The following is a 53795-nucleotide window of genomic DNA, read 5'->3' as shown; positions in this document are numbered from 1 at the left end:
GGCGAGGTCGGGCATGTTCGTCGCCGCCACGTAGTCGGTGTCCGGAACCGCGCGAGCCACTTCCATCGTCGTCGACCCCGCGTCGAAACAGACCACCTGGCCCTCGCGGACCTCCTGGGCGGCCCGCTCCGCAATCGCTTGCTTCTCGGCGTAGTGTTCGACCTCGCGCTGGCCGTACGGGCGCTCGGTCCCGACCGACGAGGCCGGCACCGCGCCGCCGTGTGACCGCTCTATCCGGCCTTCCGACTCCAGGTCCCGGAGGTCCCGACGGATGGTCGCCTTCGAGAACTCCAGTTCCGCGGCCAGCTCAGACACTGAACAGCCGTCTCGCTCTGTCACCAACTGGACGATAGTGCGCTTTCGCTCGGCCGGGAGCATTCTCTCGACCGTGATTGTTTCGCTTCGGTTTTACCTCTTTCTATCGGGCCGTGCTTGTTTCTGACCAAATGGGGCGGGAGAAAAGCGTCTACAGCTCGTCAATGACGGTCGCGGTCACGTCCTCGGTGGAGGCGTCGCCGCCCAGGTCCGGCGTCCGCGGCCCCGAATCGAGAACGGCCTCGACGGCCGACCGGACGGCGTCGGCCTGTTCGTCGTAGCCCAGGTGGTCGAGCAGCATCGCGGCGGAGAGAATCATCGCCGAGGGGTTGGCGACACCCTCGCCGGCGATGTCCGGCGCGGAGCCGTGGACCGGTTCGAACAGCGCGTTGTCTTCGCCGACGTTAGCCGACGGCAGCAGACCGAGGCCGCCGACGAGGCCCGCCGCGAGGTCCGACAGCATGTCGCCGGCGAGGTTCGGACAGATGACGACGCCGTAGTCCTGAGGGTTCATCACGAGATGCATCGCCAGCGCGTCCATCAGCGCGGTGTCGTAGGACGCCCCGCGGTCGTCGCCGACCGCCGAGGCCGCATCGAGGAACAGACCGTCGGTGGTCCGCATGACGTTGGCCTTGTGAGCGATGGTCACGTCGTCGTAGCCGTTCTGCTTCGCGTAACTGAACCCGTACTCGGCGATTTTCTCGGAGGCGTCCTCGGTGATGACCCGCGTGCAGGTGGTGACGCCGTCGGCGATTTCGCTCTCGATGCCCTTGTAGACGCCCTCGGTGTTCTCCCGGATGAACACGATGTCGGTGTCGGGCTGGACGGCGTCCAGCCCCGGGTACGAGCGGGCCGGGCGGACGTTGGCGAACGAGCCGACGACCTGTCGCAGCGGCAGAATCACGTCGGCCGCCGTCTCGCCGGCCGCGCCGAACAGCGTCGCGTCGGCGTCGGCCGCCAGGTCGCGCGTCTCCTGTGGGAGCGCCTCGCCCGTCTCCGCCTTGACGGCGTCGCCGGCCTCGCCCTCGACGAAGTCGAAGTCGACCGCGTCGAGCGCCTCCAGTACCTCGACCGCGGCGGGGGTAACCTCCTGTCCGATTCCGTCGCCGGGGATGACGGCTATCTCGTGTGTCATAGCGAGAGGCACGTCACCGGCCGGTGAAAGTGGTTCGGTTCGCCATCGCGCTGGAGCGGGCGTCAGCGGGGACCGCCTCGACCCGGGTGACCGCCAGCCGTCCCGGAGTCGCGTCAGGGATGACAGCATGGTGGCACGGGCCGCGACGACGGCGTCGACTCGGTGGAGGGCCGAAGCAGGGGAGGGCAGCGACGCGTCGCCGGGGACCGTGCGCACCCGAGTATTTCGGGGGTCAATATGTAGCTACTATCACGATACTATTGATACCGTAGATACTGTCAAAACAATCTATACTATCGAGACTGTGCACGCTATCGGGAGCGAAGTGACCACCGAGAAGCGGGCCCGATTCTGCTCTCCGACCGCCACTCAGAGCTTGTGGCGAAAGGCGTGGAGGACGTTCTCGCCGGTCTCAGTCAGTTTCACCTGCTTCGTCCGGCCGACGTCCCGGACGGTGATGTAGCCGTCCTCGACCAGCGGGTCGACGACGTTCGCGTTCAACAGCGCGAACTTCGCCTTGTCGTTTGCGGGGTCCGCGTCGTCGATAAAGGCCAGCCCCGCGTCCTCGGCGAACTCGATGAGGTCTGACTTCTTCGCGGTGTAGCGCTCGCTGTTGGTCCGCTGCAGGTAGTCCAGCACGGCCACCTGGTCCCGCGAGATGGCCTCGATGGGGTACGACGGGAGGACCTCCGCCTCGGCCATACCGCGGGTGAGCGGTTCGTCCGCCACCGGCGGGACGTGGCGCTCCGGGTGGACGTAGTAAGCGGTCGCCGCCGTCGCCATGCACGCGATGGCGCTTCCGATGGCGGCCACCTTCGGTCCGCTGGAGACGTTGACCCGCACGATGTCCTCGGGGTGGTCGGCGGTGAGCGTCGTGACGACCGCCAGCACGTCGTAGAGGTCCTGCAGGTCCGTCCGGCGCAGGTCGACCCTGACGCCGTCCGCGTCGAGGTCCTCGACGAGCGCCTGCTGGTAGGGCGTCAGGCGCGTCGCCTCCGTCGTCTCGGAGAGCAGGTACACGTCGTCGGCGTTGTGCTTGCGTATCGGCTCGGCGATACGGTCGCGCTCGTGGCCGAGCGGCGCGACGTGGATTTCCCGTATCTCTTCCATGAGAGGACGACGCGACGCCCACGCGCATTGCTCTTGGCATCTCGCCGGCCCAGCTCACAGCCGGCCGCCGCGCTCGCTGGCGAGACACTCACGGCTCGAAAACGAGGTCCATCGCGGCTACTCGTCCGTGCCTGCGAAGCAGACGCGTACCGGAGAACTGAAACTCTCCGTAGCTAGTCGTCCGCTTCGATATCCGACCGCGTCTGGTCGAGATACGGTAACTGCGCCGCCGTCTCCTCGATGGCGTTGCGGTTTGCCTTCATCAGCGCCGTCGTGTCCCAGATGCCCTCGACGAGGGCCTGCCGCTGGGCGTCGTCGACGCTGACGGAGACCTCGTTGCCGCCGTAGCGGACGGTCTCGGCCGCCACGTCGACTTCGATGTCCCCGTCGGGGTTGTCGTCGACCCACTGCTGGAGCGCGTTGATGGTCTCGTGGTCGGCGGTGACGGTCGGGATGCCGAGCGCCAGGCAGTTCCCGGCGAAAATCTCGGCGAAGCCTTCGCCGATGATAGCGTCGATGCCCCAGCGCATGAGCGCCTGCGGAGCGTGCTCGCGCGAGGAGCCACAGCCGAAGTTGTTGTTGACCACCATGACGTTGGCGTCCTGGAACCGCTCCTCGTTCATCGGGTGGTCCTTCTGATTGTCGTCGTCGTCGAAGCGGACATCGAAGAACGCGAACTCGCCCAGGCCGTCGAAGGTGACGACCTTCATGAACCGCGCAGGGATTATCTGGTCCGTGTCGATGTCGTTCCCGCGGATGGGGATGCCGGTCCCCTCGACGTAGTCGACCTCCGGAATCTCCTCGGTCGCGTCGCTCATGCGACCACCTCCAGCGCTTCGCGCTGAGGATGTCGCACGGTTCGCTCACGGGCGCCCCCCGTTCGCATATCCGAGACGCGGAGCGTCTCGCTTCTCATTGCAGCGCCACCTCCTTCAGGTCGCGCACGTCAGCGACCTCGCCAGTGATGGCCGCCGCGGCGACCATCCGGGGGTTCATCAGGACGGTGCGCCCGTCCTTGCTGCCCTGCCGGCCGACGAAGTTCCGGTTCGAGGAGGAGGCACAGGCCTCGTCGCCCTCCAGCTGGTCCTCGTTCATACCCAGACACATCGAACAGCCGGCGTTTCGCCACTCGAAGCCGGCTTCCTCGAAGATGGCCTTCAGGCCCTCTTCCTCGGCGGCGCGCTGGACGCGCTGGCTGCCGGGGACAACGAACGCGCGCACGTCGTCGACGACCTGTCGCCCCTTGACGATGCGGGCCGCCCGTCGCAGGTCGGGCAGTCGGGCGTTCGTACACGAGCCCAGGAAGGCCACGTCGATGTCGTAGCCTTCCATGGTCTGGCCGGGCTCGACGCGCATGTGCTTCTGTGCGCGCCGTGCGGTGTCTTGCTTGTCGTCGGCCAGGTCCTCGGGGGCCGGGATGGGGTCGTCGATGCCGATGCCCTGTCCGGGCGTGGTCCCCCAGGTGACGACGGGGTCCAGTTCGCCGGCGTCGATTTCGACCACGTCGTCGTACTCCGCGTCCTCGTCCGAGCGGATGGACTCCCAGTAGGGCTTGAGCTCCTCGAACTTCTCGGGGTGCTCCTGGAAGTAATCGGTCTCTTCCAGCCACTCATAGGTGGTCTCGTCGGGGTTGACGTAGCCCGCGCGAGCGCCGCCCTCGATGGACATGTTACAGATGGACATCCGCCCCTCCATGTCGAGGTTCTCGATGGTCTCGCCGGCGTACTCGTAGACGTAGCCGACGCCGCCCTCGGTGCCGAGCCGGCGGATGATTTCGAGGATGATGTCCTTGGCCTCGACGCCCTCGTCGAGCTCGCCGGTGACCTCGATTTTGCGGACCTTCTGTTTCTCCATCGCGATGGTCTGGGTAGCCAGCACGTCCCGAATCTGGCTGGTCCCGATACCGAACGCGAGCGCGCCGAAGGCGCCGTGGGTCGAGGTGTGGCTGTCGCCACAGACGATGGTCTTGCCGGGCTGGGTGATGCCCTGTTCCGGGCCGATGACGTGGACGATGCCCTGGTCGCCCGTCGTCGGGTCCGAGAACTGGATGCCGGCGTCGCGGACGTTCTCCTCCAGTTCCGACATCATCGTCTCGGCCGCGTCGTCAGCGTAGGGCCGGTCCTGGTTCGCGGTCGGGACGATGTGGTCGACCGTCGCGTGGGTCAGGTCCGGGCGCGCGACTTCGAGGCCGCGCTCTTTGAGCATGCCAAAGGCCTGCGGGCTGGTGACCTCGTGGATGAGGTGCAGGCCGACGAACAGCTGGTCCTGTCCGTTCGGCAGGGTCGTGACTTTGTGCCGGTCCCAGACCTTGTCGTACAGCGTTCCCTGGCTCATGCGAACGCACCTCGTACGTGAGCGTGAGGTCGATAGTCACAGCCCGCGCAGCGTAGCGAGCAGGAATGTCTATCGGTACTCATACTGTCTCGTCCCGTCCTTCGGTCCCGCGCTCGTAGGCGCGAGTGACGCCCTCGCCGGGTGCCTCGTGGTCGACGTCTTCCATCGTCTCCTCCGCTCCGTCGCGCTCACCGCCGTCGGCGGCCACGACCGGGCCGCGTCGGAACACCGCGCCGAAAGTCGCGTTCGTCTCCGGGTGCGTGTGCTCGACGCTCCGCATCGTCGCGCGCGAGTCGTTCTGTTCGCCGTCTGTCGGGTCCGTACTCTCGTTAGTCATCTGCTGGGGCTTCTGTCTTCTCTGCGTCGGCGTCCTCGCCCCACGCGAACAGCTCGCGCAGGCGGCCGCCGACTTCCTCTATCTGGTGGTGCTGTTCGGCGTCGCGGTACTGCTTGTAGGCGGGCCGGTTGGCCTGGTTCTCGTTGATCCACTCGCGGGCGAACTCGCCGTTCTGGACCTCTTCGAGTATGCTCTCCATCCCCTCGCGGTCGATGACCTCCTCGCCGCGGGTCAGGCCGCCGTACTCCGCGGTGTCGGAGACGGAGTTCCACATCCCCATGTGACCGCCCTCGTACATCAGGTCGACGATGAGCTTGAGCTCGTTCAGACACTCGAAGTAGGCCATCTCCGGCGCGTAGCCGGCGTCGACCAGCGTCTCGAAGCCGACCTTGACCATCTCGGTGACGCCGCCACAGAGGACGGCCTGCTCGCCGAAGAGGTCCGTCTCGACCTCCTCCTGAAAGGTCGTCTCGATGACGCCGGCGCGGGTGCAGCCGATGCCCTTCGCGTAGGCCAGGGACTCTTCCTTCGCGTCGCCGGTCGCGTCCTGATACACCGCGATGAGGCCGGGCGTCCCCTCGCCGCGCTCGTAGGTCCGGCGCACGAGGTGGCCGGGGGACTTCGGCGCGACCATCGTCACGTCCACGTCTTCCGGCGGCTCTATCTGGCCGTAGTGGATGTTGAAGCCGTGGGCGAACTGGAGCGTGTCGCCGGCGTCGAGTTCGTCCTCGATGGCCTCGTACACGAACGGCTGGACCGTGTCCGGGACGAGCATGACGACGCGATCGGCCTCGCGGGCGGCCACGTCGGGGGTCTCGACACGGAGGCCGGCGTCCTCGGCGTCGGCCCAGGAAGCCGAGTCCTCCCGGAGGCCGACGACCACGTCCACGCCTGACTCGTGGAGGTTCAGCGCGTGGGCGTGGCCCTGTGACCCGTAGCCGAGTACGGCTACGGTCTCGTCGTCGAGTGTCGATACGTCGGCGTCGTCGTCGTAGTAGACTGTCGTCGTGAATTCGTCAGACATCTTTCTCTAGTGTGTTCGGGCCGCGTTCCAGTGCGGCGGCCCCGGTTCGCACGATTTCCTGCACGTCGAACTGCTTGAACGCCTCGATGGCGGCGTCTATCTTCTGCTTGCTGCCCGTGATTTCGACGGTGACGGAGTCGGTCGACGCGTCGACGGCCTGCCCGTTGTACATGTCGGCGACGGCGTTGACGTCGTCGGGCTTCTCGCCGCTGACCTTCACCAGCGCGAGCTCTCGGCGGACAGCCCCGCCTTCGAGTTCGCTGACCGAGATGACGGGCACGAGCTTCCGCAGTTGCTTTTTCGCCTGGTCGATCCCCGGTTCCGGCTCCTCGATGAGGATCGTCATCCGGGCCGTGTCCTCGTCGACTGTTGGCCCGACAGTGAGGCTTTCGATGTTGAACTGCCGGCGGCTGAACAGCGCCGACACCTCCGAGAGGACGCCCGGTCGGTGTTTGACCAGGGCCGACAGCACTGCCTGTCGCGGTTCGTGGGTCACTTCGGCCTCGGGGTCGACGCGGATACCCTGCGTGTTGCGTCGGCCCTTCGGGCGCATCCGTTCGTCCGGCGTGGGGCCTGGCATTCCTCCAGTCATTGTTATATCATGTCCAGCTGGGCTTCGTTGAGCGCGAACAGGCCGTTGTCGCCGCCGCTCGGGACCATCGGGAAGACGTTCTCCCCGGGGTCGATGTGAGCGTCGATGACGCTCGGCCCGTCGTACTCGCGTGCTTCCTGTATCGTTTCCTCGACGTTGTCGTGGGATTCGAGCGTGAACCCGCGCGCGCCGAAGGCCTCGGCGAGCTTGTCGAACTGCGGAATCCACGGGTACTCCGAGGCCATCCGGCGGCCCTCGTAGAAGCCGTCCTGCCACTGGCGAACCATCCCGACCGCCTCGTTGTTGAGGACGACGTAGGTGATATCGAGCTGCTCGCGCACCGCGACCGAGAGGCCCTGGACGGTCATCAGGAACGAGCCGTCGCCGTCGAAGCAGACGACCTCCTGGTCCGGGGCGGCCAGTTTCGCGCCGATGGCGGCGGGCACGCCGTAGCCCATCGTCCCCAGCCCGTGCGAGGACACCCACGTCCGGGGCTCGGTGTACTCCCAGAACTGGGAGGCCCACATCTGGTGCTGGCCGACGCCGGTACAGACGATGGTGTCGTCCGGCGTCATGTCGGAGAACGTCTCGACGACGTACTGGGGCTTGAGCGGCTCGTCGTCGGGCGTGTCGTAGGTCATCGGGTACTCCGACTTCCACTCCTGGCACTGCTCGCGCCACTCGTCGGCGTCGGGCGCGCGCGGCATCGCGTCGAACAGCTGGCGGAGCACTTCGCGGGCGTCCCCGACCAGCGGGTAGTCGGCGTAGACGTTCTTGCTGATTTCGGCGGGGTCGATGTCGACGTGGATGACCTCCGCGTCCGGGGCAAAGGAGTCGACGCCGCCGGTCAGGCGGTCGTCGAAGCGCGTCCCGATGGCCAGCATGCAGTCGGTGTTGGTAATCGCCAGGTTGGCGTAGCCGGTGCCGTGCATCCCGGCCCACTCCAGCGAGAGTTCGTGGTCCTCGGGGAAGGAGCCGATGCCGGGCATCGTCGTGATGACCGGAACCTCGTACTCCATGGCGAACTCCCGGAGCGCGTTCGAGGCGTTGGCCTTGATGACGCCGCCGCCCGAGAGGATGACCGGCCGGTCGGCTTCGGCAAGCGCCTCGGCGGCCTCCTGGACATCCGCGTCGTCGGCCTCTTCGGGCACGTCGTAGGTCTCCGGCGTCTGTGGCGTGCCGGGTTCGACCTCGGTGTCGCCCTGGGTCACGTCCTTGGGCAGGTCGACGAGCGTCGGCCCCTGCCGGCCGGCGTCGGCGAGCGCGAACGCCTCGCTGACGTCGTCGCCGACGGTGTCCGGGTCGGAAGCGAAGTAGCTCTCCTTCGTGATAGGCTGGGTGATGCCCACCGTGTCGGTCTCTTGGAAGGCGTCGTTGCCGACGAACTCCGTCGGGACCTGGCCGGTCAGGGCGATGACCGGGTCCGAGTCCATGTTGGCGTCGGCGATGCCGGTCACGAGGTTCGTCGCCCCGGGCCCAGACGTGGCGAAACAGACGCCGGGGTCGCCGGTGACGATGCCGTACGCGTCCGCGGCGTGGGAGGCCCCCTGCTCGTGGGCCATCGTGACGTGGTTGATGTCGGAGTCGTACAGCGCGTCGTAGACCGGCATGATAGCGCCGCCCTGGACGCCGAAGACGTAGTCGGTCCCGGCGTTTTCCAGGGCGCGGATGACCGACTGCGCACCCGTCGTGACCGGTTCCTGTTCCGATTCTGCCGCCGATTCGTCTTCCTTGGGGACGGATGCGCGTTCGCTCATCGCGTCGTCCCTCCGGCTGTTCGCGCTCTGGCTCGATACCGCGGTGATGTGTGTGCTGCGTGCATGACTGGTGACTGTGTGGTGTTGTGGCGAAGCGATTCGACCGGGCGTGAGAAGGTAGGGTGAGGGGCTATACGGCCCCTACAATACGCACGCCGAGAATAGCGGTCGCGGCGCTGGCGAGGGGTCGAACCTGACGCCCAGCGGCCGCGCTCATCACATCCGGTAGCAGTTCGTCCCGAATAATAAACGTTCTGTGATAGTTGTTGGCGACCGGCAGCTCGAAGCCGGATGCTCACCGGTGGCTGCTCACGCGTGGTGACGGCCGGAAGCGAAGGCATGGGCCTACGCCCGGACCTCCTCGCTCTCCTCGCTCACGCCGATTTCCTCGGCGAACCGTTCGAGCACCGACATGGTGACCTGCTCCTCCGCGCCGTACTCCTTGACGCGGCGGGTCACTTCCCGGACCTCCGCCTCGGTCGGGTCGTAGCCGGCGTCGACGAGCCGTTCACGGACCGAGTGGGCCCCGGTGTGTTTGCCGAGCACGAGCTCGCGCGTGGCCCCGACCATCTCGGGGGTCATGACGCCCGGCTCGAACGTGTCGGAGTTCTCGATGACACCGGCGGCGTGGATGCCGCTCTCGTGGGAGAAGGCGTTGCGCCCGACGACGGGCTTGTTCGCCGGCACCCCGATGTCAGATTTCTCCTCGACGATGCGGGAAAGTTCCGTGATGCGGGTGGTGTCGATACCGGTGTCGACGTCGTACAGCGACTCCAGTGCCATCACGACCTCTTCGTAAGCCGCGTTGCCGGCGCGCTCGCCGATGCCGTTGACCGACACCTGCGCCTGGCTGGCGCCGGCCTCGAAGCCGGAGATGGCGTTTGCCGACGCCAGCCCGAAGTCGTCGTGCGTGTGCACGTCGATGTAGGCGTCGGTGCAGTCGTCGACGATTTCGATGAGGTCGTAGAACCGCCGCGGCGTGGCGACCCCACACGTGTCCGGGATGTTAATCCAGTCCGCACCCGCCGCGGACGTGGCCTCGATGACCTCGACGAGGAAGTCCTCGTCGGTCCTCGTGGCGTCCATCGGCGAGAACATGCACTCGACGCCCGCGTCCTTTATCATCTCGACACAGTCGACGGCCGTGTCGAGCGCCTCCTGGCGGGTCGCGTGCATGGAATCCTGCAACTGTACGTCCGACGTCGAGACGAAGGTGTGGACCATGTCCACACCCGAATCCAAGGCCGCCTCGATGTCTTTCTCGACCACACGCGCCAGCCCGCAGGTCGTCACTCGCGTGGACTCGGCGATGTCGCGCACTGCCTCGAACTCCGCGTCGGAGTTGACGGGGAACCCGGCCTCGATGACGTGGGTGCCCATCTCGTCGAGCAGCGCGGCTATCTCGCGTTTGTCCTCGTAGTTGAACGACGTGCGTGGTGACTGCTCACCGTCGCGCAGCGTGGTGTCGAAAATCCGTGCGTCTGTAATCTCAGACGTGGAATCCAGTGTGCCCTGGAAGAACTCGATCCGCCGGAGATCCCGACGTGCCCTCGTTGTTGGACATAAGCACCTGTATCTGGTCGCTTCCACTATTTATAGCTGTCTATGAAACGGTGGTGCGTGGGCACGGCACACGGTCGCTACCCCACTATCGCAGCCATCGCGACTGCCGCGCGTCAGACAGGTGGGGAGGATTTTTGCTCCGTCCGTCCGTGTGGTCGGGCATGAGCGATTTCGAGGGGCTGGACCTGCAGGCCGTCGAGGACCAGATGGACGATGGCCGCGACGGCGCGGGCAGCAACCGGGTCGTCCTGGGCGTCCTCGACGGGTCGGAACCGCCCGAACAGTGGCTGAACACAGTCGAGAGCGGGTCCGTGCTGGTCCTCGACGTCGAGGGCGACCTGAACGAACTCGCCGCGGGGTTCGCCAGGCCGGTCCGCGAGGCCGGCGGCGAACTGATGCACTTCCGGGGTTTTCTCGTCGTGACGCCGCCGGGCGTCAGCATCGACTCCGAGCGGCTGGACTGAGCGGCGCGGCAGGCGTGTCTCCCCGAGCGGTGTCGTCGTCGAACGCTTCTGAGGGGCCAGTGGGCTTGTCCGTGCCCGACGGCGCCGGCGAGCCGTTCACGGGGAGAGGAGCCGCTGCAGGAGACCGTGCCACGCGCGAATCCCGTGGTCCCACGCCTGCCAGTAGCTGTCCAGCAGCCTGGACGACGGCCCGCCGGCGCGGCTCGTTCGGGTCGTAATCTGTTCGTGGCAGTCCGGACAGCGGTAGTGCGTCCCGTTGCGGCGCTCGACGACGACCCAGTCGCCGTCGTACCTGCTCCGATGGCCACAGTCCGGGCAGAACAGCGTCGCCTTCGGCGGGACGTCGCGTCCGGCCCGGGTGTCGGTGGGGGGCATCCTCGGGTGGACCGTGACCGCGGACACGAAAAGAACCTGCCTATGAGGGGTCTATACGGCTACTAGCATCGGGGGTGTCATTATATCCGCTCCCGAGTCGGCCGTCAGGCCGACACCAGCGTCAGGTAGTGGCCGTCCGGGTCCCTGATTCGGACGCCGTCCTCGACCGACGTGACCGCGAGCGCGTCGTCGGCGACGTCCCGGGCCGTCGATTTCGGGTCTTCGGCGACCACGCCGAAGTCGACGTGGACGCCGCCGCGAGCGTCGGCGATGCCAAGCCGCGGCGACCAGAGTTCCAGGTCCAGTTCGCCGGTCGACAGCCGCACGCGGCCCTCCTCGCGGCCGTCGTCGACCACCTCGAACCCCAGCGTGCGGTAGAACTCGACGGCCGACGGCAGGTCCTCGACTTCGAGGACGAGTTCGAACAGGCCGCTGACGCCGTCGCCGTCGACCGCCCGCTCGCCGAGTTCGACGCAGTTGCCCGCCGGGTCGTAGAAGTACAGCGACCGGGCGTCGCCGAAGGTGTGTTCGACCAGGTCGAAGCGCTCGTCCAGTCGGTCGTACCAGCCGTCGTACTGCCGCTCGGGAACCGTCAGCGCGTAGTGGGTGTGAAGCCCGCCCCGCGGGACCGGTCCCGGCGCGCGGAGCCTGAGTTCCGTGTCGCCGGCCGCGAGCACGGCTTCCTCGGGCGTCTCGGACCGCACGTCCAGTTCCAGGAAGGCCTCGTAGAACGCCGTCGCGCGGTCCGGGTACTTCACCTCCAGCGTGAGCCAGGCGGGCGAGGAGAGCATACCGGCGCTTCGGCCGCCACCGACAAAGCCGCTGTGGACGCCGTCTCCGCCCCGAGCGGACGCGCGACGCGCAGTTCCCGTTCTCGACCATTTATTCGGTTCAGGCCCGTACGGGAGCCTATGCCAATGAAAGGCCAGGGCGACGCGACGGAGTGGCTGGAGACGAACCGCTGGGAGCGGGGTGTGAGCTACATCCCGTACCCCGACGAGATGATGGTCCGGGCGAGCCACGTCCTCGGGACCGACGCCGGCGCGTTCGTCGTCGACCCGATAGACGTCGACGGCGTCGACGACCTGTTCGCGGAGTTCGGCGAGGTGGAAGGCGTCGTCGTCCTGCTGGACCGGCACAAACGGGACAGTGCCGCCGTCGCGAACCGCCACGACGTGCCGGTGTACGTCCCCGAGTGGATGTCCGGCGTCGAGGACGACATCGACGCACCGGTCGAACGCATCCATCGGCAGTTGCCTGGGACGGACTACGGCGTCCACAAGCTAATCCAGAACCCGTTCTGGCAGGAGGCCGCGCTGTACGGCGACGACGACGACACGCTGGTCGTCCCCGAGGCGGTCGGGGCGGCCGACTACTTCCTCGCCGGCGACGAGCGACTCGGCGTCCACCCGATGTTGCGCCTGTTCCCGCCGAAGAAGCTCGGCCGCCTGGACCCCGAGCGGGTGCTGGTCGGGCACGGGGAGGGCGTGATGGAGGACGCGGCCGAGGCCATCGCGTACGCGCTCCGCGGGTCGCGGGGCCGGACGCCGGGGCTGTACGCCAAGAACCTCAAGTCGCTCGTGCTCGGCTGAACCGACGGGAACGACGCCGTTTTACCCGGGCCGTGCGAAGGTATGGCGTGGTCTACGTCACACGCGGACTTGTCGAGACGCTGTTACGGCTCGCCAGCGAGGCCGAACCCGACGACGTGACGATTTCGCTGGCCGTCACGCCGGCCGGCGAGCTCCCGGACGCGGACCTGCCCGACGAGACGCCGGTGTTCACCGACTTCTATCTTCCCTCGGCCGGGGCCTCCGTCCGGGCGGTGTTCGGCGTGGACCTGGGCACGCCGGCCGGCCAGACGCAGGGCCGGTTCGTCTCCCACCCCGACGGGTACATGGGCGTCAGCAAGACCGACGACCTCCACGAGGTCGTCTTCGTCGGCATCCCGCCGTGGGACGTCGACGCCTTCGGGGCCTTCGACAGGGCCGGACAGAAGCGGGAGGTCACGGTGCTGGACGTCGAGCCGCCCGAGAAGTATCCGCAGTAGCTCGCGCAGGCGTTACTCCAGGTAGCCGAGGTCCCGCAGCTGGTCGGTGATGTCCTGAAACTCCGCCTCGGTCAGCTCCCCCTCCCGCTGGTGCTGGACGACGATGCTCCGGAGGAGGAACCGGACGAGGTCCGAGGTGCTGGAGAAGCTCGTCCCTTCGATTGTCTCTTCGACACGTTCGGCGAGGTCCTTCGGAATCGACACCGTAGTGTAATCGGACATGTCGGCACGGAGGCGTGCCGCCGGGATATGCGTTGTGTCCCAGTTCAGCGCGGGTCCGTGGCCTCGGTGTCGAACTGGCCCATCGTGGCGTGATTGGTCGGCGAGAACATCTTCGGCGCGCGGCTGGACTGGTCGTTCGCGTCGAACGGCAGCGTGGTTGTCGGGTACGAGTCGTCGTTTCGGGGGGTCGTGATTCGTGTTGTCATCCTGGGGGTCGTGTCGGCCGGCGTCTGTGGTTCGTCGGCGGTTCGGTGTCGGAGCGGCGTGCGAGGCGTACGTCGGATACAAGCATTGGGTACCACCACCTTTCGACCGATCCATAATAAATGTTCATGATGCAGCGGCGGAAAATACTGTCACGCGGTAACAACCCCGAGACGACGTCTCGCGCCGGCTCAGACGACCAGTTCTATCTCGTAGTCGGTCAGGTTCTCGTAGCCGTCGGGGGTGACGACGGCGATGTCCTCGATGCGGACGCCGCCGACATCGGGGTCGTAGAGGCCGGGTTCGATGGTGACGACGTGGCCCGGTTCGAGCTCGCCGCCGGTCGGCGACAGCCGGGGAAGCTCGTGGACGTCAAGCCCGACGCCGTGGCCCGTGCTGTGGATGAAGCCTGTCTCCGTCCGCTCGTCGCCGCGCAGCGTCGGCTCGCCGGCGTCCTCGTACACGTCGCAGACGGCGTCGTGGACGTCCGCGCCGGTCGCGCCGGGTTCCAGCGCCTCGAACGCCGCGTCCATCGCGCGCTCGGTCAGGTCGTACCACTCGCGGACCGCGTCGCTGGGCTCGCCTTTCAGGAACGTCCGGGTCATGTCGGCGTGGTACTTCGTCGCCTTGTCCTGGGGGAAGATGTCGACGATGATTGGCTCGTGGGCGGCCAGCGGCCCGCTCCCGCGGTCGTGGGGGTCCGCGGCGTCCGCGCCGCAGGCGACGATGGTCTCGTCCAGCGAACAGCCGTGTCGGAGCAGCGTCACCTCGATTTCCTCTTTCACGCGCTCGCTGGTCAGCGTCTCGCCGTCGAGTTCGAGCGTGTCGTCGTCGGCAATCGTCGCCGCTTCGAGCAGCGATTCGGCGGCCGCCATCGACGCCTCGTTGGCCCGCTGTGCCGTCCGGACGTGGTCGATTTCCGCCTCGGTCTTCGTCGCTCGTATCTCCGTGACGACCCCGTCGGTGTCGGCGGTCACGTCGACGCCGCGTGCGCGCAGGCCGTCCGCGGTCCGGAGCGGAAACCGCGGGGGGACGGCCACGCTCTCGACGCCGTAGGCCCCGAGGAAGTCGGCGAGGACGTGCGAAACCGCTTCCTCGGGGCCGTACTCTTCGACCTTCCCCTGGTGGTCGAAGTCGACGTATCGCTCGACGGTGTCGGCGCGGGACTCGCGCTTGGCCCGGCCGAACTCCAGGCTCCGCGGGAACAGGAGGTGCGTCTCGCCGTCGTACAGCGTGACGAACGGGTCTGGGGCGTCGAAGCCGGAGAGGTAGTACTGGTCGGACACCTCCGAGTCCGCGTCGAGGAGGTAGCCGTCGACGCCGGCGTCGTCGAGATACGCGTCCAGTGCCGAGAGGTCGGGTTCCATACGTCCCCGTCCGGCCCCCATCCCCATATACGTCTCCCACTTCGCCCCACCGTGGCCGGAAAGCGGGCGTCGCCGCCCCGAAAGACGGCGACCGCGAATCGCCTGCTGTGTGCCCACTCGTGCCACACCAATGTGGTTTGGCCGCCCATTTATTGACGCTCCGGCCCCTCTGTACACACAATGAGTGACTTGTCCGGTGAAGGCGTGGCTGTCGTCGGCGGCGGCATCGGCGGCCTCTCCGCGGCGTGCTATCTCGCCGACGCTGGGGCCGACGTCTCGCTGCTTGAGAAAAACGAGCAACTCGGCGGCCGCGCCTCCCGGCTCGAGGCCGAGGGGTTCCGGTTCGACATGGGGCCGTCGTGGTACCTGATGCCCGACGTGTTCGAGCGGTTCTTCGCGTACTTCGGCAAGGAGCCACGGGACTACTACGACCTCCAGCGACTCGACCCCCACTACCGCATCTTCTTCAAGGACGGCGACCGCCTCGACGTGACCGGTAACAACGACGAGATGCGCGAGAAGTTCGAGGAGTACGAGCCGGGCGCGGGCGACGCCTTCGAGGAGTACCTCGCCACGAGCGAGCACCACTACGAGACGGCGATGAACAAGTTCGTCTACGAGGACCGCTCGGAGTTGCGCGACTGGGTCGACCTCGACGTGATGACCGCCGCGCCGGTCGGCCTCCAGCTCATCGGGTCGATGCAGGGCCACGTCGAGGACTACTTCGAGCACCCGAAGCTCCAGCAGATAATGCAGTACACGCTCGTGTTCCTCGGCGGCTCGCCGAAGACGACGCCGGCGCTCTATAATATGATGAGCCACGTCGATTTCAACCTCGGCGTCTACTACCCCGACGGCGGCCTCGGCGCGGTCGTCGACGGCCTCGTCGAACTCGGCGAGGAACTGGGCGTCACCTACCGGACCGACGCCGAAGTGGACGAAATCGCCCGCCGCAAGCAGGGGTTTCTGGTCGAGACGGTCCACGGAGACACGACTCACCCCGACGAAGTGGTCGTCAACGCCGACTACGCCCACGCCGAGCGCGAACTCCTGCCCGACCACGAGCGCCAGTACGACGACGAGTACTGGGACGACCGGACCTACGCGCCGTCGGCCTTCCTCATGTACATGGGCGTCGAGGGCGACGTGGAGCCGCTGGAACACCACACGCTCGTCCTCCCCACGGACTGGGACCCGCACTTCGCGGACATCTTCGAGGAGCCGTCCTGGCCCGACGACCCGGCCTACTACCTCTGTGTGCCCTCGAAGACCGACGACAGCGTCGCTCCGGACGGCCACTCGAACCTGTTCGTGCTGGTCCCCATCGCGCCGGGACTGCACGACGGCGACGAGATACGTGCGGAGTACCGCGAGAAGGTGCTGGCCGACATCGCCGACAACACCGGCGTCGACCTGCGCGACCGCATCGTCTACGAGAAGCAGTTCGCCGTCTCGGACTTCGGCGAGCGGTACAACGCCACGGAGGGGACCGCCCTGGGGCTGGCCCACACCCTCCGCCAGACGGCCCTGTTGCGGCCCAACAACCGCTCGTCGGCCGTCGACGGCCTCTACTTCACGGGGTCGTTCACCACGCCCGGCATCGGCGTGCCGATGTGTCTCATCAGCGGCGAACACACCGCGAAGGCGCTCATCGAAGACACCGCCTGAGTAATGCCAGAACTCCCGACCGACCGCATCACCGCCGTCATTCCGCCCGAGGAGACGCTCGTGGGCTACCTGCTGCGGCTCTCCCGGCCCCGGTTCTGGCTCTATCTTGGCGGCCCGGTCATCGTCGGCGTCAGCTACGCGGCCGACGGCCCAGCAGAGCTGTTCTCGCCGCTGGCCGTCGCCCTGTTCCTGTATTTCACCCTGCCCGCGAACGTGTTCCTCTACGGCGTCAACGACATCTTCGACGCCGATGTCGACGAGCACAACCCGAAGAAAGACGAGGGCCGCGAGGTGAGCTACCGCGGCGACAGCGCCGTCACGGCCATCGTGGTCGCCAGCGGCGCGCTCGCGTTGCCGTTCGTCCTCGGCCTCCCCTCGCTCGGCGTCGTCGCTCTGCTGGCCTGGCTGGCGCTGTCGGTCGAGTACTCGGCCCCGCCGCTGCGGTTCAAGACGACGCCGTTCCTGGACTCCGTCTCGAACGGCCTGTACGTCCTGCCGGGCGTCGTCGGCTACGCCGCCATCGAAGGGGTAGCCCCGCCGGCGACGGCCGTGGCCGGCGCGTGGCTCTGGGCGATGGGAATGCACACCTTCTCGGCGATTCCGGACATCGAGCCCGACCGCGAGGCCGGCATCCGGACGACGGCGACGTTCCTGGGCGAGTCAAACACCTACTACTACTGCGTGATGTGCTGGCTCACGGCCGCGTTCGTGTTCACCTACACCCACTGGGTGTTCGGCCTGCTACTGCTGGTCTACCCCGGCCTCGTGTTCGGGATTCTCGGCATCGGCGTCGACATCGACGAGGCCTACTGGTGGTACCCCGCAATCAACACCGTCGTCGGCACGGTGTTCACGCTCATCGCCCTGTGGGTGATGCTGTATGGCTGACGGCGGCGACCGGACGATAGCGGGGTGGACGATACCGGAGACGAAGGCCGACGCGACCGCGCGGTTCGACCGGTTCGTCACCGCGAACCGCTTCACCATCGCCGTCGTCTTTCCGCTCGTGGGCGCAGTGACGCTGCTCGCCAGCGCCGAGGGAGTCCTCCCGGACCCGCTCGCGTTCAACCCCTACTTCGTCCTCTTCGGAACGGTCGTGATGCGCCTGCCACTCGTGGCCGGCGTCTTCCCGCTCGTGGACCGTCGGGCCGGACTGGCGCTGGTCGCGCTGACGCTGTACTCCTACGGCATCGAACTCGTCGGCGTCCGGACCGGCTGGCCCTACGGCGAGTTCGCCTACGGCGTCGACCTCGGCCCGATGCTGCTGGGCGAGGTACCGGTCGGGCTCCCGGTCTTCTTCTTCCCGCTGGTCCTGAACGCCTACCTGCTCGTCCTGCTGTTGCTCGGCGACCGGGCGGCGTCGACGGCGGTGCGGCTGGTGGCGACGCTCTCGACGGTCATGCTCGTCGACCTCGTGCTCGACCCCGGGGCCGTCGCCATCGGCTTCTGGGCCTACGAGGCCCCGCAGTTCTACGGCGTCCCGTGGCAGAACTACGCCGGCTGGCTCCTGTCGGGGTCGGTCGCCGTCCTGCTGTTCGACCTCGGGTTCGACCGGTCGGGGCTCCGACAGCGCCTCGAAGCGTGTCCGTTCATGCTCGACGACCTGGTGAGTTTCGTCCTGCTGTGGGGCGGTATCAACCTCTTCTACGCGAACTGGGTGCCGGTCGGCCTGGCCGCCCTGCTGGGGGCCGGCCTCCTCTGGACCGACCGCTTCGACTTCGACCTCTCCGAGACGCGGCTCGGGCGCGCTGTCTGGCGGTAAGCCGCCGGCACCCCGCCTCCAGCGGCAGGCCAAGCGTTTAAGCGACCGCGTAGGTAGGTGGACGTATGGAGCGAATCCCGTTCGGGGTCCGCCAGCTCGACTCCATCATCAACGGTGGCGCGCCCGCCGGGAGCGTCGTCCTGCTCTCGGGCGAGGCGGGGGCTGGCTCCCGGGAGTTCATGCACACGAGCGCGCTCATCAACGGGCTCGGACAGGTGGATTCGGAGCTACACGACCTCTACTACGGCGACCTCTCGGCCGACGCCGTCGCCCCGGAGGAAGTCCACTACGTCTCCTTTACCGCGAGCGAGTCGCAGCTGGTCAGCGAGATGCGGCTGGCGATGGACGACGAGGTGGTCGAGAAGGGGAGCCGAGCGGTCGAGTTCCACGACCTCTCGGAGCGGTACTTCCACATCAGCCCCGTGCCCCGGGACTGGTACGCCAGCGAGACGGCGTCGATTACCGACCTCCGGGCGCGTCACGAGCGGGAGGACCTGCTGGGCACGCTCGGGATGGTCCTGAACGACGTGGCGGCGGGGAACCTCGTCGTCATCGACTCGCTGTCTGACCTCGTCAGCGCCATGGGGGAGGAAATCGAGTGGTCCGACATCAGCTCGCTCGTCCAGGGGCTCCAGAAGGCGGCCCACCAGTGGGGCGGCCTGCTCCTGTTGCACGTCAACCCCGAGACGCTGTCGGCGGTGCGACACGGGCAGCTCGTCGACGCGTCCCACGGCACGATGGAGTTCGCCTGGGAGTCCGGCGGCTCCACCCGGGCACGGACCCTCGTCGTCCAGCAGTTCCGGGGCGTCCTCTCCCAGATAGAGGACGAGGACATCGTCCAGTTCGAGACGGAACTGGGCGAGGCGGGCTTCGACATCAGCGACGTGCGCAAGATTCGGTAGTGATACTCGCCATCACGACAGACAGTAACAAGAAGACGACGCCGGGACCGGCTGAGGGCTCCCGCTCTCGGTTTCTGAAATCGGCGGTAAACCCTTATCAGTGTCGTTCGTCAAAGGTGTCGTAATGGCCTCCGAATCGACCGATGAGGAGGGAGTGCACGTCGAGCTACCGACGGAGTTAGACGAGTGGCTGACCGAACGGGCCGAGACGCTCGACGTGCCCCGCGAGGCTGTCATGGAGCAACTGCTGGCCGCGTACATGGCGGCGGCCGATTCGGACGCCGAGGTTGGGGACCTCGGCCAGTCGTCGGCGGACGAACTGGACGCCGTCGTCGCCGCGACCGTCGACGAGAAGCTCAACGGGTCGGTCGAGGCGGCGGCCGAGAGCGCCGTCAGCGACCGCGTCCCCGACATCGCCGACACGGTGGAGCGCCGACTCGCCGAGCGGGTCGAGACGCTCGAAGCGGACTTCCAGACGAAAATCGAGGACGTCCGCGAGCGCGTCGTCCAGGTCAAACGGGAGGCCGACGCGAAAGCACCGGCGGACCACGACCACGCGGAGTTCGACCGTATCGAGGCGCTCGCGGACGACCTCGGGGGGCTGGAGTCTGACATCGCCGCGCTGCGGGCGGACGTGGCCGAGTCCACCGAGACACACGACGAGCGACTCGACGACATCGACGACCGGTTGGACGACGTCGAGGACAAACTCACCCGCGTCGCCTGGGTCGTCAGCGACCTCCGCGAGGACCGGAGCGGCCGGGACCAGGACCGGAAGGCGGTCGACCGGCTGAAACGCGCCGCGGCACAGGAGAACATCTCGACGGCCCGGTGTTCGAACTGCGACGAACAGGTCGACATCGGGCTGTTGACCGAACCCCAGTGCCCACACTGCAACGCGACGGTGTCGGACGTGCGGCCCGAGGGCGGCATCATCCGCTCGAAGGCGCGGCTGGTGGCCGCGGCACAGCTCGAACCGGGTGAGACCGATGAGTGACGACGAGCGGGACCCGTTCGAGGAACTCGACCCCGACGGGGACCGCGAGGGCGACCCGTTCGAGCGCCTCGGCGGCCCCGGGGACGCGGACTCCGCGGAAACAGAGCCGGACTCGTCGGCCGGCGCGGACGCGTCCGGGACGCCCGAGATGCCGGAGGCGGACGTCCCCGGAGCCGACGACAACCTCCTCTCGGCGGTCGACACCGAAGAGTTCCGGTCGGCGGCGGAGTCGGATTCGTCGGCGGACGCGGACCGGTCCGTCACGGAGTCGCCGGCCGAGACGGACGACCCCTTCTCGGGGATGGACGACCGCGGCGAGGACCCCTTCGGAAGCGGCGAGAGCGCGTTCGAGCGGGTCGACATCGACCACATCGACGCCGACAAGGTGTGGGCGGAGATAGCCGAGGGCGACGACGGCGGGACCGCGCCGGAGGGCCGCTACGCGGAGGTGTCGAAACACCGCTACTGCGAGCAGTGCGAGCACTTCTCCGAGCCGCCGAACGCCCACTGCACGAACGAGGGGACCGAACTCATGGAGTTTCTGGACATGGAGACGGTCCGGCTGCTGGACTGTCCGGTCGTCGCAGAGAACCACGACATCGAGGGCGAGCAGTAACGGCTTTTTGCCTCGGTGTCCCAACGCCGCGTATGCAGTTTTGCGACGATTGCGGCTCGATGATGCACGCTGACGGCGACGAGATGGTCTGTCAGTCCTGTGGCACCCGAGTCACGAAAGACGAGGACCGCGCGGCCGAGTTCGTCAGCACGGACGAACAGAGCGGCGACGAACTGATAGAGACCGAGGAAGGCGCGAACTTCGAGGGGAAACCGACAGCCGACGACGTGACCTGCGAGGAGTGTGGGCACGGGAAAGCGTGGTACACCATCAAACAGACCGGGTCGGCCGACGAGCCGCCGACGCGGTTCTTCAAGTGCCAGGACTGCGGGTATCGCTGGCGCGAGTACAACTAAAGCAGCGAGTCCAGGATTCTGAGCTCCTCTTCGTCGGAGATGTTCTCCGAGTCCATACACGCGTGGACGACCTTGTGGACGAGTTCGGGGTCCCGAAACGGCCGTGGCGAGTCGCCGCCGTCCGTGACGGTCTCGACCTGCCCTTCGAGGTCGGCCAGTTTGTCGGACAGCTCCTCGACCGTCGACTGGAACGTCGTCAGCGTGGTGTTCACTTCGCCGGCCGCCGGCGCGGGTTCGGCGGGCGAACGGTCGGGCGCGGCGTCGGACTCCCTGTCGTCGGTTTCGTCAGCCACCGTGTCGGCTTCGTCGGCCACCGCGTCGTCCTCGGTCGGTTCGGCGTCGGGTGCCGCTCCGGTGTCGTCCGGGGTCGCCGTCGGCTCCGGTGCGTCGCCGTCGAACACGCCGTCGGCGAACTCCGCGCGGTTCGCCCAGTCGAACCCGTCGATTCCGTTGACGCGGTTACTCACTGTCGAGGCGGTCACGCCGAGTTTCTCCGCGAGGTCCCGCTGGGACGCGGTGGGATGGCGCTGAATCGCCCGGAGCGTCTCCCGCTCCGTCGAGGTGAGGGTATCGGGGGCGGGATACGACTGTGACGCCGTCGACGATTCGTTCGGGGACTCCTCGGGTGCGTCGGTCCCGTCGCTCTCGGCCGGGTCGCCGTGTTCTTCGAGGACCCGCTCGACGAGGTCCGCTGTCGCGCTCGGTACTTCGGCCGCCAGCTCCGCGATAGACGCCTCGGGGTTCTCGGCTGCTACGTCGAGTATCTGTTTGTGACGCATCGATTTGGGGGCCGTTCGGCCCTTCGTTGATTTGCTCATTGATATCACCACGTCGGGAGGGAACCACCACCCTGTCTCCCAAACCTGATATACGTCTGACTGAAACTGTCGGAATTGTCAAAAGCTTTTGGTTACCCACAAACATTAATTAAGATGTAATTTACTCCGACAGATGCGAGCGGCGACGCCGACCGAGTCGTAGCCGCCGCTCCCGGGCTGGTTCGTCGGAGAACGCTACGTGTGGCCGGACGGCCTCAGACCCCTTCGAGGTCGGACCGGTACTCGTTGATGTGGTCGTCGGCGGCGTCGATGGTGTCGGCGACATCTTCTGCGTCGCCGCTGCCGAGGTCGTTGAGCGCCGACTGGATGCGCGCGAGCCGACCGTGGTCCGGGCCGCGTTCGTCGGTCGCGAGGGTACCGAGCTGGTCGGCGAGTTCGGCGAGGCGCTCGCTCGCGTCGCCGCTGTCGGTGTCTTCGGAGGCCGATTCGAGCAGTTCGCTCGCGGATGCGAGTTCGTCGCGTGTCATACGTGGAAGTTTACAGATGGGGACTAAAACGGTTCGGCTTACGGGAGCGGGGTATTTAGACCGCCGACGGGGATCGGCCGACTACGCCGGGGCGGTCACCACGTGACCCCGACCCGCGGCGGCCGGGACGGGCAACGCTTACCCCGTCCCCGCTCCCAGACCGGGCATGGCAAACTTCCTCTTCTGTTCGCTGGACGCGGCGCTCATCGGCGACATCGCCTGGCAGGTCGCCGGAGAGGGCCACGACGTGAAGTACTACATCGAGGCCGACAGCGACAGGGAAATCGCCGACGGGTTCGTCCCGAAGACCGACGACTGGCGTGCCGAGGTCGGGTGGGCCGACGTCGTCGTCTTCGACGACATCTGGGTCGGCTCAGACGTCGGCACCGGCGAAATCGCGCGGGAACTCCGGGCCGAGGGCCACGCCGTCGTCGGCGGGACCCCGAACACAGACCGGCTCGAAGAAGACCGCGGCTACGCGATGGACGTCCTCGAAGAACACGGCGTCAACACCATCGAGCACCACGTCTTCGAGGACTTCGACGCCGGCATCCGGCACGTCCAGGAGCACCCTGCACCGTACGTCATCAAACCGCTCGGCGAGGTACAGAACGTCAAGCGGCTCCTCTACGTCGGCAACGAGGACGACGGCAGCGACGTCGTCGACGTGCTCCGGGCGTACAAGAAGGCGTGGGGCCACCGGATGAAGGGGTTCCAGCTCCAGCGGAAGGTCGAGGGCGTCGAAATCGCCGTCTGTGGCTTCTTCAACGGCGAGTCGTTCGTCGAGCCCATCAACTTCAATTTCGAGCACAAGAAGCTGTTCCCGGGCAACATCGGCCCCTCGACCGGCGAGATGGGGACCTCGATGTTCTGGGCGGGGCGCAACGAACTGTTCGCGGAGACGCTCGGCAAACTGGAGGGGTGGCTCGCCGACGAGGGGTACGTCGGCAGCATCGACGTCAACTGCATCGTCAACGAGGGCGGCATCTACCCGCTGGAGTTCACGCCCCGGTTCGGCTATCCGACCATAACGCTGCAGGAGGAGTCGTTCGAGTCGGAGACGGGCCAGTTCTTCCTCGACCTGGCGAACGGGCGCGACCCGGGTCTGGAGGTCCACCGCGGGTACCAAGTCGGCGTTCGGGTCGTCCTGCCACCGTTCCCGTTCGACGACGAGGCGACCTACGACGAGAACTCCCGCAACGCCGCGGTCGTGTTCCAGTCGGACGACCGTGCGGGCATTCACATCGAGGACGCGAAGCGGGTGGACGGCCAGTGGCGTGTCGCCGGCGAGAGCGGGATGCCGCTGGTCGTCACGGGCAAGGGCGAGACGATGCAGGCGGCGCGAGCGCAGGCCTACGAGCGCGTCGACGACGTCGTCATCCCGAACCTCTACTACCGCGACGACATCGGCGAGCGGTGGGTCGACGGCGACGGGGACAGACTGCAGGCGTGGGGGTATCTCGGACCACGGACGTAGCGTGACTGTCTCTCGGGGTCGTCACCCCCGCCAGTTATCACGGGCCGACATGACAGTCAAGACGATGTTCCGTCGTGAGATGCTTCGGGCGGGCGCAGTGACCGGTGTTGCGGCTGTCGCCGGCTGTACGGGCAGTTCCACGGGGCCGGCGTTCGAGGAGGGGTTCGAGGACGGCCTCGGCGACTGGGAGAGCGGCGCGGCCATCGGGCCGGAGGTCGAACTCTCGGAGTTCGAGTGGGAGTTCGGCGTCTCGGACGCCGAGGCGGCCTCGGGCGACCGCTCGCTGCGCATCTGGAACGAGGGCGATTACGACGACGGGGTGACCTGGGGCGTCCATCCCGTCGCCGTCGAGCCCGGCCAGGCGTACCAGATAACCGTCAGCGCCCAGTTCTGGAGCGAGTCGGAATCGTTCAACACGCTCCGGGACGCGGTGATGCGCCTCGGGCCGGAACCGCCGGCGGTCGAGACGGACTTCCCGCATCCCGGCGTGAACACCACCGACCTCGGGCAGACACCGTACGGCGGGCTCCGGGAGCCGCTGTGGCTCGCCGACGGCTGGCGGGAGTACACCTTCGAATGGACGACGCCCGAACTGTCGATGGAGACCCTGTACGTCGCGCTCGGGACGAGCGTCATCTGGGAGGGGGACGCGACCCACTACGTCGACGACATCACGGTCGACGTCGGGACGCAGTGACCGCGGCGGCGTGCCGTAGGCGGGGGGCGACAACACCCGACCAAACGGACCCGGTCCCGGCTGTGTGCCCGCGCCGGAAACCCGGCAGTTGGCACACGCCGAACGGGGAGCTTTATGTGTGTAACACGTACCCATGATTGACGGATGGACGCACAAACTGACCGGTCGCCGCTACACGTTTCGCACACCGACCACGACGACGGCTGGACTGTCGCCGTCGACCTCGACTCGCTCCAGGTCAGCGACGACTACGTGACAGTCGACGTCATCGGCACGGAGGCCGTCGTCGCCGTCGACGCGCCACACCTCCAGACGGAGTTCGACATCGACCTGCCGGCCGCCGGCGCGGTCCAGACACTCAGGAACGGCGTGCTCACGCTAGAGCACCGGTCCTAGCGCCGCCACGTACTCCTTTTGCCGGGTTTCGTGACCGGACTCCACAAGGGATTTGAGCGTGATGCTGGAATCGTTCAGTGATGACCACCCCTCCCGACCGAGACCCGAGCGACCTGCCGACGATTCGGGGCTCGGTGCCGCCGCTTCGTGCGTGGCTTCGAACGTTTGTCATCGGCCTCTGTATGGGTAGTGCGGACGGCGTCCCCGGCGTCTCCGGGGGGACCATAGCTCTCATCGCCGGCGTCTACGAGCGGCTCATCGCCGCGATTACCGCCGTCACCCCGGGCCGGATACTCCGATTTCTCCGCGCGCTCACGCCGCTAGACGGTGGGATTGACCCCCGCGGCGCGTTCGCGGAACTGCTCGAACTCGACGTCTGGTTCCTCGTCGCGCTGGTCGCCGGCGTCGGGACTGCCGTCGTCATCGTGACGCGAATCGTCCACGTCGCCAGCCAGGAGACGCCGGCGCTGCTCTTCGGGTTCTTCTTCGGGCTCATCGCCGCCTCGGCGGTCGTCTTGCTGCGCAGCCTCACCGTCGACTCGCCGTTCCAGCTAGGGGCCGGCGTCGTCGGCTTCGTCCTCGCGTTCTACGTCTCCGGCGTGTCGACGTCCGCCGCTGACGGTGGCGGCCTCGCGCTGGTCTTCGTCGCCGGCATGATAGGGGTCAGCGCGATGATTCTGCCCGGCATCTCCGGGTCGCTGTTGCTCATCATCCTCGGTCAGTACACCCGGATGTCGACGGCGCTCAGCGCGTTCGTCGACGCGCTCATCGCCCTTGCGACGGGCGGCACGGTCGAGGACGTGACCACGACCGCCGTGCCGGTCGTGACGTTCATCCTCGGCGGGCTGGTCGGCCTGTTCACCATCGCCCGCGTCGTCCGCCGCGCGCTGGACTACAACCGCCGGGCGACGCTGGCCTTCCTCGTCGCGCTCGTCGTCGGCGCGCTGCGCGCTCCCGTCGTTGAGGTCCGGGGTTCGGTCGGCTTCTCGACGGACGTCCTCGTCGCGTTCGTCGCCGCCGCCGCCGTCGGCGCGGCCTTTTTGCTCGCGCTCGACTGGTACGCCGTCGACCTCGACCTCGACAAGGTCTGACCGCTCAGAAGCCCCAGGCGCGGCGGTACTGCGGCGGCCCCTCGGTTTCGTCGGTCGCGTCCAGTTCTTTCGCGGCAGTCAGCGTGAAGTACGGGTCCCGGAGGTGCTCGCGGCCGACGATTGCCACGTCCGCCCGGTCGTTGGCGACGACGGCCTCGGCCTGTTCGGGCGTCGTGATGCCGCCGACGGCCCCGACGGCGATGTCCGACTCCGTTTCCTCGCGGATGCGCTCGGCGTACCGGAGCTGGTAGTTCGGACCGGCGTAGTCGGGGCGGGACTCGGGGTGGATGCCGCCGCCGCTCACGTCGATGAGGTCCGCGCCCACGTCGGCGAGCTGGTCGGCCAGCCGTACGGAATCGTCGACGGTCCAGGAGTCGCGCTCGGGGAGCCAGTCGGTCGCCGAAATCCGGACGAACACCGGCTTGTCGTCGGGCCAGACCTCCCGGACGGCGGCGGTGACCTCGCGCGTCAGCCGCGTGCGGCCCTCGAAGTCGCCGCCGTAGTCGTCCTCGCGGCCGTTCGTCACCGGCGAGAGGAACTCGTGGAGGAGGTAGCCGTGGGCGGCGTGGACCTCGGCGACCTCGAAGCCGGCGTCGAGCGCGCGCTCGGCGGCCGCGCGGAACGAGTCGACGACGGACTCGATACCGTCCCGGTCGAGCGCCGTCGTCGGCGGGGCCTCGCCGTCCTCGTAGGGCCAGGGGTCGTCGCTGGGCCCGACGACCTCCCAGCCGCCCTCGTCGGGCTGGAGCGGGTCGTGGCCCTCCCAGGGGCGAGAGGTGGCGGCCTTCCGGCCGGCGTGGGCCAACTGGATGCCCGGCACGCTGCCCTGCCCGCTGACGAAGTCCGTAATCGGCTCCAGCGCCGCCGCGTGCTCGTCGCTCCAGATTCCGAGGTCCTCCGGGGAGATGCGGCCGCGGGCCTCGACAGCGGTCGCCTCGGTCATGACCAGGCCCGCGCCGCCGACGGCGCGGGAGCCGAGGTGGGTGCGGTGCCAGTCGGTGGCGAGGCCGTCGCGGGCCTCACAGGAGTACTGGCACATCGGGGAGACCATGACACGGTTCGGGACAGTCGTCTCACGGAGTTCCAGCGGTGAGAACAGTGCAGTCATCGACGGGAGTTTGCCGTCGAGACGGATAACCGCACTGGCGGCTGCAAGAGTCGTGCTTCGTTCCGGCGGTTCGCGTCTCACCCGAGCTTGCGCGGCGGCACCCTACTCGGTCAGCGAGGCACCGGTGTTCCGGGGGGCGACGACGCGGACCGTGCCCTCGACGCCGGCCTCGTCGAGAGCCAGTACGCCGGCTTCCCGGGCCTCGGACTCGTGGGCCGCCGTCGTCAGCCCCCAGACGGTCGGGCCCCACGAGCTCTGGCCGGCCCCGGAGACGACCGGGACGCTCGACAGCGAGTCGACGAGCGTGCCGGCCGGCGGGCGGTAGACGCCGCCCTGTTCGTCGGCGTACCACGCGCCGTTGAGCCGGCCGAGTCGCGCCGCGGCCTGGCCGAAGTCGCCGTGGTCCCTGGTCGCAATCGCGGGGAGGAGCCGGCGGGTCAGCAACGTCGATATCTCGTCGGCGATGCCGGGGTCAGCCCGTTCGACGGCCTGGCGCATACTCCGGTCCTCCTCGGCCCCGCTCTGGCCGGGGTCGGTGTCCGGGACGACGACGACGAACCGCCAGTCGGCGGGCACGTCGTGGTGTGCGAGCACCGGTGGCACGTCCCAGTCGCCCTCGGCCGGCGGCTCCGCGGTGAACCGCTCGGTCGGGTGGCCGCCGTCGACGACGAACCCGCCCGATTCGAACGCCGCGACGCCGATTCCGCTCCGGCCGCCCCGGCCCAGCCGCGGCGCGTAGGTCCGGGCGTCGGCGGTCCGGTCGTACGCCCGGACGACGGCGATGAGCGTCGCCAGCGAGAGCTGGGTGCCACTCCCCAGGCCGACGTGGCGCGGGAACCGCTCGTCGACGGCGACGGCCGCGCCGGGCACGTCGAGCGCGTCGACGACGCGCCGGACGTACGGTTCGGTCGCCGCGTCGTCACACCGGACCTCGTCCGCGCGCTCGGCGTGGACCGCGAGTCGCGGCTCGTCGAGCGCGAGCCCGACGCCGCCGTAGAGGCGCTCGTGGGCGAGCGAGAGGTTCTGGAACCCGAAGTGGAGTCGCGCGGCGGTCGTGACCGTCGGCATACGGCGGCGGAAGTCCCCGACGGAAAAGAAGCTACGGTCACCGGTCGGTTTCGCCGTGCTCCGTGTGAGACGGTAGCGCGAGTACAAGTTATTTAAGGTTGCTCACGGCGACGCTCAAATATGAGCAAGCAGGAACGCCGCGAGCGTCCGGAGAAAGACCCGGACCTCCGGAGTACCGAGGTGACGGAGGGCTACGAGAAGGCGCCCCACCGCGCGATGTTCCGCGCGATGGGCTACGACGACGAGGACCTCTCCTCGCCGATGATAGGCATCGCCAACCCCGCCGCCGACATCACGCCGTGTAACGTCCACCTGGACGACGTGGCCGACGCCGCCTACGACGGCGTCGACGACACCGAGGGGATGCCAATCGAGTTCGGCACCATCACCATCTCGGACGCCATCTCGATGGGGACCGAGGGGATGAAGGCGTCGCTCATCTCCCGCGAGATAATCGCCGACTCGGTGGAGCTGGTCACCTTCGGCGAGCGCATGGACGGCATCGTCACCATCGGCGGCTGCGACAAGAACATGCCCGGCATGATGATGGCCGCCATCCGGACGGACCTGCCCAGCGTCTTCCTCTACGGCGGCTCCATCATGCCCGGTCAGCACGACGGCCGCGAGGTCACCATCCAGAACGTCTTCGAGGGCGTCGGCGCGGTCGCCGACGGCGAGATGACGGAGGGCGAACTCAACGAGATGGAACGGCACGCCTGCCCCGGCGCCGGCTCCTGTGGCGGGATGTTCACCGCCAACACGATGGCCTCCATCTCCGAGGCGCTCGGCTTCGCGCCCCTGGGGTCGGCCTCCCCGCCAGCCGAACACGAGTCCCGCTACGAGGAAGCCCGCCGGGCCGGCGAACTCGCCGTCGAGGTGGTCCAGGAGCGCCGCCGCCCCTCGGATTTCCTCACCCGCAAGTCCTTCGAGAACGCCATCGCCCTGCAGGTCGCGGTCGGCGGGTCGACCAACGCCGTCCTCCACCTGCTCGCGCTCGCGGCGGAGGCCGGCATCGACCTCGACATCGAGACGTTCAACGACATCAGCGCCCGGACGCCCAAGATAGCGGACCTCCAGCCCGGCGGCGAGAAGGTGATGAACGACCTCCACGAGGTCGGCGGCGTCCCGGTCGTGCTGAAGGCGCTGCACGACGCCGGCCTGCTCCACGGCGACGAACTCACCGTCACCGGCAACACAATCGCGGAAGAACTCGACCGCATCGACCCGCCCGCCATCGAGGACCTCGACGTGGACTACCTCCACACCGTCGAGGACCCCATCCACGAGCGCGGTGCCATCCGCATCCTCTCGGGCAACCTCGCGCCCGACGGCGCGGTCATCAAGATTACCGGCGAGGACCACCTCCACCACGAGGGGCCGGTCCGCGTGTTCGAGCAGGAGGAGGGGGCCATGGAGTACGTCCAGGAGGGCCACGTCGAGTCCGGCGACGTAATCTGCATCCGCAACGAGGGCCCCCAGGGCGGTCCCGGCATGCGCGAGATGCTCGGTGTGACTTCGGCCGTCGCCGGCCAGGGTCACGCCGAGGACGTGGCGCTGTTTACCGACGGTCGCTTCTCCGGCGCGACCCGCGGGTTCTCCATCGGCCACGTCGCGCCCGAGGCGTTCGTCGGCGGCCCCATCGCCGCCCTGGAGGACGGCGACACCGTCACCATCGACATCGACGACCACGAGCTGTCGGTCGACCTCACCGACGAGGAGATGGCACAGCGCCTCGAAGACTACGACCCCGAACCGACCTACGACAGCGGCGTGCTGGCGAAGTACCACAGCGACTTCGGCTCCGCCGCCAACGGTGCGGTGACGAACCCCGGCGCGAAGTGGGACTGAGGGAGCGGTCCCGCCGGACGTGCCACGGAGTTACGTCCGGGTGACCGTGATGAGCCCTTCTTTCAGCGCCGCCTCGAACCGCTCGTCCAGTGTCATCTGCTCCCAGCCGTCCGGCTGGTTCTCCGCCGCGATTTCGGCGAGCGATTCGACCAGCGACCTGTGGAGGAAGCGACCGTTCTCACCGCAGTCGTCACAGGTCTTGATTATCGACCGCACCTCGAAGTCCCGCTCGACGGCGGCCTGACACCGGGCGCACACGTACGTTTCGGACACACCCGGCAGTACGGCGTCCGGATACTCGGGTGTTGTGACTCGCGGCAGCAGTGACCCACGGGCCCGCTGGCGCGTCGGTGCGGGTTCGCGTCGCCGTCGCCACCGCACTATTTTTCATGACTGCTAAAGCTATTTACAACCACGGTGTGAACCGTGGGCGTGTTGATGTCCCCGCCGACTGTTCTCCTCGTCGCTGACGAGTCTGCCGCCGGAGAGCGGTTGCAGGCGGCCCTCGACCGGGCGGCAATCGAGGCGAGGGTTCGGACGACCGAACCCCAGCGCGTCGACACGACACTGCTGCGGACGCCGACCGACTGCCTCGTCGTCCCGGTGTCGTGTGCGGGGATGGCGGGCGGCCATCTGGCCGAGGCGGCCACGGGCCTCTACCCGGACCTCCCCGTGGTGATGTACGGCAGCGAGGCAGACCGGGGGGACCACATCCGCACGGTCGGCGACGGCGACCTCGGGTCGCCGTCGCTGGCTGCCGCGGTCGGCGAGGCACTCGAGGCGGGCGAGACGCTGGCCGCCCGTCCAGTCTCGCGGCCGGAGACGATTCTCGCCACGATGTTCGAACGGAACTCCGAACACCTGTTCGTGAAAGACACTGACAGGCACTACGTGTTGCTCAACGACGCGTCGTACGCGCCCCCGGAACTGCTCGGCCGCCGTGACGAGGACGGGTTACCGGCCGGGACGGCGTATCTGGAGGCGGCGCGGGGCGACGACCTGCAGGTCATCGACGACGCGACCGCCGTCCTGGACGTCCACGAGTTCGCCCCGTCGCTGGAGCGACACCTCGAAACGTCGAAGGTCCCCTGGTACGACGAGCGGGGCGAACTGGCCGGCCTCATCGGGATCACACGGGACATCACCGACCAGCAGGAGCGCGAGCGGCTCCTCAGACAGCAAAACGAGCGCCTCCGGAAGGTGGCGCTGCTTGCCGCACACGAACTCCGGAACGAACTCCAGGTATCGACCGGCCACCTCTCGCAGATGGAGGCCGACGACGAGCACGCGGCGGCCGTCGCGGACTCGCTGGACCGACTCGCCGCCATCGTCGACAAGGTCGTCTCGCTGGCCTCGAACAACTCGCCGGAGTTCGACCCCGAACCGCTGCGGCTCTCGTCGGTGGTCTGGGATGTGTGGAGTTCGCTGTCGCTCTCGACGGGGTCGCTCGAAGTCACGTCCGACAGGCGACTGCTCGCCGACCCGGAGTCGATGCGGCTGTTCCTGGAAATCCTGCTCTCGAACGCCGTCGAACACGGCGGCCCCGACGTCGCGATTCGCGTTGGAGCCACCTCGACTGGCTTTTTCGTCGCGGACGACGGCCCCGGCGTCGACGTCTCGCCGCCGGACCGGGTGTTCGAGGCCGGCTACGCGTCGGAGACGGACAACAACGGGCTCGGGCTCTACATCGCCAGCCGAATCGCGAAAGAACACGGGTGGTCGCTGTCGGTGGGCGAAAGCGAGGCGGGCGGCGCGCGGTTCACCGTGACCGACGTGGAACGGCCCGACTAGAGTTCGAACGTCTCGTCGCCGTCGAGGACGTGAACCTCGGCGTCGCTGCCGGTGCCCGCGACCTCGTTCACGAAGTCCCGCGTGTCGATTTCGATGGGCGGGAACGTGTCGTAGTGCATCGGGAACGCGTGGTCGACGTCCAGCCAGTCGACGGCGACGGCGGCCTGCATCGGCCCCATCGTGAAGTGGTCGCCGACCGGGACGGCCGCGGCGTCGGGTTCGAGGAACGGCCCGATGACGTCGCGCATCTCCGTCATGAGGCCGGTGTCGCCGGCGTGGTAGAACGTCGTCGACTCCGCGTCGCTGACCTGCGTCGGCTTCGTATCCGAGATGATGAACCCGCCGGGCATGCCTCCGCTGGTGCCGTAACTGGTGTCCATCCCGTTGGTGTGGTCGGCCCGGTGCATCGTGACGAAGGCGTCGCCGATTTCGACGGTGCCGCCGAGGTTCATCCCCATGCCGCCGACGGCGTCGAAGTCGCCGAAGTTGTCCTCGCAGTACTCGACGACTTCCGGCGTCGCCACGAGCCCACAGCCCTCGTAGCGGTCAACGTCGCCGATGTGGTCCGCGTGGCCGTGGGTCAACAGCACGTAGTCGGGGTCCAGTTCCTCGGGGTCCGTGTCCGTCTTGGGGTTGTCGAAGAACGGATCGATGAGCAACTCGGTGTCGTCGACTGTCACGTGCCACGTCGAATGGCCGTACCATGTAAGCTCCATGTCAGTCCACGCTACTCGCGGCCGCCACTTAATACTACACTGGGAGTACGCCGAACCGCCGGTTCACTCGCCGTCCGTAGCCGGGCGAATCCGTGAGAGCCGCATCGCGTTGCCGGTCACGGCCGTCGTCATGCCCGCGTCGCCCGCGAGGACGGCGAGCCAGATGGGGACCAGACTGAACGGCACGGCGAGCGCGAGGCCGGCCTTGACCGCCAGGCTGGCCCAGACGTTCTGTCGGATGACGCCGTTGGCGTCGTTGGCCAGTTCGTACAGGTACGGGAGCTTCGAGAGGTCGTCGCTCATCAGAGCGACATCGGCCGTTTCAAGCGCCGTGTCGGTGCCGGCTGCGCCCATGGCGACGCCGACGGTCGCGCTCGCGAGCGCCGGGGCGTCGTTGATGCCGTCGCCGACCATCGCCACGCCGCCGGACGCGCCCCGGCGCGGCCACGACCGCTCCCCTCGGTCCCCGTCGTACTCCTGGACCAGTTCGTCGATTGCGGCGACCTTCTCGTCGGGCAGGAGTTCGGCCCGGTAGTCGTCGACGCCGACCTCGCGGGCGATAGCGCCCGCGGTGCGTTCGTTGTCGCCGGTGAGCATCACCGTGCGCTCGACGCCCAGTTCGCGCAAGCGGGCGACGGCCGCCGTCGCCTCCGGGCGGACCTCGTCGGCGACGGCGACGACGCCCTCTATCTCGTCTTCGGTCCCCACGATGACGACCGTCTTGCCCTCGGCCTGGAGCGCCGGCACCGTCTCTTCGAGCAGGTCCAGACAGTTGTTGCGCTCGCAGATGTGCTGTGCCGTCCGCGTGACGACGCCGCCGTCGGTGGTTGCGTGGACGTGCGAGAGGTCGAAGCCGAGGTCGTCGAACAGCCCCGGCTTGCCGGCGTAGTGGGGCGTCCCGTCGAGGTCCGCCCGGACGCCCTTCCCGGTGATGCTCTCGAAGTCGTCGACGGCGACGCTTTCGACGCCGGCCGACCCCGCCTCCGCGACGATAGCCTCGCCGATGGGGTGCTCGCTCCGCTGTTCGAGGCCGCGGGCGCACCGCAACACGTCCTCCTCGCTGTTGCCGTTCAGCGGTACCACGTCGGTGACGGTCAGTTCGCCCTTCGTGAGCGTGCCGGTCTTGTCGAAGGCGACCACGTCGACCGCGCCCATCGCTTCGAGGTGGTTGCCGCCCTTGATGAGGACGCCGTTCTTGGCGGCGCTGGTGATGCCCGAGACGACCGAGACCGGCGTCGAGATGACGAACGCGCAGGGGCAGGCGAGCACGAGCAGTGTCAGGCCGTGGACGACGGCGGTCGACCACGCCACGCCGAGCACCGCGGGGCTCGCCAGCGTCACGAGGACGGCAAAGGCGACGACGACCGGCGTGTAGTACGCCGAGAAGCGCTCGACGAACTGCTCGCGCTCGGTCTTGTTCGACTGGGCGTCCTCGACCATCTGGACGATGCGTGAGAGCGTGTTGTCGCTGGCCGCGGCGGTGACCCGGACTTCGAGGTACCCCTCCTCGTTGATGGTCCCGGCGTACACCTCGTCGCCCTCGGTCTTGTCGACCGGGACGCTCTCGCCGGTGATGGGGGCCTGGTTGACCGCGCTGGTCCCCTCCACGACCTCGCCGTCCATCGGAATCTTCTCGCCGGGCCTGATGACCACGGTGTCGCCGACCCGCACCTCGTCGACGGGGACCGTCGCCTCCTCGCCGTCCCGCAGGACCGTCGCCTCGTCGGGCGAGAGGTCCATCAGTTCCGCCAGCGAATTCCGGGCGCGGTCCATCGAGTAGCGCTCCAGCAGTTCCGCGACGCTGAACAGGAACGCCAGCGTCGCGGCCTCGAAGTACAGCGCCTCGCCGAAGGCCAGGCTCGCGGTCAGCGCGCCCAGGATGGCGATGGACATCAGCAGGTCGATGTCCAGGTTCCGGTTTCGCAGGGAGTAGTAGCCGTTGCGCAGTATCTCCTGCCCTCCGGTCGCCACGGCGACGAGGAACAGGATGTCGGCGACGTGTAGGGGCGACCCGAGCACGGCCCCGACCTGCGCGTTCGCGCCGCGAAGCAGGAACTCGAAGAGAAGGCCGAAGGCCACGAACACGCCGCTGACCCAGGTCTTCAGCGCCCGCGGGCTGGTCCAGAGCGACTCGGCCCCGTCGGTCCCGCCGGTGGCCGTCTCGTCTTCCCCCGCCGTCTCCGTGACCTCGTAGCCGGCGCTCTCGATGGCCGCCACGAGGTCGCCCTCCGTCGCCGCGGTTCGGTCGTACGTGACGACGGCCGTTCCGGTGGTCGGGCGCGTCTCGACGGCTCTGATACCGTCGACCGCCCCGAGCGCGCTCTCTACTTTGCCGGCACACGAGGCACAGTCCATCTCCGGCACGCTGAACTGACGGGTCGCGCCGCCGTCGTCCGCGACGGTGTAGCCCGCGGCCTCGACGCGTGCCGCTATCGCGTCCGCGTCCGTCTCGGCCCCGTCGTACTCCACGGTGAGCCGGCCCGTCGCCACCTGTGGGTCCACGGCCTCAATGCCCGCCAGTTCGCGGACGCTCGACTCCACCTTGCCCGCACAGGAGGGGCAGTCCATCTCCGGGACGGACAGCTGTGCGACCCGCGGCCCGTCCGTCGGGGGACCGTCGGCACTCACGCCGTCACGCCCACAGCCGTCCGAACAGCCGCCGGAATCCGTCATTATCGGCGCTAGGCTACCCTGTCTTATTAATTCACCTGCTAATATTCCGGCTCGAAGTGGGACTTCTTAATAAAGAGATGGAGATTTGTTGTTAATCCAGTCGGCCGCACCCGTGCCACGGAGCGGACGCCGACAGGACTCTCAGTCGAACGGCGTGTTCCGGGTCGGCTTGCCCTGTGCGTAGCGAATCCAGCGGCGCACGTGCCGGCCGACCGCCCAGAACAGCACCACGGTCATCGCCAGCAGCGCCGCGAGGAAGACGATTCCGAGCCGTATCGGCTCCTCCGCCGGGAGGCCGACGAGCAACACGATGGTCCCGACGAGCGCCATCTCGACACCGCAGCGTAAGCCGGGCAACACGAACCCCGGCGTCGGGGTCTTCGTTCCCGATGAGTCCTCTGCCATGACCCCCCGTATGCCGTCGTGACGATTGTAGTTTGTGCCCGTTCCGGCCTCGGCGACAGCGCCGCCGGAGGCCCGTCGGCCCCGACCGTGCCTTTTTCGCGCCCCGGGCCTACGGCCCAGTATGAAGCAGTCTCTCACGCGCCGGGCGATGCTGGGTGCCCTCGGGGCGGGCGTCGCGGCGACGGCCGGGTGCCAGAGCCCGGGGACCGCCGGCGAATCGGACGATGCCGCCGCCGACCGGTCGGCGTCCGGCGAGGCGGTCGCACAGTCCGAGAGCGTCTACGCCGACGTGTATCGAGCGGTCGCCGACGCCGTCGTCTCCATCAGGGTGTTCTCCGACGCCGCCCCCGGCGGGCAGGGGAGCGGCTTCCTCATCGACGACGAGCACATCGTCACGAACGAACACGTCGTCGCCGGCGGGGACGAGTACTACGTCCGCTTCGCAGACACCGGCTGGCGGTCGGCCACCGTCGTCGGCGCGGACGTGTACAGCGACCTGGCGGTCCTCCGCGTCGGCGCGACGCCGGACGTGACCCCCCTGTCGTTCGTCGAGACCGAACCGACGGTGGGGACGGAAGTCGTCGCCATCGGGAACCCCTTCGGCCTCTCGGGGTCGGTGTCGGCCGGCATCGTCAGCGGCGTCGACCGCACGCTCCAGAGCGCCAACAACTTCTCCATCGCCGACGCGGTCCAGACCGACGCGCCGGTCAACCCGGGCAACAGCGGGGGGCCGCTGGTCACGCTCGACGGCGACGTGGTCGGCGTCATCAACTCCGGCGGCGGCGACAACGTCGCCTTCGCCATCTCGGCCCCGCTGACTCAGCGGGTCGTGCCGGCGCTCATCCAGTCCGGCGACTACGACCATCCGTACATGGGCGTCGGCCTCCAGAGCGTGTCGCCGCGTCTCGCCGAAGCGAACGACCTAGAGCCTGCCTCGGGCGTGTACATCGACCGCATCCTCGACGGCGGCCCGGCGGCCGGCGTCCTGCAAGGAAGCGACGGGAGTGCGGTGGTCTCCGGGACGGAGGTCCCCACAGGCGGTGACGTGGTCAGGCAGATGGGCGACACGCCGACACCGACTCGACAGGCGCTCGGGAGCTTCCTCGCGCTGGAGACCAGCCCCGGCGAGACGGTCGACGTGGCCATCGAACGGGACGGGACGCGGGAGACGGTCGAACTCACGCTCGGAACCAGGCCGGAGCCGTAGGCCGGCGGCACCCGTCACTGCGCCCGGACCCTGCCCCGGTCGCTACGGCCGCCACCGGCCACGAGATACCCGACGGCGGCGGCGAGCACCAGCGTCACCGGGAGCCCTGCGACCAACAGGCCGATGCCGAGGCTCCCGACAGCGAGCGCGTAGAGGGCGACGCCAACCGCGGTGACGACGAAGAAGTCCGCGACGGCCGCCAGCGCGGCCGCCCGAAGCCGAACCGCGCGCCCGGAGAGCGTGCCCGCTGCCGCCCGGTCGCGGTGCCACAGCAGGACGTACCCGGCGAACAGCCCCGTCAGGCCCGCCGAGACACCCATCGGGAGGCCGATGAGGAGCGAGAACTCTATCGCCGGTTCGAAGCCGGCGGTCACCGCGACGGTCGTGACGGCGAACGCGAGCGCGCCCAGAAGCAGGGCGACGACGAGACGGACGGACGTGTTCATGCGTGTCAGATAAGCAAGGGTATTGTAAATATCCCGTCGCCGGACCGCCGCGGTCAGCGGCCGAGGCTGGTCGAGAACAGTTCCCCGCCGTCGGGCGCGCGAACGGTGACGGTGACCACCGGCCCGAGTTCGCGGACGGCGTCCGCGTCGGGCCGTTCGCTCGTCGCCCGGAGCGTGCCGTTCGTGTCGACCCAGAGGTAGCGTGTGCCGTCACGGAACGGCTCGTCGAGCGTCGTCTCGTACAGCGTCCCGTTCGAGACCACCGTGACGATGGAACCGACCGGCGCGGCGTCGCCGTGCGTGTGGACCAGTTCGGCGCTGGTCTCGTCGAAGCCGTAGACGTCGAGCCCCACGTTCAGCGACGCGCTCGGCGGGACGGCGTCCAGCCAATCGGGCCGTGCCGGCGGCGCCACACCCAGCCGCTCGACCGTGTAGTACGTGTGATAGACGTTGCCGCCCCCGTAGTTCGCGTCCGTCTCGGCGTACCTGATGACGCCGTCCTCGTCGACCCGCAGCGTCGCCGTCGTGTCGTCGACGCCGTCACCGTCGACGCGGTCGATGGACGCTTCCAGTGTGACGACGCGCTTCCCGTCGAGTTGGTCGACGCTCGTCACCTCGTACTCGGCAGCGCCGAACTGGATGTCGCGCTGGAGCCCGCTGTACCAGATGAGCGACTCCGGCGGGTACAGGCGCGGCTGGACCCGATAGGTCGTGCTCCCGGCCTCGACGTGCCTGCTGACCATCGCCGTCGTGTTCAGCCACACGGCGTTCCCAGTGACGGTCTCGGTGCCGTCGGCGTCGAACCCGTAGGCCGTGCCGTTCTGGTACGCGATTTCCCCGTCCGGACCCGAGGTCGTGTGCACGACGAGTCGGTTGCTGACCGAGCCGTTGTACGTGCTCACGACGGTCTGGTTCGTCTCGTAGCCCGCCGCGAGCAGTTCACGCTGGTGGGCGGCCATCAGTTCGACGGGGTTGACGATACCGTCACGGGTGATACCCGGCGCGAGCCGCTCAGCGCCGGCCGGTGTCGGCGTCGGGGTCCGCGACGGTGTCGCGGTCGCGGGTTCCGTCGGCGGGGCTCCCCCGGATTCCGTCTCGGTGGGGGTTACCGTCTCGGCCGGTGTCGTCGACTCGGTCGTCTCCCCGAAGAAGCCGGTGCAGCCGGCGAGAACCACGGTCGCCGCGAGGGCGACAGCGAGGGCCGTCTTCATGATGCTTCACTACTGTAAGCCAAGTATCATAAGTGTATCTAGTGGTAGCAGCGTCAGTGACACGACTGTGGTGTGAACGCGAGAACCGGCCCGGTCGCCCGGTGGCGCTACTCTAGCGGTTCCGCGGCGTCCCGTTCGACCAGCGGGTCAGCGTTGTCGGCCGGGAGCGTCACCACGTCGTCCGTCGAGAGGTCGTACTCGCGCTGGTCGACGCCGAATATCTCGCCCACGTCGTCGGTGATGCGGACCGTCCGCCGGTCCACGTCGTCGGCCCCGGAGCCCGCGGAGTCGGCCGGTGACGCCTGCCCGTCGCCGTCCGCCGCGGGCCCGAGGTCGGACTCGGGACCGGCTTCAGCCGGCGGGACCGGGCTGTCGTCGGCCGGCACGTCCGCCGGGTCGGGCCGGCCGCCGGCGTTGGGACTGCCGTCCGTTTGCGGGGCCGGCGGCGGCGTCGGGTCGTCGCGGTCCTGTGGCGGCGGTGACGGGTCGCCGCCGCTGCCCATCATGTCGGCCGCGTCGACGCCAGACTCCGGCGTCGGTTCCGGCGCATCGGGCGCACCGGGCGTCGCGTCGTCCGCCGCCTGGCGCGGGTCCGGGGCATCTCGCTCGTCGGTCGTCGGCTCGTCGCCGACCGCGCCGGTCGGGGCCTCGCCCGCAATCACGTCGAGGACGTGCGAGCGGTTGGACTCGATGGCCTCGACCATCGTCTCGAACAGCTCCCGCTCTTCGCGCGTGAGGCCGTCATCCTCGGTCGGCATGTCCGCCGCGGCCAGCGACGCCATCTTGACGATTTTGCCGACGCGGCGCTCGTAGACGGCCTCGACGGTCTGTTCGGCGGTCTTGATGTCGTCGGTCAGGCGGTTGACCTCGGGGGAGTCGAACGGGTCCTCGGCGCGGTCGGCCGCGCGGTCGCGCTCCGACCGGAGCTGTTGAATGAATTGGCCGGTCTCCTCGTAGAACGTCTCGCGCAGCTGCTGGAGCTTGTCGGTCTGGCGTTCGCGCGACTGGACGGACTGGAGCTCGTCTACGTTCATTCCTTCCCCTTCTCGGCACGCCCGCGGGCCATGAGAAACACGCCCACGTGCTCTGGTACAGTTTGATTACCCGCCTCCAGTGTAAAGCTATCGCCATCTAGCTCGACGAGGCCCCCGTCGGTCACCTCGACGGTGATGTCGTGGCCCCGGAACGTCTCGGGAACGGGGTCGACGAGCGGGTCGAACGCGTCGAGGTCCGCGCGGTCGATACGCTGGACTTCCAGCCCGCTGCCGCCGTGGAGCGAGCCGGGCAGGCGGATGAGCCGGTTCGTGTCCGTCGTCACCGGCTCGTCTATCGGCGCGTTGTCCGCCGCGACGACCTCGTGGAGCAGGACCTTCGCCAGCTGGTAGAACGCCGGATGGACGTCGATGTTGCCGGCCTCCAGTTGCTCGTAGTTCGACCGGGCGGCGTTCAGCGCCGCCGTCGCCTTCCCCTCGCCGATGCCGTCGTACTCCTGCAGTCGGTCCAGCGCGTCGGCCTCGTCCATCGCCAGCAGGTCGTCGACGACGGCGAGCATGTGGCGGTGTGCGCGGGCGCTCCAGCCGCCCTCCGTCGAGAGCGTCCGCTTCTGGGCCGGGCTGGACCGGCCGGCCGTGCCGGCGACTGATTCCTCGTCGACGAGTTCGTCGAACTCCAGCCCGATGCCGCGGACGTAGTCGACGATTTCCCGGCGCGCGTCCCGTTCCAGGTGGCGAATCCGCTCGTCACGGACGTGGACGTGGTAGCCACGGCCGCCCGAGAAGACGACGGTCATATCGTCGAAGCCGAAGTCGTCCTCCAGAAAGTCGAGGAGCCGCAACAGCGCGTCCTTGCACTTTTCGAGCATCTCGGCGTAGCTGTCCTCGCCGAGCACGACGCTGGGGAGGTGGTCGGCGTCGAGGTCGAACACGAGGTCCGAGGAGCGCCAGCCCTTCTCGGCCATCGTGGAGGCGCTCGGTTCGTCGTAGCGGCCCGCGGAGAAGTAGACGTGACGGGGCTTCCGGCGGCCGAGGAAGTCCCCGATTTCGCCGAGGTCGAGCAGCGAGCGATGGCGGACCATCGTCTCGCCCGGGCCCTCGGTCCACGGGATAAATCCCCATTCGCGCTCGTTGGCGGCCGGCGGCGGCGTTACAGACGCCTGGCGGTAGTGGTCGCCGAACCGGCCACGGAGGTACGCGCGGGTCCGCTCTTCCATCGGCTACCTCGTTGGGGAGGTCCCTTGAAAAGCGTTCGCTTAGCCGCGCAGGAACTTCGACAGTTTGTCCGTAATCGAGTCCTCGCCGAGTTTGAGGTAGTAGGCGTCGCCGCCGTCCTCGTAGTAGTTGTCGATGCGTCGCCGAATCTCGAAGCCGATGTGTTTGTAGAAGCCGATGGCCTCCCGGTTCGTCGCCCGGGCGTGGCAGGTCACGCTGCCGTAGTCATCGGCGACGCGGGCGACGAGCCGCTTGCCGAAGCCGTGGCCCCTGTACTCGCCGTCGACCGCGAGAAAGAGAACGTAGCCGTCGCGTCGAACCGCGGCGAAGCCGATGAGGCGGTCCTCCGACCGGTCGATGTAGAGGTAGGTGGTCGACCGGCGGTAGGCGTCGCGGAAGAACCCCCGGCGCTGCCGAAGCACCCCGTCGGACTCGCGGATGGCCTCCTTGAGCCGCCACGCCGCGTCGACGTGTTCGTCGTCCCCGCGTTCGACGACCTGTGTCTCGATGTTGACGCTCACTGCCGTATAAGTAGTACAGGCGTGGATATAATTCCACCGCCTACGGAGAGGGGTGCTACGGGGGCTAGCGGCCGTTCGGCGACGTGGAACGGACCAAGGATTAGGTGGCCGGACCCCGAATTCTAAGGTATGGACACGCGCATCCCGACCCTCGCCGGCGTCGTCGCGCTCGTTCTCACACTCATGACACGGCCTGCGGCGGCACACGTCGACTACGTGACCGACGGGCCGGGCGCGGCGCTCGATGCGGTCGCGTTCGCGCTGTCCGTCCTTGCCGACCCGGTGAACGCGGCCGTCTTCGGCGTCTCGGGGCTGGCCGTGACCGGCGGGCTCGCGGCCTATCTCTGGGTCCGGCCGACGATTGCCGACGTCGTCGTCCTCCGTGACGTGCTCGCCGGCTACGCCGACCTCGTCCCGTGGATGCTCCGGCTCAGCGTTGGGCTGCCCCTCGTCGGTGCCGGGTTCCAGGGGTACCTGTTCGCCCCGACGGTGACGTTCGACCCGACAGCGAGCCCGCTCGTCCGCCTCCTGTTCATCGGGCTGGGTTTCACGCTCCTGTTCGGGCTGGCGACCCGCATCGTCACGGCCGTCGGACTGGTGACCTACGCCTGGGCGGTGAGCGTCGACCCCGGCGTCGTGCTGGCGATGGAGTACGTCCCGGCGTTCCTGGCGCTGCTGATACTCGGCGGCGGCCGCCCGAGCGCCGACCACATGCTCCAGCAGGTCGCAAGCACCGACGGGACCTACTACGGCCGCGTCGACCCGGTCCATCACCTCAAGGGCTTCCTCGACTCGGCGACGGCCCCGTACCGCGAGTCCGTCCCGGTCGTCGTCCGGGTCGGCATGGGCGTGACGTTCATCTACCTCGGCCTGTTCCAGAAGCTCGCCGACCCCGGCCGGTCGCTGCTCGTCGTCGAGAAGTACGACCTCACCGCCGTCGTGCCGGTCGACCCCGGGATGTGGGTGCTCGGGGCCGGCCTGACCGAGACGCTGGTCGGGCTGGTGTTGATTTTCGGCTTCATGACCCGCGGGGCGGCGGCGGTCTCCTTCGTCCTGTTTACCACGACGCTGTTTGGCCTCCCGGACGACCCGGTGCTCGCTCACATCACGCTGTTCGGGATGGCCTCGGCCGTGTTCACGATGGGCGCGGGACCGCTCTCCTTCGACGAGTGGTTCGGTCGGCCGGCACGGAGCGACCGTGGGACCGCCGTGTCCGCCGACTGACCGTCAGTTCGTGCCGTTCCACTGGTCCAGCTGGGTCCGGTTCCCGCTCGCGTTGTGGTATATCCGTATCGTGTCCTGGCCGCTGACTCGCTGCCCGTAGGCGCTCCCGCTGCTCAGTTGCACGATGTCGCCGGGGCCGACGGCCGCCGCGGGCTCCTGGCCGGCCACCTCGGCCCAGGTGACCCGCGTATCGGGGCCCTCGAACTCGACGTTGCCGGCCTCGAACTCGTCGCCGCGCTCGTGGGTGACGATGAGGACCGAGTTGTCCGAGATATAGTCGTAGCTGAAGTTCGCCTGCGGGCCGCCGCCGTCGTCTTCCCCGATGACGAGGACGTTCAGTCCGACGATAGCCGTCACGAGCAGCGTCAGCCCGACGAGTACGGCGACGCCGATACCCTCCGTCATCCCGACCGTGTCAGTGCTGAACCGTCCCATAGCCGTCTATCACCCCAAACGTGAGACGGCGTTAAATGCTGTTCGACGGCGAGGGGAAGACACATATCGGTTCAACTCACAGCCACCGGTATGATAGACGAGACTGTCGAGGAAATCGCGGAGATGCAGACACATAGCTCCTCCGTGGTCGCAGTCAAGGCCGCCCAGGCGCTCCGGGTGCTGACCGAGCGGGAGTACCCGACGGCCGAAGACTACCTCCGGTCGCTGAGCCGCAACAGCAGCGCCCTCCGCCGGGCCAACCCCTCGCACGCCTCGCTCCACACGACCCAGAACCGAATCGTCGACGCCGTCTCGGCGGCCGACCCCGACGACGTGGCGACTGCCAAGGAACTGACTATCGAGGCCATCGACGAGGTCATCGAGGCGGTGGAGTCGGCCAAGGACCGCGCCGCCGAACGCGCGGTGTCGGAAATCGCCGACGACGACGTGCTGTTGACCCACGACTTCTCCTCGACGGTGCTGGCGACCATCGACGACGCCGTCGAGGCCGGCCACACGTTCGACGTGTACGTCACCGAGTCCCGACCCCGCTTCATCGGCCGGAAGATGGCGCGACACCTCTCCGAGCGGGACGGCGTCGACGTGACGCTCGTCGTCGACAGCGCCGCCGGCCACTTCATGCCGGAGGTCGACCGCGTACTCGTCGGCATGGACTGTATCGTCGACGACACGCTGTACAACCGCATCGGGACCTACCCGATTGCGACGGCCGCCGCGGACAACGACGTGCCGGTGACGGTCGTCGGCTCCGCCGCGAAGTACGTCGACGGGGCCTTCGCCTTCGAGAACGAGCACCGGTCACCGTCGGAGGTGCTCCGGGAACCGGCGGACGGCTTCGAGGTCGCGAACCCGGCCTACGACGCTACGCCGACGCATCTGCTGGATACGGTCGTCACTGACGACGGGATACACGAATACTAGCAGAAGACGCGACGCCGACAGCGGCTTACCGCTGTTTGACGACGCTGTCACACTCCGGACACCGGAGTCGATGGCTGTGTTCGGTCGATTCGACTGTCCAGTCGCCTGTCACCGCGCTCTCGTGACCGCAGGCGGGACAGAACAGCGCGGTCTTGGACCGCGTCCGCGGCGGCGGGTCCGAATCGACCGCGCCGGTCGCATAGATTTCGGTGGAGGTCATCGTAGAAACGAACGCGCTGTACGCTGAAAAAGGTGTCGGCGGACTGTTTGATTTTTCACCCACAATGTGGAATTGTTATTGACTTATTCGGGGTATAGGCGGACGTTTGCTTCGATATTCTATCCTTACATATACATTCGGTCATCTACCTGCGTCTCTGACTCGGCCGATTCCATCCGCTCTGCGAGCGCCTGGTAGTGGGCTTCGATGTTCGCGGCGAAGGCCTCCAGCGGCCCGGTGTCGATGTCGATTGCGTGGGCCTCTCCCAGCGCGGTGAGGAGTCTGATTGCGGCGGCCGCGTCGGGCGCTTGCGGGTGTGTCGGCGTAGTGAACACGCCGGTCGGGATACCGCCGTCGAGCGCCCGCGCGACGAGTTCGCCGCTCAGCCCTTCGAGGAACCCGTTCCCCATCGGTCTGATGTCGGTGTCGTCGAGGTACGCTGCCCGGTACTCCGGCGTCGCGATGTAGAAGGGGACGTGGTCGTCCGGGCCGTGTGCGATGGGGACGCCGGTGAGCATCGTGACGTTCGAGGCGTCCAGCCGGTCCGCGGCGGTCGCTACGGCCTCGGCGAGAGAGCCCGCCTGGCCCGGCGGCACGAACCGTTCGCCCACGAGCACGGCGAACGACGCCGCTTCGGCGACGTACAACCGCGTGTGGTGTCTCGGCGTCCCGTTCTCGAATGGGGTGATGTACGGCGGCCCCGGCGTCCGAAGGTGGCCGACCTCGCGCATCGCGAGCTGGTCGGCCAGGTAGTCGACGGCCGTGAGCCCGGCCAGTCCGTACTCCGAGACGCCGACCGCCAGCGTGTCGACCGGGGGCCGGTCGTCGTCGAGGACCACCGAAACGTCGTCTGGAGACATGTCCGTACAGAGGGGGTGTGAGGGCTAAGTAGTTCGGGAGGGGAACCCTTTTCTCGTGGCAGGGTCGAGTCCATGCCATGCGTTTTGGCCCTGTCTGGCCGCTACAGACACCCACTGCGACGCCGACCGAGACCGCGACAGAGGTCGCGACCGAAGTGGCCACCGACATCGGCGGGCTACTCCCCTTCGAGATTCCAATGTGGGCCGCCAACATCGGGCGGTCGCTGGTCGTCATCGCGCTGGCAATCGTCGTCTCGCGGGTCCTCATCCGGCTTCTGGGTCGGCGCGTCGCTCGCCAGTTCCGGCGGCCGAGCCTCACCCGGACGGCGCTGCGCAGCATCCGCGCCGGCGTGTACATCTTCGCGTTGCTGACCATCCTGAACATCTACGGCCTGCAACTGGGCGACATCGCGCTGTCCGTCACCGTGTTCACGGCCGTGGTCGGTGTCGTGCTGGCCCCGATATTCGGGAGCCTCATCTCCGGTATCTTCCTGCTGGCCGACCAGCCCTACGAAATCGGCGACATGATAGAGCTCGTCGACAGCGGCCAGCGCGGGTTCGTCGAGGACATCACGCTCAGACACACGAAGGTGTTCACGCTCGACAACACGTTCCTCGTCATCCCCAACGGGGAGATGCGCCAGCGCGACGTCGTCAACTACTCGGCGGAGGACTCCCGGACGCGGCTGTCGCTGGACGTGCTGGTCACCTACGAGAGCGACATCCCCGCGGCCCGGAGCCTCATCGAGGACGCGGCCCGGGAGGTGGACAACGTCATCGCCGGCGGGCCGAACATCCGCGTCGGTGCCGCCCGGTACCCGTCTGCGCCGACGGCGTACATCAACAACTTCGCTGACCACGGCGTGTTGCTGACGCTCAGGTACTGGGTGACCGAGCCGTACAAACTGCTCACCGCCCGTTCGAAGGTCCAGACCAACGTCTGGCGGCGGCTCGACGACGCCGACGTCGAAATCGCCTACCCGCACTCGCACCTGTACTTCGACGACACCAGCGGGGAGATGAACGTCTCGCTGAGCGACGGGGTGGGCGGGCTAAACGCCGCCGAAGGGCCCCCTACGGCGTCGGGCAACTCGCCCGTCCCGCCGCGTCAGGACCCGGAGGACCCGGCCGACGAGTGACGGCTGGACTGGGCGTCGGGCTGGACCGTGACGATTTCGCAGTCGAGTTCCTCGCGGAGGAACTGCTCGACGTCGGGGTCGTCGACCAGCCGGCGTATCATCTTTCGCCAGCGGCTCGCCTGCTTGCTCCCGATAACGACGATGTCGGCCTCCTGGGCGGCGACCTCGTCCAGAATCGTCTCCTCGACGAGCATCCCCGAGCGGACGACGTACCGCGTCCGCGGGACGTGGCCGAACGACTGCTCGACGGCGCGTTTGAGCTCCGTCCGGTTGACCCGGTGGCCGTTCTGGTAGAGGTTCACGTGCAGGACGGTGAGGTCAGCGTCCTCTTCGTCGGCGATTTGAATGGCCTCCGCGAGCGTGGCGCGGGAGTTCTCCGAGAGGGGGTATCTGACCGGGACGACGACCTGTGGCATCGCCGAAACGTACCGTGCCGAGGCTTAAATCGCTAGCGACGAGTGAGCCGCCCGTCGACGGTCGGGCCGACGTCCGTCTCGCGGACGTAGTCGGCCAGGGCCTCGTACTGCACGTCGGCGACGCTGACCCGGTGAGCCTCGGTCAGGACGGGGAACTCCCGCTCCGTGTGGTAGAGGTAGTTGCTCGTCGCGAGCGTGTACGTCTCGTCGTCGCGGACCGGTTGCCCGTCGACCCGCAGTCGCTCGACGGTCCGCGTGTCGTCGTTCCAGACCAGTTCGACGCCGCTGAGGTGGGCGTGCCACCAGTCCGGCTCCCCGAACCCGACCGCTCGGCCGCTGCCCTGTCGACACAGCGTCCGCAGCTCCGCGCCGGTCAGTTCGGCGACGGTCAAGGGTTCCTCGAAGGGGACGACCGAAACCATGTCGGCGACCGTCAGTGCCCCCTCCAGCGGGACCGTGTCGTTCCGGAGCCCCCCGCTGTTCTGGAGGCCCACGTCCGCCCCCGTCGCCCAGCGGTACGCGTCCGCGACGAGGTTCCCGAGGCGGCACTCGCCGCCGTAGGTCGTCGCCCGGCTCCGGTCGATGGGCTCGTCGACGTGGCCGACGACCTCGTCCAGCCCCGCGGCCGCTAGCCGGTCGGCGAGGGCGCTCTCGACGCGGTCGTCGACGGGTCCGTCGGCCGTCTCGCGGAACTGCGCGGTCGGTTCGGTCCCGCCGAGGTCGACCTCGACGACGGCCTGGCCGTTGGCCCCCGGTCTGGTGAGCAGCGTGCCGGCGACGCGGTCGATGCGGCGCTCGTGGACGTGCCCGCCCAGAATCACGTCCACGTCACAGGTGCGGGCCAGGTCCTCGTCGGCCCGCCCCAGGTGCGAGAGCACGACGACGGCGTCGGCTCCGGCCGCTCGCAGCGCCGCGGTCGCCTCGGCGACGGCTTCGACGGGATCGGTGAAGGTGAGCGTCGTCGCCTGCGGGTTGGCCGCGGCCGTGTCCGGGTCGGTCACGCCGACGAAGCCGACCCGCTGGCCGTCGACGGTCCGACTCGCCCACGGTCGGGTCAACCGCGGGGCGAAGCGGACGCCGTCCCGCTCGACGTTCGCCGTCAGCCACGTCTGGGGGGACCTGGCGACGATGTCCCGCGTCGCGTCGAGCCCGTGGTCGAAGTCGTGGTTCCCGAAGGTCTCGAAGGCGGGCGTCAGGGCGGTAAACAGGTCCAGGGACTGCTCGCCGTCGGTGACCAGCGACAGCACCCCCGGGCCGGTGTTGTCCCCGGTCCCGACCGCCAGGGCGTCAGGGCCGTCGGCGGCGGCCACCGTCCCCGCGAGTCGTCCGATTCGCTCGGGCGTGTCGTACGCTTTCTCCACGTCGGAGTACTGGATAAGGCGGGGACTCACACCCACAGTGCAGGGGAACCAGCCACTAATGGTTTCCGCAGTGATTTAGCCGCTGGCCCGTCATGACCACGTATGGACGCACTCGACGGACCCGACGGCGAGACGCTGTACGTCGACCGGAGCGACGGCGACATCGGCACGAAAGGCGCGTTTTACGTCGTCTACCGCGACGCCGACCGCGAGCACCGCTGGGGCTATTTCTGCAGCAACTGCGAGACGTTCAACAACGCCATGGACTCGATGGGGCGCATCCGCTGTAACGACTGCTCGAACCTCCGGAAGGCCGAGGAGTGGGACGCGGCCCACGAGTAGGCGGACGAAACTGTCAGCGCCGTGGCTAGTGGGAACGTTTATCAGATAGCCAGTGGTACTGCTTCTCAGATGGGGGCCGTTACCACATCACTCGACGAGCAGGCCCGGTCGATATTCGACGACCTCGGATACACCGTGTCGCGCACTGGCACCGAACTGCGAGCGGAGCGCGGCTGGCGCGTCGTCACCGTCTCGGTGCTCGACTCGCAGGACCCGATACCCGAGGGCGGCGACATGCGCTGTTTCGTCACACGCACGGGCGAGGCGACGCACCTCAGCCGCCGTCTCACCCGGCGAGAGGTACCGTACGACTGGGCCGTCATCGGCATCACCGAGGACGGCGAGTACGAAGTGGTCCGTCACCCCGGCGAGGCGACCGTACCGGCCGAGGCCAACACTTAGGGGCCTCTCCGCCCACCATCCGGCGTGCAAGTCGGTGTCATCAACAGAGCGCTCGAACAGCTAGTCACGAACGTCGTCGACGCGCTGCCGCGCCTCATAACGGGGTTCGTCTTCCTCGCGGTCGCCGCGGTGGGCATCAAGGCCATTATGTTCGTCGTCAGGACCGTCCTGGAGCGGTCGCTGCCCGGCGAGTCGCCCGTCTACCGGCAGTTCCTCGCGGTCATCGTCCTCGTGTTCCTGTGGTTCGGCGTCGCGCTTTCTTTCCTCTCTATCGTCGGCCTGACCGCCATCGCGGCGTCGCTGGGGACCGCGACGGGCTTTCTCGCGCTCGGCGTCTCCTACGCGCTCTCGGAGATGATAAAGGACGCCGTCGCGGGCGTCTACCTCCTGCGTGACCCCGATTTCAACCCCGGCGACACCGTCAAAGCGGGCGACACCACCGGCGAGGTGGCCGCCATCGAACTCCGGAAGACGCGGTTCCGGGTCGACGGCGACACCGTCGTCAGGGCCAACGCGGCCATCGAGGAACGCTGGACGAAGGTCGGATCGGACTCCTGAACACGAGAGAGAGCCACGCTACCCGTTCACACGTGGTGTTTAAGCCGCTCGCCGCCCAACTGGGCGTATGTTCGTCGGCCACGCGCTGTTCGGATTCGCACTCGGTGCCCTCGCCGCCTGGTGGCTCGGGCTCTCCCGCGAGCGAGCCGTCCAGCTTGGCGTTGTCGCCGGCCTGTTCGCCGCGGTCCCCGACGTAGACATCGTCTACGCCCCGTTCGGCCTGCTCGTCGGGGCCGCGGAGAACCTGACGGCGGACGGCTTCTGGGAGACCGCGAACGTCGTCCACCGCGGGCCGACACACTCGCTCGTGCTGGGGGTCGTACTCGCCGCGGCGGCAGGGCTCTGGGCGACCGGCTCGCGGGCCGCTCGAATCGGTGCGCTGTCGGTCGGTGTCGTGCTAACGGCGCTCACAGGCGCGCTCAGCGGCCCCGTCGCGGCACTCGTGACCGCCGTGTTCGTCGTGGCCGCGCTCGCCGTCGCCACGGTCGCACAGTCCCGGGACATCAGCCCCCGGACGGTGACCGGGCTGGCGCTGCTGGGGCTGCTTTCCCACCCGTTCGGCGACCTCTTCACCGGCGGTCCGCCCCCGTTCCTGTACCCCTTCGACGTGACGGTGGTCGCCGAGCGGGTGCTGCTCCACCCCGACCCGACGACGCACCTCCTGGCGGCGTTCGCCATCGAGCTGGCGACGGTCTGGCTCGCCGTGTGGACGTACGTCCACCTCCGCGAGGAGACGCTGACCGAACACGTCCGCCCGCGGGCGGCGCTGGGAATCGGCTACGCGGCGGCCGTCCTGTTCCTGCCCGCGCCGACGCTGGAGCGGTCGGCACACTTCGTGTTCAGCGTCCTCGCGCTGGGTGTCATCGGGGCTCCGGTCCGGCCGTTCAGCGACGGCGTCGACTGGCTGGAGACGCTCGTGACGGGGCTGGCAGCGGTGACCGTGGCCGCCCTCGCGTACGCCATGGCCTACGGCGCGCTCTGAACGGTCGGCGACGGCGGGCGATAGGGTTTTTCCGGTCGATGCATATCAGGGAGTATGAACCGAGACGTAGCGCGGTTGCTCCGTGATAGGCGCGTCAACGCGCTCGCCGCGTGGTGTATCGTCGCCATGCTCGCCGCTGTTTCGGTCACGAGCGCCGTCGGGGCCGACCTGCTGTGGGCCGGATTCGCCGCCGCCGTCGCGGCGCTGGCGTTGTTCCCGCCGGTTCTGCTGCGAAACCGGTACGCGATGCTTCCCTGGGAGATACTCCTGCTGGCGGCGTTGCCCGTCGTCGGCCGCCTGTTTGCGACGCTGTCGACGACCGGGAACCTCGCGACGTATCTCTCGGTCGCCGCCATCGCGCTCATCCTCGCCGTCGAACTCCAGCTCTTCACGCCGGTGCGGATGACGCCGCGCTTCGCCGTCGTCTTCGTCGCCATCACCACGATGGCGACTGCCGGCGTCTGGGCGGTCGTCCGCTGGGCGGCCGACCAGCTGCTCGGGACCACCTTCATCCTCGACCCGGCGGTGTCCGAACACGTCATCGAGGAGGCGCTGATGTGGGAGTTCGTCGCGTCGACCATCGCCGGCGTCGGTGCCGGCGTGGTGTTCGCGTACTACGTCCGCCAGCAGGTCGGAACCGGCCGCGTCCCCGAGGAGGTCCAGCCGGACGTATGAAGGTCCGCGACCGCCTCCGCATCAGTACGGCGACACAGCAGCTCCTCTCGCGGACCCTCTCGGTCACGCTCATCGTGCTTCTCGGGGTCGGTATCGAGCGGGGCAACGTCGGTATCATCGTCAACTCAGCCGTCGCCATCCTCGTCACGCAACTCCCGGCGCTGCTGGAGCGGGACTACGGCATCGCGCTCGACCCCGCGCTGACGCTGTGGATTACGTCGGCGGCGTTCTTCCACGCGCTCGGGACCGTCGGCCTCCCCGGTGCCGAGGAGAACTTCTACGTCACCATCTGGTGGTGGGACCACTTCACCCACGCCCTCTCGTCGTCGGTCGTCGCCGCCGTCGGCTACACGACGGTGCGCGCGCTCGACGAACACACCGACCAGATTTCGATTCCCCCGCGGTTCCTGTTCGTGTTCCTCCTCCTGTTCGTGATGGCCTTCGGCGTGTTCTGGGAGGTCCTCGAGTTCTCGATTACGCTCGCCGCGTCGGCGACGGGCAACGACACGATTCTGACGCAGTTCGGCCTCCAGGACACGATGCTCGACCTCGTGTTCGACGGCATCGGTGCCATCATCGTGGCCATCTGGGGGACGGCACACCTCACCGACGTGGTCGGCCACGTCGAGACCTGGCTCGAAGGCCAGGCGCAGTGACCGGTCAGCGACGTGGTCGGGCCGGCCAGGGGGTGTCGCCGGACCCCGGTTCGGACCTACGCTTCTGATTCAGTCGGCCCCTCCGTCTCAGTCGGCTCCGGGGATTCAGTTGGTTCTTCGGTCTCTGTCGGCTCCTCGGTTTCTGTCGGCTCTTCGGTCTCGGTCGGCTCTTCGGTCTCGGTCGGCTCTTCAATCTCTGTCGGCTCCTCAGTTTCCGTTGGCTCTTCTGTCTCTGTCGGCTCTTCGGTCTCTGTCGGCTCCTCGGTTGGTTCTTCAGTCTCTGTCGGCTCTTCCGTTGGTTCCTCGGTCGGTGGTCCCTCACCCGGTGTCTCTATCGTGATGAGCGCCGACTGCCCGAAGTCGCGGGTGAACACGCTGTGGATGTACGTGCCCGGACTGACGCCCGTCGCGTCGACCTGGAACTCGACGGTCGAAGACTCCCCGGCGGTGAGAGTGACGTCACGTGCCTCGACGAGAGCGCCCTGGAACCGGAACTCGACTGACTGTTCGCTGGCGAACGCGTTGGGGTTGGTCACGGTCGCGGTCACCGTGAACTCGTCCCCGACGGTGGCGGTGCCAGGGGCCGAGAGGTCCGACACGTCGAAGGACTGGAGCTCGTCGACGACCTGAATCTGTGCCGGTGCGCCGTCCGTCCGCGTGTACACGCCGTGGAAGTACGAGCCGGTGTCGACGGACGAGGTGTTGAGGCTGTACGAGACCGTCGTGGAGTTGCCGGCCTCCAGTTCGACCTGTTCGCGGACTGCGGCGGTGCCGTCGAACCGGAACACCACTTCCTGCGTGTCAGCCACGGTGTTGGGGTTGGTCACCGTCGCGGTGACGGTCGCAGTATCGCCCTGTTCGACGCTCAGCGGGGCCGAGAGGTTCGAGACGGTGTACGATTCCCCTTCGACGACCTCCGCTTGCTCGACGGTGATGTTGGCCGCGTCGGTGACTGCCGCCCCGTCGGACACGTAGGGACCGTCGGCCGTGCCGTCCGTGGCGACGAAGTCGTAGGTCTTGTTGGCGTTCGTGTCGCGGTGTGGCATCGCAATCAGCGTCTCGTCGTCGGACAGTTCGCTGCGGTCGAACTCCGCGCCCGGAACGTCGAACAGCGTGACTTCGACGTTCTCGTGCTCGCCAGGTTCGAGGTACCCGCTGACCCCGACGACGCTCCCGACGACGTTGCCCTCCAGCAGGCTGCTGTCGTGGATTGCGACGAACCCGCCCTCGGAGACGGTCACCGAGTCGACGGTGACCGTCGTGCCCGCGGTCGTCTGGTCGGAGAACGAGACCGTCGCGGCGGCGTTGCCCGCGTTCCCAGCCTCCTGCAAGGACGCACCGCCGACGACTCCAATCGCGATTGTGGACGATACCAGCAACAGCAGTGCCAGCGAGACTGCTGTGAGCTTCGTGGTCTGTGTGTGCATGCCACTCGATGGAAGTGTCACACCGTCTAATAATGCGACAATGCTTCACGACCCTGTGTCGCGGTTCGCCCGGATTACCGAGCGTAGCCGATTGTTACCACGGTAGTAAGGTCGGAGCGGGCCACGGCGAGTGACAGGCAGGCATACCTATCTCCAAAATGATATGGAAACTCTGGTTCGGCGTTATCTGGCGGTGAGCCACGGTTTGACATCCGCTATCGACCTGTGAGTCCCCTGTTATTAAGCGCGTCGCTTCGACTAACAGTCACTTAAACGCATCGCGTCGAGGCCACACACCGTGCCGGACGGCGCTCGTCCGGTGGAGCGTGCCGGCGAAACGGACGCCGAGACTGCTTGGGTCGTCGGCCCGCCGAAGTGGGAGCGTCGTTCACCGCGTGGGGCCCGTCACCCGGAATGGTGTCGTCCGTCGCCAGAATCTTCATTTACCTGTCCGGTGTATGCTAACTCGTAACGATGTCATCAACAGCAATCGCGGTAGCGACGCGGGGACAGTAGAGTGGTTTTCAAGAAAATCACGCTCATCGGAACCAGTTCGGAGAGCTTCGATAAAGCCGCAGACGACGCCATCGAGCGGGCGGAGGCGACGCTGGACAACCTCAAGTGGGTCGAGGTGGAGGAACTCGGCGTCGAAATCGCCAGCGTGGAAGGCCGCGAGTACCAGGCAGAGGTCGTCGTGGCGTTCGAACTCGAGGAGTAGCTACGTCCGGAAGGACTCGCCACAGCCGCATTCGCTGACCACGTTCGGGTTCTGGACGTGGAACCCGGCCCCCTGCAGGCCGCCCTCGTAGTCCAGTACCGACCCCTCGATGTAGTCGAT

At 68.0% G+C, this 53795-nt stretch carries 62 protein-coding genes (2 of these 62 only partly in view); 27 read left to right on the top strand and 35 right to left on the bottom strand.

Annotated elements, in window-relative coordinates; translation table 11 throughout:
• The 10 genes from glpR to VI123_RS11350 form a co-directional block, all read right to left on the bottom strand.
• A protein-coding gene (gene glpR / locus VI123_RS11395; RefSeq protein WP_336338166.1) for an HTH-type transcriptional regulator GlpR crosses the window boundary here: on the bottom strand, positions 1-378 show its 5' portion. The gene continues 384 nt to the left of window position 1, outside the view; the window shows 378 of its 762 coding nt (coding positions 1-378); it begins with the start codon at positions 376-378; its stop codon lies off the left edge, out of view.
• Between the two features lie 88 nt (positions 379-466).
• Entirely contained in the window at positions 467-1450 is a 984-nt protein-coding gene (locus tag VI123_RS11390) for an isocitrate/isopropylmalate dehydrogenase family protein (RefSeq protein WP_336338165.1), read from the bottom strand.
• A 369-nt stretch (positions 1451-1819) separates the two neighbouring features.
• Positions 1820-2560, bottom strand: a complete 741-nt coding sequence (locus tag VI123_RS11385; RefSeq protein WP_336338164.1) for an HFX_2341 family transcriptional regulator domain-containing protein — start codon at positions 2558-2560, stop codon at positions 1820-1822.
• 173 nt (positions 2561-2733) lie between these two features.
• Positions 2734-3378, bottom strand: coding sequence for a 3-isopropylmalate dehydratase small subunit (leuD, locus tag VI123_RS11380; protein ID WP_336338163.1), 645 nt, complete (start codon positions 3376-3378; stop codon positions 2734-2736).
• A 94-nt stretch (positions 3379-3472) separates the two neighbouring features.
• Positions 3473-4894 carry a 3-isopropylmalate dehydratase large subunit gene (leuC, locus tag VI123_RS11375; protein ID WP_336338162.1) on the bottom strand — a complete coding sequence of 474 codons (1422 nt, stop codon included), beginning with the start codon at positions 4892-4894 and terminating at the stop codon, positions 3473-3475.
• A gap of 79 nt (positions 4895-4973) precedes the next feature.
• Positions 4974-5231, bottom strand: coding sequence for a hypothetical protein (locus tag VI123_RS11370; protein ID WP_336338161.1), 258 nt, complete (start codon positions 5229-5231; stop codon positions 4974-4976).
• Entirely contained in the window at positions 5224-6255 is a 1032-nt protein-coding gene (gene ilvC, locus VI123_RS11365; protein ID WP_336338160.1) for a ketol-acid reductoisomerase, read from the bottom strand. Before ilvC ends, VI123_RS11370 begins: the two co-directional genes overlap by 8 nt.
• Positions 6248-6835, bottom strand: coding sequence for an acetolactate synthase small subunit (gene ilvN / locus VI123_RS11360; protein ID WP_336338159.1), 588 nt, complete (start codon positions 6833-6835; stop codon positions 6248-6250). Before ilvN ends, ilvC begins: the two co-directional genes overlap by 8 nt.
• A gap of 14 nt (positions 6836-6849) precedes the next feature.
• A complete protein-coding gene (gene ilvB, locus VI123_RS11355) occupies positions 6850-8604 on the bottom strand; it encodes a biosynthetic-type acetolactate synthase large subunit (RefSeq protein WP_336338158.1) in 1755 nt (584 codons plus the stop codon).
• A 345-nt stretch (positions 8605-8949) separates the two neighbouring features.
• Entirely contained in the window at positions 8950-10194 is a 1245-nt protein-coding gene (locus tag VI123_RS11350; protein WP_336338157.1) for a LeuA family protein, read from the bottom strand.
• A 134-nt stretch (positions 10195-10328) separates the two neighbouring features.
• On the opposite strand from VI123_RS11350, the gene VI123_RS11345 reads away from it, so the two are divergent.
• On the top strand, positions 10329-10631 hold the full coding sequence (locus tag VI123_RS11345) for a DUF5779 family protein (protein WP_336338156.1): 303 nt from the start codon (positions 10329-10331) through the stop codon (positions 10629-10631).
• Positions 10632-10727: 96 nt separating this feature from the next.
• Here VI123_RS11345 and VI123_RS11340 read toward each other — a convergent pair whose 3' ends face one another.
• Both VI123_RS11340 and VI123_RS11335 read right to left on the bottom strand, forming a co-directional pair.
• Entirely contained in the window at positions 10728-11006 is a 279-nt protein-coding gene (locus VI123_RS11340) for a hypothetical protein (RefSeq protein WP_336338155.1), read from the bottom strand.
• Between the two features lie 104 nt (positions 11007-11110).
• Complete coding sequence (locus VI123_RS11335; RefSeq protein ID WP_336338154.1) at positions 11111-11797, bottom strand: VOC family protein; 687 nt, start codon at positions 11795-11797, stop codon at positions 11111-11113.
• A 126-nt stretch (positions 11798-11923) separates the two neighbouring features.
• Between VI123_RS11335 and VI123_RS11330 the strand changes: the two genes are divergently transcribed.
• Entirely contained in the window at positions 11924-12598 is a 675-nt protein-coding gene (locus tag VI123_RS11330; RefSeq protein ID WP_336338272.1) for a hypothetical protein, read from the top strand.
• A gap of 47 nt (positions 12599-12645) precedes the next feature.
• Positions 12646-13056 (top strand): hypothetical protein, encoded by a 411-nt coding sequence (locus VI123_RS11325; RefSeq protein WP_336338153.1) that lies wholly within the window; start codon positions 12646-12648, stop codon positions 13054-13056.
• 12 nt (positions 13057-13068) lie between these two features.
• Here the strand turns inward: VI123_RS11325 and VI123_RS11320 are convergent, their stop codons facing one another.
• The 3 genes from VI123_RS11320 to VI123_RS11310 all read right to left on the bottom strand — a co-directional run bounded on the left by VI123_RS11320 (position 13069) and on the right by VI123_RS11310 (position 14849).
• Positions 13069-13278: a ribbon-helix-helix domain-containing protein gene (locus VI123_RS11320; protein WP_137682350.1), complete on the bottom strand. Its 210-nt coding sequence runs from the start codon at positions 13276-13278 to the stop codon at positions 13069-13071.
• A 44-nt stretch (positions 13279-13322) separates the two neighbouring features.
• A complete protein-coding gene (locus tag VI123_RS11315; RefSeq protein WP_336338152.1) occupies positions 13323-13484 on the bottom strand; it encodes a hypothetical protein in 162 nt (53 codons plus the stop codon).
• A gap of 189 nt (positions 13485-13673) precedes the next feature.
• Positions 13674-14849, bottom strand: a complete 1176-nt coding sequence (locus VI123_RS11310) for a Xaa-Pro peptidase family protein (protein WP_336338151.1) — start codon at positions 14847-14849, stop codon at positions 13674-13676.
• A gap of 180 nt (positions 14850-15029) precedes the next feature.
• Here VI123_RS11310 and crtD point away from each other — a divergent pair, with 180 nt between their 5' ends.
• The 7 genes from crtD (at position 15030) to VI123_RS11275 (ending at position 21150) form a co-directional block, all read left to right on the top strand.
• Entirely contained in the window at positions 15030-16517 is a 1488-nt protein-coding gene (gene crtD / locus VI123_RS11305) for a carotenoid 3,4-desaturase (RefSeq protein WP_336338150.1), read from the top strand.
• A 3-nt stretch (positions 16518-16520) separates the two neighbouring features.
• Entirely contained in the window at positions 16521-17405 is an 885-nt protein-coding gene (locus VI123_RS11300; RefSeq protein ID WP_336338149.1) for a prenyltransferase, read from the top strand.
• Entirely contained in the window at positions 17398-18279 is an 882-nt protein-coding gene (gene cruF / locus VI123_RS11295; RefSeq protein ID WP_336338148.1) for a bisanhydrobacterioruberin hydratase, read from the top strand. Before VI123_RS11300 ends, cruF begins: the two co-directional genes overlap by 8 nt.
• 65 nt (positions 18280-18344) lie before the next feature.
• Complete coding sequence (locus VI123_RS11290) at positions 18345-19181, top strand: RAD55 family ATPase (protein WP_336338147.1); 837 nt, start codon at positions 18345-18347, stop codon at positions 19179-19181.
• 124 nt (positions 19182-19305) lie between these two features.
• A complete protein-coding gene (locus VI123_RS11285) occupies positions 19306-20178 on the top strand; it encodes a hypothetical protein (RefSeq protein ID WP_336338146.1) in 873 nt (290 codons plus the stop codon).
• Complete coding sequence (locus VI123_RS11280; RefSeq protein ID WP_336338145.1) at positions 20171-20794, top strand: hypothetical protein; 624 nt, start codon at positions 20171-20173, stop codon at positions 20792-20794. Before VI123_RS11285 ends, VI123_RS11280 begins: the two co-directional genes overlap by 8 nt.
• A gap of 32 nt (positions 20795-20826) precedes the next feature.
• Positions 20827-21150, top strand: a complete 324-nt coding sequence (locus VI123_RS11275; RefSeq protein WP_336338144.1) for a transcription factor S — start codon at positions 20827-20829, stop codon at positions 21148-21150.
• Here the strand turns inward: VI123_RS11275 and VI123_RS11270 are convergent.
• On the bottom strand, positions 21147-21929 hold the full coding sequence (locus VI123_RS11270) for a winged helix-turn-helix transcriptional regulator (protein ID WP_407066998.1): 783 nt from the start codon (positions 21927-21929) through the stop codon (positions 21147-21149). The two genes, VI123_RS11275 and VI123_RS11270, sit on opposite strands and share 4 nt — an antisense overlap.
• A 254-nt stretch (positions 21930-22183) precedes the next feature.
• The gene (locus VI123_RS11265; protein ID WP_336338142.1) at positions 22184-22456 is read right to left on the bottom strand and encodes a DUF7553 family protein; all 273 of its coding nucleotides are present in this window, start codon (positions 22454-22456) and stop codon (positions 22184-22186) included.
• A 166-nt stretch (positions 22457-22622) separates the two neighbouring features.
• Between VI123_RS11265 and VI123_RS11260 the strand changes: the two genes are divergently transcribed.
• From VI123_RS11260 to VI123_RS11245, 4 genes are all read left to right on the top strand, one after another.
• Entirely contained in the window at positions 22623-23933 is a 1311-nt protein-coding gene (locus VI123_RS11260) for a phosphoribosylamine--glycine ligase (RefSeq protein ID WP_336338141.1), read from the top strand.
• A 49-nt stretch (positions 23934-23982) separates the two neighbouring features.
• The gene (locus tag VI123_RS11255) at positions 23983-24630 is read left to right on the top strand and encodes a hypothetical protein (RefSeq protein WP_336338140.1); all 648 of its coding nucleotides are present in this window, start codon (positions 23983-23985) and stop codon (positions 24628-24630) included.
• Between the two features lie 144 nt (positions 24631-24774).
• Positions 24775-25026, top strand: a complete 252-nt coding sequence (locus tag VI123_RS11250; protein WP_336338139.1) for a DUF7127 family protein — start codon at positions 24775-24777, stop codon at positions 25024-25026.
• An 80-nt stretch (positions 25027-25106) separates the two neighbouring features.
• Complete coding sequence (locus tag VI123_RS11245; protein WP_336338138.1) at positions 25107-26117, top strand: DUF368 domain-containing protein; 1011 nt, start codon at positions 25107-25109, stop codon at positions 26115-26117.
• A 4-nt stretch (positions 26118-26121) separates the two neighbouring features.
• On the opposite strand, the gene VI123_RS11240 is transcribed toward VI123_RS11245, so the two are convergent.
• Positions 26122-27225, bottom strand: a complete 1104-nt coding sequence (locus VI123_RS11240) for an NADH:flavin oxidoreductase/NADH oxidase (protein WP_336338137.1) — start codon at positions 27223-27225, stop codon at positions 26122-26124.
• A gap of 102 nt (positions 27226-27327) precedes the next feature.
• Entirely contained in the window at positions 27328-28293 is a 966-nt protein-coding gene (locus VI123_RS11235) for a beta-ribofuranosylaminobenzene 5'-phosphate synthase family protein (RefSeq protein WP_336338136.1), read from the bottom strand.
• Between the two features lie 120 nt (positions 28294-28413).
• Between VI123_RS11235 and ilvD the strand changes: the two genes are divergently transcribed.
• Complete coding sequence (gene ilvD, locus VI123_RS11230) at positions 28414-30141, top strand: dihydroxy-acid dehydratase (protein ID WP_336338135.1); 1728 nt, start codon at positions 28414-28416, stop codon at positions 30139-30141.
• A gap of 30 nt (positions 30142-30171) precedes the next feature.
• Here ilvD and VI123_RS11225 read toward each other — a convergent pair whose 3' ends face one another.
• Entirely contained in the window at positions 30172-30414 is a 243-nt protein-coding gene (locus VI123_RS11225) for a hypothetical protein (RefSeq protein ID WP_336338134.1), read from the bottom strand.
• 165 nt (positions 30415-30579) lie between these two features.
• Between VI123_RS11225 and VI123_RS11220 the strand changes: the two genes are divergently transcribed.
• Complete coding sequence (locus VI123_RS11220) at positions 30580-31932, top strand: ATP-binding protein (protein WP_336338133.1); 1353 nt, start codon at positions 30580-30582, stop codon at positions 31930-31932.
• Here the strand turns inward: VI123_RS11220 and VI123_RS11215 are convergent.
• The 3 genes from VI123_RS11215 to VI123_RS11205 all read right to left on the bottom strand — a co-directional run bounded on the left by VI123_RS11215 (position 31929) and on the right by VI123_RS11205 (position 35726).
• Positions 31929-32648 (bottom strand): metal-dependent hydrolase, encoded by a 720-nt coding sequence (locus VI123_RS11215; RefSeq protein WP_336338132.1) that lies wholly within the window; start codon positions 32646-32648, stop codon positions 31929-31931. The genes VI123_RS11220 and VI123_RS11215 overlap by 4 nt on opposite strands.
• 63 nt (positions 32649-32711) lie before the next feature.
• Positions 32712-35321: a heavy metal translocating P-type ATPase gene (locus tag VI123_RS11210; protein WP_336338131.1), complete on the bottom strand. Its 2610-nt coding sequence runs from the start codon at positions 35319-35321 to the stop codon at positions 32712-32714.
• Positions 35322-35462: 141 nt separating this feature from the next.
• Complete coding sequence (locus tag VI123_RS11205) at positions 35463-35726, bottom strand: hypothetical protein (RefSeq protein WP_336338130.1); 264 nt, start codon at positions 35724-35726, stop codon at positions 35463-35465.
• A gap of 121 nt (positions 35727-35847) precedes the next feature.
• Here VI123_RS11205 and VI123_RS11200 point away from each other — a divergent pair, with 121 nt between their 5' ends.
• Positions 35848-36933, top strand: coding sequence for a S1C family serine protease (locus VI123_RS11200; protein ID WP_336338129.1), 1086 nt, complete (start codon positions 35848-35850; stop codon positions 36931-36933).
• Between the two features lie 14 nt (positions 36934-36947).
• Here VI123_RS11200 and VI123_RS11195 read toward each other — a convergent pair whose 3' ends face one another.
• The 5 genes from VI123_RS11195 to VI123_RS11175 form a co-directional block, all read right to left on the bottom strand.
• Positions 36948-37379, bottom strand: a complete 432-nt coding sequence (locus tag VI123_RS11195; RefSeq protein WP_336338128.1) for a hypothetical protein — start codon at positions 37377-37379, stop codon at positions 36948-36950.
• A gap of 53 nt (positions 37380-37432) precedes the next feature.
• On the bottom strand, positions 37433-38590 hold the full coding sequence (locus VI123_RS11190; protein WP_336338127.1) for a hypothetical protein: 1158 nt from the start codon (positions 38588-38590) through the stop codon (positions 37433-37435).
• Between the two features lie 107 nt (positions 38591-38697).
• Positions 38698-39624 (bottom strand): hypothetical protein, encoded by a 927-nt coding sequence (locus VI123_RS11185; protein ID WP_336338126.1) that lies wholly within the window; start codon positions 39622-39624, stop codon positions 38698-38700.
• Positions 39621-40799: a DNA primase small subunit PriS gene (priS, locus tag VI123_RS11180; RefSeq protein WP_336338125.1), complete on the bottom strand. Its 1179-nt coding sequence runs from the start codon at positions 40797-40799 to the stop codon at positions 39621-39623. Before priS ends, VI123_RS11185 begins: the two co-directional genes overlap by 4 nt.
• A 39-nt stretch (positions 40800-40838) precedes the next feature.
• Positions 40839-41318: an N-acetyltransferase gene (locus VI123_RS11175; protein ID WP_336338124.1), complete on the bottom strand. Its 480-nt coding sequence runs from the start codon at positions 41316-41318 to the stop codon at positions 40839-40841.
• 129 nt (positions 41319-41447) lie between these two features.
• Here VI123_RS11175 and VI123_RS11170 point away from each other — a divergent pair, with 129 nt between their 5' ends.
• On the top strand, positions 41448-42542 hold the full coding sequence (locus tag VI123_RS11170; RefSeq protein WP_336338123.1) for a DoxX family protein: 1095 nt from the start codon (positions 41448-41450) through the stop codon (positions 42540-42542).
• A gap of 3 nt (positions 42543-42545) precedes the next feature.
• On the opposite strand, the gene VI123_RS11165 is transcribed toward VI123_RS11170, so the two are convergent.
• Positions 42546-42977 carry a type IV pilin gene (locus VI123_RS11165; protein WP_336338122.1) on the bottom strand — a complete coding sequence of 144 codons (432 nt, stop codon included), beginning with the start codon at positions 42975-42977 and terminating at the stop codon, positions 42546-42548.
• 90 nt (positions 42978-43067) lie between these two features.
• On the opposite strand from VI123_RS11165, the gene VI123_RS11160 reads away from it, so the two are divergent.
• Positions 43068-43919 carry a translation initiation factor eIF-2B gene (locus tag VI123_RS11160; protein ID WP_336338121.1) on the top strand — a complete coding sequence of 284 codons (852 nt, stop codon included), beginning with the start codon at positions 43068-43070 and terminating at the stop codon, positions 43917-43919.
• Positions 43920-43944: 25 nt separating this feature from the next.
• On the opposite strand, the gene VI123_RS11155 is transcribed toward VI123_RS11160, so the two are convergent.
• A complete protein-coding gene (locus VI123_RS11155; protein ID WP_336338120.1) occupies positions 43945-44139 on the bottom strand; it encodes a hypothetical protein in 195 nt (64 codons plus the stop codon).
• A 125-nt stretch (positions 44140-44264) separates the two neighbouring features.
• Positions 44265-44999, bottom strand: coding sequence for a proteasome assembly chaperone family protein (locus VI123_RS11150; protein WP_336338119.1), 735 nt, complete (start codon positions 44997-44999; stop codon positions 44265-44267).
• Between the two features lie 77 nt (positions 45000-45076).
• Here VI123_RS11150 and VI123_RS11145 point away from each other — a divergent pair, with 77 nt between their 5' ends.
• A complete protein-coding gene (locus VI123_RS11145; RefSeq protein ID WP_336338118.1) occupies positions 45077-46138 on the top strand; it encodes a mechanosensitive ion channel family protein in 1062 nt (353 codons plus the stop codon).
• Here the strand turns inward: VI123_RS11145 and VI123_RS11140 are convergent.
• Both VI123_RS11140 and VI123_RS11135 read right to left on the bottom strand, forming a co-directional pair.
• Positions 46108-46554, bottom strand: a complete 447-nt coding sequence (locus VI123_RS11140) for a universal stress protein (RefSeq protein WP_336338117.1) — start codon at positions 46552-46554, stop codon at positions 46108-46110. The two genes, VI123_RS11145 and VI123_RS11140, sit on opposite strands and share 31 nt — an antisense overlap.
• A gap of 32 nt (positions 46555-46586) precedes the next feature.
• Positions 46587-47945 carry a bifunctional metallophosphatase/5'-nucleotidase gene (locus VI123_RS11135; RefSeq protein ID WP_336338116.1) on the bottom strand — a complete coding sequence of 453 codons (1359 nt, stop codon included), beginning with the start codon at positions 47943-47945 and terminating at the stop codon, positions 46587-46589.
• A gap of 72 nt (positions 47946-48017) precedes the next feature.
• Between VI123_RS11135 and VI123_RS11130 the strand changes: the two genes are divergently transcribed.
• From VI123_RS11130 to VI123_RS11105, 6 genes are all read left to right on the top strand, one after another.
• Positions 48018-48257 carry a DUF5816 domain-containing protein gene (locus VI123_RS11130; RefSeq protein ID WP_336338115.1) on the top strand — a complete coding sequence of 80 codons (240 nt, stop codon included), beginning with the start codon at positions 48018-48020 and terminating at the stop codon, positions 48255-48257.
• Positions 48258-48326: 69 nt separating this feature from the next.
• Positions 48327-48659: a DUF7116 family protein gene (locus VI123_RS11125; RefSeq protein ID WP_336338114.1), complete on the top strand. Its 333-nt coding sequence runs from the start codon at positions 48327-48329 to the stop codon at positions 48657-48659.
• A 24-nt stretch (positions 48660-48683) separates the two neighbouring features.
• The gene (locus VI123_RS11120) at positions 48684-49217 is read left to right on the top strand and encodes a mechanosensitive ion channel domain-containing protein (protein ID WP_336338113.1); all 534 of its coding nucleotides are present in this window, start codon (positions 48684-48686) and stop codon (positions 49215-49217) included.
• 67 nt (positions 49218-49284) lie between these two features.
• Positions 49285-50199, top strand: coding sequence for a metal-dependent hydrolase (locus tag VI123_RS11115; protein ID WP_336338112.1), 915 nt, complete (start codon positions 49285-49287; stop codon positions 50197-50199).
• A 54-nt stretch (positions 50200-50253) separates the two neighbouring features.
• On the top strand, positions 50254-50874 hold the full coding sequence (locus VI123_RS11110; protein ID WP_336338111.1) for a hypothetical protein: 621 nt from the start codon (positions 50254-50256) through the stop codon (positions 50872-50874).
• Positions 50871-51530, top strand: a complete 660-nt coding sequence (locus VI123_RS11105; RefSeq protein ID WP_336338110.1) for a hypothetical protein — start codon at positions 50871-50873, stop codon at positions 51528-51530. The genes VI123_RS11110 and VI123_RS11105 overlap by 4 nt, the downstream gene beginning before the upstream one ends.
• Positions 51531-51586: 56 nt before the next feature.
• Here the strand turns inward: VI123_RS11105 and VI123_RS11100 are convergent, their stop codons facing one another.
• Positions 51587-52957 carry a DUF7282 domain-containing protein gene (locus VI123_RS11100; RefSeq protein ID WP_336338109.1) on the bottom strand — a complete coding sequence of 457 codons (1371 nt, stop codon included), beginning with the start codon at positions 52955-52957 and terminating at the stop codon, positions 51587-51589.
• A 517-nt stretch (positions 52958-53474) separates the two neighbouring features.
• Here VI123_RS11100 and VI123_RS11095 point away from each other — a divergent pair.
• Positions 53475-53675, top strand: a complete 201-nt coding sequence (locus VI123_RS11095) for a dodecin (RefSeq protein WP_004516608.1) — start codon at positions 53475-53477, stop codon at positions 53673-53675.
• On the opposite strand, the gene VI123_RS11090 is transcribed toward VI123_RS11095, so the two are convergent.
• On the bottom strand, positions 53676-53795 hold the final stretch of the coding sequence (locus VI123_RS11090; protein WP_336338108.1) for a HesB/IscA family protein. Its footprint extends 255 nt past the window's final position; the window shows 120 of its 375 coding nt (coding positions 256-375); its start codon lies off the right edge, out of view; its stop codon occupies positions 53676-53678.

This window comes from Haloarcula sp. DT43 (assembly GCF_037078405.1).
Lineage (GTDB): Archaea > Halobacteriota > Halobacteria > Halobacteriales > Haloarculaceae > Haloarcula > Haloarcula brevis.
This window is presented reverse-complemented; position numbering and strand designations above follow the sequence as displayed.

Coding starts and splice junctions, on each gene's coding strand:
- VI123_RS11390 (WP_336338165.1), bottom strand. CDS start 1,450: ATGACACACGAGATAGCCGTCATCCCCGGCGACGGAATCGGACAGGAG.
- VI123_RS11385 (WP_336338164.1), bottom strand. CDS start 2,560: ATGGAAGAGATACGGGAAATCCACGTCGCGCCGCTCGGCCACGAGCGC.
- leuD (WP_336338163.1), bottom strand. CDS start 3,378: ATGAGCGACGCGACCGAGGAGATTCCGGAGGTCGACTACGTCGAGGGG.
- leuC (WP_336338162.1), bottom strand. CDS start 4,894: ATGAGCCAGGGAACGCTGTACGACAAGGTCTGGGACCGGCACAAAGTC.
- VI123_RS11370 (WP_336338161.1), bottom strand. CDS start 5,231: ATGACTAACGAGAGTACGGACCCGACAGACGGCGAACAGAACGACTCG.
- ilvC (WP_336338160.1), bottom strand. CDS start 6,255: ATGTCTGACGAATTCACGACGACAGTCTACTACGACGACGACGCCGAC.
- ilvN (WP_336338159.1), bottom strand. CDS start 6,835: ATGCCAGGCCCCACGCCGGACGAACGGATGCGCCCGAAGGGCCGACGC.
- ilvB (WP_336338158.1), bottom strand. CDS start 8,604: ATGAGCGAACGCGCATCCGTCCCCAAGGAAGACGAATCGGCGGCAGAA.
- VI123_RS11345 (WP_336338156.1), top strand. CDS start 10,329: ATGAGCGATTTCGAGGGGCTGGACCTGCAGGCCGTCGAGGACCAGATG.
- VI123_RS11340 (WP_336338155.1), bottom strand. CDS start 11,006: ATGCCCCCCACCGACACCCGGGCCGGACGCGACGTCCCGCCGAAGGCG.
- VI123_RS11335 (WP_336338154.1), bottom strand. CDS start 11,797: ATGCTCTCCTCGCCCGCCTGGCTCACGCTGGAGGTGAAGTACCCGGAC.
- VI123_RS11330 (WP_336338272.1), top strand. CDS start 11,924: ATGAAAGGCCAGGGCGACGCGACGGAGTGGCTGGAGACGAACCGCTGG.
- VI123_RS11320 (WP_137682350.1), bottom strand. CDS start 13,278: ATGTCCGATTACACTACGGTGTCGATTCCGAAGGACCTCGCCGAACGT.
- VI123_RS11315 (WP_336338152.1), bottom strand. CDS start 13,484: ATGACAACACGAATCACGACCCCCCGAAACGACGACTCGTACCCGACA.
- VI123_RS11310 (WP_336338151.1), bottom strand. CDS start 14,849: ATGGAACCCGACCTCTCGGCACTGGACGCGTATCTCGACGACGCCGGC.
- crtD (WP_336338150.1), top strand. CDS start 15,030: ATGAGTGACTTGTCCGGTGAAGGCGTGGCTGTCGTCGGCGGCGGCATC.
- VI123_RS11300 (WP_336338149.1), top strand. CDS start 16,521: ATGCCAGAACTCCCGACCGACCGCATCACCGCCGTCATTCCGCCCGAG.
- cruF (WP_336338148.1), top strand. CDS start 17,398: ATGGCTGACGGCGGCGACCGGACGATAGCGGGGTGGACGATACCGGAG.
- VI123_RS11290 (WP_336338147.1), top strand. CDS start 18,345: ATGGAGCGAATCCCGTTCGGGGTCCGCCAGCTCGACTCCATCATCAAC.
- VI123_RS11285 (WP_336338146.1), top strand. CDS start 19,306: ATGGCCTCCGAATCGACCGATGAGGAGGGAGTGCACGTCGAGCTACCG.
- VI123_RS11280 (WP_336338145.1), top strand. CDS start 20,171: ATGAGTGACGACGAGCGGGACCCGTTCGAGGAACTCGACCCCGACGGG.
- VI123_RS11275 (WP_336338144.1), top strand. CDS start 20,827: ATGCAGTTTTGCGACGATTGCGGCTCGATGATGCACGCTGACGGCGAC.
- VI123_RS11270 (WP_407066998.1), bottom strand. CDS start 21,929: ATGCGTCACAAACAGATACTCGACGTAGCAGCCGAGAACCCCGAGGCG.
- VI123_RS11265 (WP_336338142.1), bottom strand. CDS start 22,456: ATGACACGCGACGAACTCGCATCCGCGAGCGAACTGCTCGAATCGGCC.
- VI123_RS11260 (WP_336338141.1), top strand. CDS start 22,623: ATGGCAAACTTCCTCTTCTGTTCGCTGGACGCGGCGCTCATCGGCGAC.
- VI123_RS11255 (WP_336338140.1), top strand. CDS start 23,983: ATGACAGTCAAGACGATGTTCCGTCGTGAGATGCTTCGGGCGGGCGCA.
- VI123_RS11250 (WP_336338139.1), top strand. CDS start 24,775: ATGGACGCACAAACTGACCGGTCGCCGCTACACGTTTCGCACACCGAC.
- VI123_RS11245 (WP_336338138.1), top strand. CDS start 25,107: ATGACCACCCCTCCCGACCGAGACCCGAGCGACCTGCCGACGATTCGG.
- VI123_RS11240 (WP_336338137.1), bottom strand. CDS start 27,225: ATGACTGCACTGTTCTCACCGCTGGAACTCCGTGAGACGACTGTCCCG.
- VI123_RS11235 (WP_336338136.1), bottom strand. CDS start 28,293: ATGCCGACGGTCACGACCGCCGCGCGACTCCACTTCGGGTTCCAGAAC.
- ilvD (WP_336338135.1), top strand. CDS start 28,414: ATGAGCAAGCAGGAACGCCGCGAGCGTCCGGAGAAAGACCCGGACCTC.
- VI123_RS11220 (WP_336338133.1), top strand. CDS start 30,580: ATGTCCCCGCCGACTGTTCTCCTCGTCGCTGACGAGTCTGCCGCCGGA.
- VI123_RS11215 (WP_336338132.1), bottom strand. CDS start 32,648: ATGGAGCTTACATGGTACGGCCATTCGACGTGGCACGTGACAGTCGAC.
- VI123_RS11210 (WP_336338131.1), bottom strand. CDS start 35,321: ATGACGGATTCCGGCGGCTGTTCGGACGGCTGTGGGCGTGACGGCGTG.
- VI123_RS11205 (WP_336338130.1), bottom strand. CDS start 35,726: ATGGCAGAGGACTCATCGGGAACGAAGACCCCGACGCCGGGGTTCGTG.
- VI123_RS11200 (WP_336338129.1), top strand. CDS start 35,848: ATGAAGCAGTCTCTCACGCGCCGGGCGATGCTGGGTGCCCTCGGGGCG.
- VI123_RS11195 (WP_336338128.1), bottom strand. CDS start 37,379: ATGAACACGTCCGTCCGTCTCGTCGTCGCCCTGCTTCTGGGCGCGCTC.
- VI123_RS11190 (WP_336338127.1), bottom strand. CDS start 38,590: ATGAAGACGGCCCTCGCTGTCGCCCTCGCGGCGACCGTGGTTCTCGCC.
- VI123_RS11185 (WP_336338126.1), bottom strand. CDS start 39,624: ATGAACGTAGACGAGCTCCAGTCCGTCCAGTCGCGCGAACGCCAGACC.
- priS (WP_336338125.1), bottom strand. CDS start 40,799: ATGGAAGAGCGGACCCGCGCGTACCTCCGTGGCCGGTTCGGCGACCAC.
- VI123_RS11170 (WP_336338123.1), top strand. CDS start 41,448: ATGGACACGCGCATCCCGACCCTCGCCGGCGTCGTCGCGCTCGTTCTC.
- VI123_RS11165 (WP_336338122.1), bottom strand. CDS start 42,977: ATGGGACGGTTCAGCACTGACACGGTCGGGATGACGGAGGGTATCGGC.
- VI123_RS11160 (WP_336338121.1), top strand. CDS start 43,068: ATGATAGACGAGACTGTCGAGGAAATCGCGGAGATGCAGACACATAGC.
- VI123_RS11155 (WP_336338120.1), bottom strand. CDS start 44,139: ATGACCTCCACCGAAATCTATGCGACCGGCGCGGTCGATTCGGACCCG.
- VI123_RS11150 (WP_336338119.1), bottom strand. CDS start 44,999: ATGTCTCCAGACGACGTTTCGGTGGTCCTCGACGACGACCGGCCCCCG.
- VI123_RS11145 (WP_336338118.1), top strand. CDS start 45,077: ATGCGTTTTGGCCCTGTCTGGCCGCTACAGACACCCACTGCGACGCCG.
- VI123_RS11140 (WP_336338117.1), bottom strand. CDS start 46,554: ATGCCACAGGTCGTCGTCCCGGTCAGATACCCCCTCTCGGAGAACTCC.
- VI123_RS11130 (WP_336338115.1), top strand. CDS start 48,018: ATGGACGCACTCGACGGACCCGACGGCGAGACGCTGTACGTCGACCGG.
- VI123_RS11125 (WP_336338114.1), top strand. CDS start 48,327: ATGGGGGCCGTTACCACATCACTCGACGAGCAGGCCCGGTCGATATTC.
- VI123_RS11115 (WP_336338112.1), top strand. CDS start 49,285: ATGTTCGTCGGCCACGCGCTGTTCGGATTCGCACTCGGTGCCCTCGCC.
- VI123_RS11110 (WP_336338111.1), top strand. CDS start 50,254: ATGAACCGAGACGTAGCGCGGTTGCTCCGTGATAGGCGCGTCAACGCG.
- VI123_RS11105 (WP_336338110.1), top strand. CDS start 50,871: ATGAAGGTCCGCGACCGCCTCCGCATCAGTACGGCGACACAGCAGCTC.
- VI123_RS11100 (WP_336338109.1), bottom strand. CDS start 52,957: ATGCACACACAGACCACGAAGCTCACAGCAGTCTCGCTGGCACTGCTG.